This is a genomic window from Clostridium sp. ETTB3 (assembly GCF_053571985.1).
Genome location: NZ_CP199832.1, coordinates 480172 through 537842, shown reverse-complemented (window position 1 = coordinate 537842; position 57671 = coordinate 480172). Strand labels below are relative to the sequence as shown.

General features: G+C 27.1%; 49 protein-coding genes, 8 tRNA genes and 2 riboswitches (1 of these 59 running past the window's edge). Of the genes, 8 read left to right on the top strand and 49 right to left on the bottom strand.

Annotated elements, in window-relative coordinates; all coding sequences use genetic code 11:
• The 20 genes from rpmA to ACUN06_RS02560 form a co-directional block, all read right to left on the bottom strand.
• Positions 1–128: the beginning of a 50S ribosomal protein L27 gene (gene rpmA / locus ACUN06_RS02655; protein ID WP_291730990.1), read on the bottom strand. It extends 172 nt beyond the left edge of the window; the window shows 128 of its 300 coding nt (coding positions 1–128); the start codon lies at positions 126–128; its stop codon lies beyond the left edge, outside the window.
• 5 nt (positions 129–133) lie between these two features.
• The gene (locus ACUN06_RS02650) at positions 134–508 is read right to left on the bottom strand and encodes a ribosomal-processing cysteine protease Prp (RefSeq protein WP_291730905.1); all 375 of its coding nucleotides are present in this window, start codon (positions 506–508) and stop codon (positions 134–136) included.
• A gap of 9 nt (positions 509–517) precedes the next feature.
• Positions 518–829: a 50S ribosomal protein L21 gene (gene rplU, locus ACUN06_RS02645; RefSeq protein WP_291730903.1), complete on the bottom strand. Its 312-nt coding sequence runs from the start codon at positions 827–829 to the stop codon at positions 518–520.
• A gap of 133 nt (positions 830–962) precedes the next feature.
• On the bottom strand, positions 963–2405 hold the full coding sequence (locus tag ACUN06_RS02640) for a ribonuclease E/G (protein ID WP_449390056.1): 1443 nt from the start codon (positions 2403–2405) through the stop codon (positions 963–965).
• A 12-nt stretch (positions 2406–2417) separates the two neighbouring features.
• Positions 2418–3119 (bottom strand): TIGR03936 family radical SAM-associated protein, encoded by a 702-nt coding sequence (locus tag ACUN06_RS02635; RefSeq protein WP_291730988.1) that lies wholly within the window; start codon positions 3117–3119, stop codon positions 2418–2420.
• Positions 3103–4962: a TIGR03960 family B12-binding radical SAM protein gene (locus ACUN06_RS02630; protein ID WP_449390055.1), complete on the bottom strand. Its 1860-nt coding sequence runs from the start codon at positions 4960–4962 to the stop codon at positions 3103–3105. Before ACUN06_RS02630 ends, ACUN06_RS02635 begins: the two co-directional genes overlap by 17 nt.
• 244 nt (positions 4963–5206) lie before the next feature.
• Positions 5207–6070 carry a site-2 protease family protein gene (locus ACUN06_RS02625; protein ID WP_449390054.1) on the bottom strand — a complete coding sequence of 288 codons (864 nt, stop codon included), beginning with the start codon at positions 6068–6070 and terminating at the stop codon, positions 5207–5209.
• A 44-nt stretch (positions 6071–6114) separates the two neighbouring features.
• Positions 6115–6516, bottom strand: a complete 402-nt coding sequence (locus ACUN06_RS02620; RefSeq protein ID WP_294125920.1) for a hypothetical protein — start codon at positions 6514–6516, stop codon at positions 6115–6117.
• Between the two features lie 94 nt (positions 6517–6610).
• Positions 6611–7687, bottom strand: a complete 1077-nt coding sequence (rodA, locus tag ACUN06_RS02615) for a rod shape-determining protein RodA (RefSeq protein WP_294162581.1) — start codon at positions 7685–7687, stop codon at positions 6611–6613.
• A 282-nt stretch (positions 7688–7969) separates the two neighbouring features.
• Positions 7970–8239, bottom strand: a complete 270-nt coding sequence (gene minE, locus ACUN06_RS02610; protein WP_294369111.1) for a cell division topological specificity factor MinE — start codon at positions 8237–8239, stop codon at positions 7970–7972.
• Positions 8240–8253: 14 nt separating this feature from the next.
• A complete protein-coding gene (gene minD, locus ACUN06_RS02605) occupies positions 8254–9051 on the bottom strand; it encodes a septum site-determining protein MinD (RefSeq protein ID WP_291730888.1) in 798 nt (265 codons plus the stop codon).
• A 15-nt stretch (positions 9052–9066) separates the two neighbouring features.
• The gene (gene minC, locus ACUN06_RS02600) at positions 9067–9717 is read right to left on the bottom strand and encodes a septum site-determining protein MinC (RefSeq protein WP_291730886.1); all 651 of its coding nucleotides are present in this window, start codon (positions 9715–9717) and stop codon (positions 9067–9069) included.
• A gap of 298 nt (positions 9718–10015) precedes the next feature.
• The gene (locus tag ACUN06_RS02595) at positions 10016–12949 is read right to left on the bottom strand and encodes a penicillin-binding transpeptidase domain-containing protein (RefSeq protein ID WP_449390053.1); all 2934 of its coding nucleotides are present in this window, start codon (positions 12947–12949) and stop codon (positions 10016–10018) included.
• The gene (mreD, locus tag ACUN06_RS02590; protein ID WP_291730882.1) at positions 12949–13437 is read right to left on the bottom strand and encodes a rod shape-determining protein MreD; all 489 of its coding nucleotides are present in this window, start codon (positions 13435–13437) and stop codon (positions 12949–12951) included. Before mreD ends, ACUN06_RS02595 begins: the two co-directional genes overlap by 1 nt.
• A 4-nt stretch (positions 13438–13441) precedes the next feature.
• On the bottom strand, positions 13442–14284 hold the full coding sequence (mreC, locus tag ACUN06_RS02585; RefSeq protein ID WP_449390052.1) for a rod shape-determining protein MreC: 843 nt from the start codon (positions 14282–14284) through the stop codon (positions 13442–13444).
• A complete protein-coding gene (locus ACUN06_RS02580; RefSeq protein WP_291730877.1) occupies positions 14284–15303 on the bottom strand; it encodes a rod shape-determining protein in 1020 nt (339 codons plus the stop codon). The genes mreC and ACUN06_RS02580 overlap by 1 nt, the downstream gene beginning before the upstream one ends.
• Positions 15304–15320: 17 nt before the next feature.
• Complete coding sequence (radC, locus tag ACUN06_RS02575; protein WP_291730875.1) at positions 15321–16010, bottom strand: RadC family protein; 690 nt, start codon at positions 16008–16010, stop codon at positions 15321–15323.
• Positions 16011–16051: 41 nt separating this feature from the next.
• On the bottom strand, positions 16052–16618 hold the full coding sequence (locus ACUN06_RS02570; RefSeq protein ID WP_449390051.1) for a Maf-like protein: 567 nt from the start codon (positions 16616–16618) through the stop codon (positions 16052–16054).
• Between the two features lie 288 nt (positions 16619–16906).
• Positions 16907–17668: an SPOR domain-containing protein gene (locus tag ACUN06_RS02565; RefSeq protein ID WP_449390050.1), complete on the bottom strand. Its 762-nt coding sequence runs from the start codon at positions 17666–17668 to the stop codon at positions 16907–16909.
• Positions 17669–17878: 210 nt separating this feature from the next.
• The gene (locus tag ACUN06_RS02560) at positions 17879–19330 is read right to left on the bottom strand and encodes an aminoacyl-histidine dipeptidase (protein ID WP_294398233.1); all 1452 of its coding nucleotides are present in this window, start codon (positions 19328–19330) and stop codon (positions 17879–17881) included.
• Between the two features lie 105 nt (positions 19331–19435).
• Here ACUN06_RS02560 and pyk point away from each other — a divergent pair, with 105 nt between their 5' ends.
• The gene (gene pyk, locus ACUN06_RS02555; RefSeq protein WP_294398226.1) at positions 19436–20854 is read left to right on the top strand and encodes a pyruvate kinase; all 1419 of its coding nucleotides are present in this window, start codon (positions 19436–19438) and stop codon (positions 20852–20854) included.
• Positions 20855–20954: 100 nt separating this feature from the next.
• Here the strand turns inward: pyk and rpsA are convergent, their stop codons facing one another.
• From rpsA to ACUN06_RS02510, 9 genes are all read right to left on the bottom strand, one after another.
• A complete protein-coding gene (rpsA, locus tag ACUN06_RS02550) occupies positions 20955–22100 on the bottom strand; it encodes a 30S ribosomal protein S1 (RefSeq protein WP_449390049.1) in 1146 nt (381 codons plus the stop codon).
• Between the two features lie 538 nt (positions 22101–22638).
• The gene (locus tag ACUN06_RS02545) at positions 22639–23058 is read right to left on the bottom strand and encodes a CBS domain-containing protein (RefSeq protein WP_294162538.1); all 420 of its coding nucleotides are present in this window, start codon (positions 23056–23058) and stop codon (positions 22639–22641) included.
• A gap of 106 nt (positions 23059–23164) precedes the next feature.
• The gene (locus ACUN06_RS02540) at positions 23165–24070 is read right to left on the bottom strand and encodes an exonuclease domain-containing protein (RefSeq protein ID WP_449390048.1); all 906 of its coding nucleotides are present in this window, start codon (positions 24068–24070) and stop codon (positions 23165–23167) included.
• Between the two features lie 28 nt (positions 24071–24098).
• Positions 24099–25895, bottom strand: a complete 1797-nt coding sequence (locus tag ACUN06_RS02535) for a MutS-related protein (RefSeq protein WP_291730858.1) — start codon at positions 25893–25895, stop codon at positions 24099–24101.
• An 85-nt stretch (positions 25896–25980) separates the two neighbouring features.
• Positions 25981–28686 carry an AAA family ATPase gene (locus ACUN06_RS02530; protein ID WP_449390047.1) on the bottom strand — a complete coding sequence of 902 codons (2706 nt, stop codon included), beginning with the start codon at positions 28684–28686 and terminating at the stop codon, positions 25981–25983.
• The gene (locus tag ACUN06_RS02525) at positions 28676–29809 is read right to left on the bottom strand and encodes a metallophosphoesterase family protein (RefSeq protein ID WP_449390046.1); all 1134 of its coding nucleotides are present in this window, start codon (positions 29807–29809) and stop codon (positions 28676–28678) included. The genes ACUN06_RS02530 and ACUN06_RS02525 overlap by 11 nt, the downstream gene beginning before the upstream one ends.
• A gap of 252 nt (positions 29810–30061) precedes the next feature.
• Positions 30062–30244, bottom strand: a complete 183-nt coding sequence (locus ACUN06_RS02520; protein ID WP_291731935.1) for an alpha/beta-type small acid-soluble spore protein — start codon at positions 30242–30244, stop codon at positions 30062–30064.
• Positions 30245–30409: 165 nt separating this feature from the next.
• The gene (locus ACUN06_RS02515) at positions 30410–30646 is read right to left on the bottom strand and encodes a hypothetical protein (RefSeq protein ID WP_291731933.1); all 237 of its coding nucleotides are present in this window, start codon (positions 30644–30646) and stop codon (positions 30410–30412) included.
• A 53-nt stretch (positions 30647–30699) separates the two neighbouring features.
• Positions 30700–31650, bottom strand: a complete 951-nt coding sequence (locus tag ACUN06_RS02510) for a PD-(D/E)XK nuclease family protein (RefSeq protein ID WP_291731932.1) — start codon at positions 31648–31650, stop codon at positions 30700–30702.
• Positions 31651–31776: 126 nt separating this feature from the next.
• On the opposite strand from ACUN06_RS02510, the gene ACUN06_RS02505 reads away from it, so the two are divergent.
• The gene (locus ACUN06_RS02505) at positions 31777–32619 is read left to right on the top strand and encodes a phosphatase domain-containing putative toxin (RefSeq protein WP_291731930.1); all 843 of its coding nucleotides are present in this window, start codon (positions 31777–31779) and stop codon (positions 32617–32619) included.
• Positions 32620–32666: 47 nt separating this feature from the next.
• Here the strand turns inward: ACUN06_RS02505 and licT are convergent, their stop codons facing one another.
• From licT to ACUN06_RS02485, 4 genes are all read right to left on the bottom strand, one after another.
• Entirely contained in the window at positions 32667–33518 is an 852-nt protein-coding gene (gene licT, locus ACUN06_RS02500; protein ID WP_291731928.1) for a BglG family transcription antiterminator LicT, read from the bottom strand.
• Positions 33519–33717: 199 nt separating this feature from the next.
• Positions 33718–33791, bottom strand: a tRNA-Trp gene (locus ACUN06_RS02495).
• Positions 33792–33841: 50 nt separating this feature from the next.
• Positions 33842–36034, bottom strand: a complete 2193-nt coding sequence (gene recQ, locus ACUN06_RS02490; protein ID WP_449390045.1) for a DNA helicase RecQ — start codon at positions 36032–36034, stop codon at positions 33842–33844.
• A gap of 130 nt (positions 36035–36164) precedes the next feature.
• Positions 36165–36238, bottom strand: a tRNA-Trp gene (locus tag ACUN06_RS02485).
• A 286-nt stretch (positions 36239–36524) separates the two neighbouring features.
• Here ACUN06_RS02485 and tsaE point away from each other — a divergent pair.
• From tsaE to rimI, 3 genes are read left to right on the top strand one after another with little or no spacing between them, the layout of a single operon-like run.
• Entirely contained in the window at positions 36525–36986 is a 462-nt protein-coding gene (gene tsaE / locus ACUN06_RS02480) for a tRNA (adenosine(37)-N6)-threonylcarbamoyltransferase complex ATPase subunit type 1 TsaE (RefSeq protein ID WP_291731923.1), read from the top strand.
• On the top strand, positions 36983–37699 hold the full coding sequence (gene tsaB / locus ACUN06_RS02475) for a tRNA (adenosine(37)-N6)-threonylcarbamoyltransferase complex dimerization subunit type 1 TsaB (protein ID WP_449390044.1): 717 nt from the start codon (positions 36983–36985) through the stop codon (positions 37697–37699). The genes tsaE and tsaB overlap by 4 nt, the downstream gene beginning before the upstream one ends.
• A complete protein-coding gene (gene rimI, locus ACUN06_RS02470; protein WP_291731913.1) occupies positions 37683–38141 on the top strand; it encodes a ribosomal protein S18-alanine N-acetyltransferase in 459 nt (152 codons plus the stop codon). The genes tsaB and rimI overlap by 17 nt, the downstream gene beginning before the upstream one ends.
• A 19-nt stretch (positions 38142–38160) precedes the next feature.
• Here the strand turns inward: rimI and ACUN06_RS02465 are convergent, their stop codons facing one another.
• Positions 38161–38745: an ECF transporter S component gene (locus ACUN06_RS02465; RefSeq protein ID WP_291731911.1), complete on the bottom strand. Its 585-nt coding sequence runs from the start codon at positions 38743–38745 to the stop codon at positions 38161–38163.
• 232 nt (positions 38746–38977) lie between these two features.
• Positions 38978–39091: riboswitch (FMN riboswitch) on the bottom strand.
• Between the two features lie 56 nt (positions 39092–39147).
• Positions 39148–41310: a Tex family protein gene (locus ACUN06_RS02460; protein WP_291731907.1), complete on the bottom strand. Its 2163-nt coding sequence runs from the start codon at positions 41308–41310 to the stop codon at positions 39148–39150.
• 530 nt (positions 41311–41840) lie between these two features.
• On the opposite strand from ACUN06_RS02460, the gene ACUN06_RS02455 reads away from it, so the two are divergent.
• The gene (locus ACUN06_RS02455) at positions 41841–43205 is read left to right on the top strand and encodes a M28 family metallopeptidase (protein WP_291731905.1); all 1365 of its coding nucleotides are present in this window, start codon (positions 41841–41843) and stop codon (positions 43203–43205) included.
• A 51-nt stretch (positions 43206–43256) separates the two neighbouring features.
• Here ACUN06_RS02455 and prfB read toward each other — a convergent pair.
• The 6 genes from prfB to recD2 form a co-directional block, all read right to left on the bottom strand.
• A protein-coding gene (gene prfB / locus ACUN06_RS02450; protein ID WP_291731903.1) for a peptide chain release factor 2 occupies positions 43257–44358 on the bottom strand; the annotation gives its coding sequence in 2 pieces (ribosomal slippage) (positions 43257–44279 and positions 44281–44358; 1101 coding nt in all).
• 170 nt (positions 44359–44528) lie between these two features.
• Positions 44529–47042: a preprotein translocase subunit SecA gene (secA, locus tag ACUN06_RS02445; protein ID WP_449390043.1), complete on the bottom strand. Its 2514-nt coding sequence runs from the start codon at positions 47040–47042 to the stop codon at positions 44529–44531.
• Between the two features lie 238 nt (positions 47043–47280).
• Positions 47281–47811, bottom strand: coding sequence for a ribosome hibernation-promoting factor, HPF/YfiA family (gene hpf, locus ACUN06_RS02440; protein ID WP_291731899.1), 531 nt, complete (start codon positions 47809–47811; stop codon positions 47281–47283).
• 433 nt (positions 47812–48244) lie between these two features.
• A complete protein-coding gene (locus ACUN06_RS02435; RefSeq protein WP_294162511.1) occupies positions 48245–48895 on the bottom strand; it encodes a ComF family protein in 651 nt (216 codons plus the stop codon).
• Positions 48868–49860 (bottom strand): hypothetical protein, encoded by a 993-nt coding sequence (locus ACUN06_RS02430; RefSeq protein ID WP_294369072.1) that lies wholly within the window; start codon positions 49858–49860, stop codon positions 48868–48870. Before ACUN06_RS02430 ends, ACUN06_RS02435 begins: the two co-directional genes overlap by 28 nt.
• 18 nt (positions 49861–49878) lie before the next feature.
• Entirely contained in the window at positions 49879–52110 is a 2232-nt protein-coding gene (gene recD2, locus ACUN06_RS02425; RefSeq protein WP_449390042.1) for an SF1B family DNA helicase RecD2, read from the bottom strand.
• A gap of 151 nt (positions 52111–52261) precedes the next feature.
• Between recD2 and nagA the strand changes: the two genes are divergently transcribed.
• Positions 52262–53398 carry an N-acetylglucosamine-6-phosphate deacetylase gene (gene nagA / locus ACUN06_RS02420; RefSeq protein ID WP_302542676.1) on the top strand — a complete coding sequence of 379 codons (1137 nt, stop codon included), beginning with the start codon at positions 52262–52264 and terminating at the stop codon, positions 53396–53398.
• A gap of 95 nt (positions 53399–53493) precedes the next feature.
• Here the strand turns inward: nagA and metK are convergent, their stop codons facing one another.
• The 7 genes from metK to ACUN06_RS02385 all read right to left on the bottom strand — a co-directional run bounded on the left by metK (position 53494) and on the right by ACUN06_RS02385 (position 55566).
• Positions 53494–54669, bottom strand: coding sequence for a methionine adenosyltransferase (gene metK, locus ACUN06_RS02415; protein WP_449390041.1), 1176 nt, complete (start codon positions 54667–54669; stop codon positions 53494–53496).
• A gap of 88 nt (positions 54670–54757) precedes the next feature.
• Positions 54758–54890: riboswitch (SAM riboswitch) on the bottom strand.
• Between the two features lie 118 nt (positions 54891–55008).
• Positions 55009–55093 (bottom strand) — tRNA-Tyr (locus tag ACUN06_RS02410).
• Between the two features lie 5 nt (positions 55094–55098).
• A tRNA-Thr gene (locus tag ACUN06_RS02405) sits at positions 55099–55173 on the bottom strand.
• Positions 55174–55178: 5 nt separating this feature from the next.
• Positions 55179–55254, bottom strand: a tRNA-Val gene (locus tag ACUN06_RS02400).
• A gap of 23 nt (positions 55255–55277) precedes the next feature.
• Positions 55278–55362, bottom strand: a tRNA-Tyr gene (locus tag ACUN06_RS02395).
• Positions 55363–55365: 3 nt separating this feature from the next.
• Positions 55366–55440 (bottom strand) — tRNA-Thr (locus ACUN06_RS02390).
• A 41-nt stretch (positions 55441–55481) separates the two neighbouring features.
• Positions 55482–55566, bottom strand: a tRNA-Tyr gene (locus ACUN06_RS02385).
• Positions 55567–55993: 427 nt separating this feature from the next.
• On the opposite strand from ACUN06_RS02385, the gene yyaC reads away from it, so the two are divergent.
• Positions 55994–56533, top strand: a complete 540-nt coding sequence (gene yyaC / locus ACUN06_RS02380; RefSeq protein WP_291736268.1) for a spore protease YyaC — start codon at positions 55994–55996, stop codon at positions 56531–56533.
• Positions 56534–56575: 42 nt separating this feature from the next.
• Here the strand turns inward: yyaC and mreB are convergent, their stop codons facing one another.
• On the bottom strand, positions 56576–57610 hold the full coding sequence (mreB, locus tag ACUN06_RS02375) for a rod shape-determining protein MreB (RefSeq protein ID WP_291736266.1): 1035 nt from the start codon (positions 57608–57610) through the stop codon (positions 56576–56578).
• Positions 57611–57671 lie beyond the last annotated feature (61 nt).

Genomic DNA, 57671 nt, shown 5'->3' with positions numbered 1-57671 from the left:
TTTCCAGCTAAAACGAATTCTCCGTCAGCAGCCTTAGCACCTAATCTTTTAGATTCAGAGTCTCTACCATTCTTTGAACTACCTACCCCTTTCTTATGGGCAAATAATTGAAGGTTCATCATTAACATACTCATTACACCTCCTCGAATTTTATTTTTATATATTCATTCCGTCTATTTTTACCAAAACTAACGTCAAGGGACATAATTAAACTTTCTAAACTTTTTTCAAAGGTTAAAAGCAATATCTGTCCTTTTTTAATATCTTCATTTTTAAGATTATGTAAATTCAGTGATAAAAATCCATCCTTTACTTCATACTTTACTGGTAGCTTTAAAACTTCCTCCATGCCTATTACAACACTTTGAGATAAAACTGAAACACTATTACAAATCATGTCATATGCATCACCTGTAGTACTTTCCATTTCTTCTCTCGATAAAGCATGACCCTCTATCTTAAATCCAAGAGATATTTCTTTTTGTTTAAATATAATAATCTTTATCATAACTTAAAATTAAGCTTCGATTTTTTCGATTACTAATTTAGTGTAAGGTTGTCTGTGACCAGTTTTCTTTCTGTAGTCCTTCTTAGGCTTATACTTGAAAACAGTAACTTTCTTAGCCTTACCTTGAGCTGCTACCTTAGCAACAACTTTAGCTCCTTCAACTACTGGCGCACCAACAGTTAAAGTTTCTCCGTTAGAAACAGCTAAAACTTCTGTTAATTCGATTGTTGAGTCAACTTCAGCGTTTAATTTTTCAACGTATATTACGTCTCCTTCTTGAACTCTGTATTGTTTTCCTCCAGTTAATAATACTGCGTACATTATAAAAACACCTCCTCTTAAACGGTCTCGCCAATTTAGGTACAAAGATTTAACTTTGTTTTTTTAAAACCCGTTATGTGCGGTTTACAAATGACATTTTATCATATAAACTTACAATTTGTAAAGAAATTTATTATAGTTTTTCAATTGTTTTAATCTTATATTTTTGGTAATTTTCTTTTTGAGATACAAATATAAGCGGCTCAATCCTATACCCTTCTATATCATATACAAAATTCAAATAAATCTCTTTATCTATTCCCTCAATATTTTTCAAAAACTTAAATATATCTTGCTTAATATCTTCTTCATAATTTTTATCTATTTCTATATAAAAGTCCTTAATAGAATTTTCATTATAGCATTTTATTATTTCATTTCTAATAAGATTTTCAATATATGAAAGCTTTAAAATAAATCCATTACTCTTACATTTTCCACAAGGCTCTTCTAAATATTCATAAATTGATTTGCCTTTTCTTTTTCGACTAATTTGAATTAAATCAAGTTCAGTAAACGGGAAAATTTTAACATTACCTTTATCAGCTTCTAATGATTTTTTTAATGCTTTAATTACATGTACTTTTTGACTCTCATCTCTCATATCAATGAAATCAACCACTATAATTCCACTTAAATTTCTTAATCTAATTTGTCTTCCAACTTCCTTAGCCGCTTCTAAATTAGTTTGCATTATAGTTTTATTAAAATCTCTTCCCTTTACATTTTTCCCACTATTAACATCAATTACATACATTGCTTCTGTTTTATCAATAACAATGTATCCACCACAATGCAAATTTACCTTTTTATGCCTTAATTTAATTATTTCTTTTTCTATTCCGCTATAATCAAATAAAGTTCTCTTACTTTCATAAAACTTAAATTCAATTGCTTTTTTTTCTTTAAGTAAATTTTTAATATTTTCAAGGAGCTTATAATCATCAGCTATAATCCTAGTTTTTCTATCATCTAATTCTTCTAAAAATCTAAGTATCATGCTATTTGATTTAACTTTTCCAATAGTTGTTGAGTATCTAAGCTTATTTTCCATCTCTTCTTTTTTTTCTAATAATGAATTTAATTCACTTAGTAATTCTTCATCTGTTGCAGTTTCAGCTTCAGTTCTATATACTATTTCAATACCTTTAATTGGTTTAGTAAGATTTATTAATCTTTGCCTTTGTTCCATATCAGAAATTCTTTTTGATATTGTAATTCCCTCTACTCCTATTGTTAAAACAATATATCTTCCAAGTATATTTACCTTATTACTAACTTTTGCACCTTTGTTTCCTAAAGGCTCTTTTAATACTTCAACTAAAAGTTCTTGCCCTTTTTTAACTACAGTTCTTTTAAGTTCTTCACTATAATACATATAAGCTTCTTTTGCCAATCCAATATCTAAAAATATTGAATTAATAGCTGGAATTATATTTTTTACTCTAGCTTTATAAACTTCACCAATTTGAGGTTCAATAGTTTTTTCTTCAACAAGACACTCTACTAATTCATCATTTTCCTTTACGGCTATTCTGATTAATTCTTCTCTTTTCTCAACAAAAATCTCTCTCATATTAAAACTACCTTAAATGCCCTTATATAAAGGAATATATTTATTACTCTTTAAAATATACATTTCTTCTCTCTTAATATTAACAAAAGCTTCTGTATTAATTTCTGAGATTTTTTCTTTTAAATAATTAACTAAAAGCTCCGCTGAAAGATTTTCTCTACTTCCAGTTGCAATTAATGTATTTAAAACTAATTCATCATCTTTTATCCAATATTTAAATTCCTTAACAAGAGGTTTTATATCAGTAAGTTTTTCACCTTTTTTCGTTTTCTTTATAATTTCCCACTTTTGCTCATTAAGTGTTTTCATCATTTCTTCTTCAACCTTAGATGTTCCATTAAGTTTTATCTTAATAATATATCTTGCCCCATCTAAAAGTGCCATAGTTTGTGGTAACCTCTTAACATTTTCTACTATTTCAACAGATGTTGCATGTAAAAATTTAATTGTTGGAGGTGCACTTTCATTTAATTTTTCTAAAACTTCACCTACCCCAACAGCTTCTGTTAAAACTAAATCTAAATATTCACCATCTGAATAAACCCCAACTGAAAGTGGTTGTGCTATAGATAATGCCATATGAGGATTAAAACCTTTTGAATATTCAGCTGGTAAGCCTGATCTTCTTATTATTCTTTGAATAGTTCTCATTAAATCTAAGTGACCAATAAACTTAATATCAGCACCTTTAGTAAATTTAATTACGTATCGCACCTTCAAAACACTTCCCTTCTTTAAAGTTTACATTTATTCCGCATCCAGTACATCCTTCTAAGCAATTTTTAGTAAGTTCTGCTTTTTTAGCCTTTTCATTTTCTCTTTCCATATACTTTCTATTAACACCAATATCTATAAAGTCCCAAGGAAGTATTTCATCATACTCTCTTTCTCTATAAACATAGAATTCTGAATCTAAATTACATTCTTCCATTGCTTCATTCCATATTTCCATATTGAAATATTCTGACCAACCATCAAATTTAGCACCTTTTTCAAATGCCTTGATTAATACATCACAAGTTCTTCTATCTCCTCTTGCAAATACAGCTTCCATAAATGAAGTTTCTTGTTCATGATAATTGTAAACTATACTTCTTGATTTAATAGCGCCTCTAACTGCTTTAATTCTTTCATCAACTATTTCTGGTCTTGCCATTGGAGCCCATTGGAATGGAGTAAATGGTTTTGGAACTAATATAGATGTACTTACAGTAATCTTTAATCCCTTATTTCTAACATCCTTTGGAATTCCAAAGTAAACATCAGCCATCTTTTCTGCTAATTCACCAATTCCTGCAGCATCTTCAGTTGTTTCATAAGGAAGCCCTAATATGAAGTATAATTTAATCGTGCTCCATCCTGATTCAAATGCACTTTTAGCAGCCTCTAAAATTCTTTCTTCAGTTAACCCTTTATTTATTATGTCTCTCATTCTTTGAGAACCTGCTTCTGGAGCAAAAGTTAATCCTGTTTTTCTAACCTTTTGTATTTCTTTAATTAAATCTACTGAAAAGGCATCTACTCTAATAGATGGAAGTGCTATTCCTACCTTATCTGCTTCATGTTCTAAAACTAAACTAGATATTAAATTTTGAATATTTGAGTAGTCACAAATACTTAATGAAGCTAATGATACTTCATCATATCCAGTAGCCTTTAGCGCCTTTCTAGCCTGTTCAATTAATGTATTTGTAGTTTTTTCTCTTACTGGTCTATAAATCATACCAGCTTGACAGAACCTACAACCATTAGTACATCCTCTTGCTGTTTCTAAAACAACTCTATCATGAACTATATCAGTATAAGGAACTATCATTTCATCTGGGAATGATACCTTGTCAAAATTGTTAACTATTCTCTTCTTAACCTTTGCTGGAACATCTTCATATTTTGGAGTAAACTCTCTTATTGTTCCATCTTCGTTATAACTTACATCATATAATGATGGCACATAAATTCCACCAATATGTGATATTTCTCTTAAAAACTCTTTTTTATTAACTTTTCCATTAGCTTTATGTTTTGCATATACCTCTAAAACATCATCCATCATTTCTTCGCCTTCCCCAATTTCAAAGAAATCTACAATGTCATATAAAGGCTCTGGGTTATAAGCACAAGGTCCACCAGCCATAATTATTGGCTCATCTTCTCCTCTTTCACTTGCTCTTATAGTTATTCCTGACATATCAAGCATATTTAATATATTTGTATAGCTCATTTCATATTGCAGTGTAAAACCTAACATATCAAATTGATCTAATGGTGTCTTTGTTTCTAATGTAAATAATTTAATATCACTTTTTCTCATCAAAGTTTCCATATCAGGCCATGGAGCAAAAACTCTTTCACAATATGTATTTTTTCTTTCATTTATAGTATGATATAAAATTCTTGTTCCCAAATGAGACATTCCTACTTCATATACATCTGGAAAACAAAAAGCAAATCTTATATTAACATCATTAGGATTTTTTATAACTTGATTTAATTCACCACCAACATATCTAGATGGCTTTTCTACTTTACATAAAATATCATCAGTTATCTTATTCATAAGTACCTCCATTAATTTAATGATAAGTGGCAAGTTTTCCCTGATTAGTTTGAAGCTTTTAGTTTGAAGTTAGTAGTTAAATAGAAAATTCAGCTTATTCTGAATTTTTAAAAATATATTTTTAGAAATTCCTTAATGAATTTCATCCTAAACTACAAACTACTAACTACCAAGTTAAATCTTGCCACTTGCAACTTGTCATTGTCTAAGTGTTATTCTAGCATATTAAATATTAAAAAGTAAACTAAATACCTTGCTTATTTCTAATATAAAAATATTCTTCTAAAGTTATATTGCCATAGCCCTTTAATGCTTTTATTAATTCATCTTCATTCATAATAAATAAAACATTTAAATCATCATCTAATACATAAAATATATTAAATCTATTTTTATCTATTATTGACATGATGTTTGCAAGTCCTTGTTTGTAGTATACTGATATACTTTTATTTTCCATATATTTATTCCTTAACAATTTATTTCTCTTCATAAATATATTTCCCATTAATATATACATTGCTGATTTTTGTTCTGTTCTTGTAATTATACCTACAACTATTGAAGCAATCAATAAACTTATATTTATAATGCCTTTATATAAAAATGCCATTATAAAAATTACAAATAAACCAATTGCTATTATATAGCTTATTTTAGAAACTATAGAATTTGCCCTTTTATATAACATTTTATTAGATAGTATAATTTCCAATATTCTTGAACCATCTAGAGGATATGCTGGAAGTAAATTAAAAATTAATAAATTAATATTAATATTAACCATTCTAGTTATCCAAATATTATGACTTATTAAACTAAGGAAAAAAAATATAAATATAATTATAAAATTTGTAATAGGACCTGCTAAATAAATTTGTAATTTTTCCTTTTTACTTAGTTCCTCAATATTTACAAATTGTGCTTTAGCTCCATATATATGAATTTGAATATCATTAAACTTACACCCATTTTTTTTAGCTATTACTATATGTGCTGCTTCATGAGCAATTATACTAATAAAAGCTAAGACAAATGAATTATTTAAGCTTATCAATATAAAAAATAATATAATTTCAGCTAAAATTCCTCTTTTCCATCTCTCCATCTGTCTCTCCTTAAAACATCACACCCCTTAGTAAAACTATATATTTAAAAATTATTACTATCTTTGCTTATATTAGTTTTTATGTAGTTACTTATTTTATTAAAAAATTGAGATAAATTAAAACTTTCTACACTATTTTCAACTTGACTATAAGTTGTATCATTAATTACTGCTTTAACATTTTTATATGAATCCATTTGTCTAGGTGTATATTTTAAATAAAAAGCTGACATTAACATAAAAATAACTACTACTAATTGGTATATAAAAACATTTAACATACTTTCAAAAAAATCTTTCTTTTTACTCTTATTTTTATTTGTATCTTTATATCCATAAACTTCTTCAAATGAATCTCTAGTATATACTGGTGAATTATTTTTCTTCATATTTTTATTTTGTAGATTTTGATAATATTTTTTATATTGAGAATTATAATTTCCCATTTATACCTCCTAAAAAATTGATTACTAAATTATATTTTATTGTATAAAAAAATATGCAATATATTAAATTATAATAAATTGCATATTAAAATACTTAAAAGTTAATTTTAGTTTTTCTCATTCCTATATTCATAACTAACCCTAATGATAATATAGTTGTTAATAAAGAACTCCCTCCATAACTAACTAGTGGTAATGTTATGCCAGTTATAGGCATTAACCCTATAGTCATGCCGATATTTTGCCATATTGCAAATAATAAATATGCTATCATTCCAGTAGTTACAATTCGACCAAAAATATCTTTTGAACTTTCTGCTATATTAATCATCCTAGAAAGCAATAATACATATAAGCTTAATAAACAAATCGCTCCAAATGTTCCCCATTGTTCACAAACTTGAGTAAATATAAAGTCTGTTTGGATTTCTGGAACGTATTGTGATGAATACCCACCTGTTCCATCATTGGCTAATGAATTTAAACTACCAAAAAATCCACCTGATCCTATTGCTATAAGTGATTGTCTTAAGTGGTAACCTGAATCTGATGAATCTGCTTCAGGGTTTTGAAATGATGTAATTCTCTTTTTTTGATAATCCTGAATTAATCCTGAATTCCATACTAATACTATTCCTAATATTAATGCACCTAATCCACCTAAAATTATTCTTTTATCTAATCCACCAATAAAGAAAACCCCTAAAACCATAAAAAATAATACCATTGTCATTCCCATATCTGGTTGAATCACTATAAGTCCAGCTGGAATTATAGCATAAAAAGCTAATATAGAAAAATTTTTAATATTATTTATTTCTCCATCCATATCATCAAGCTTTTTACCCATCATCATTATTGTCCCAATTTTAGCAAGCTCTGCTGGTTGAAATGATAATGGTCCTAATCTTATCCATCCTTGTGCACCATTAATAGTTGACCCTATTATCAATACTAAAACTAACAATGCAATTGATCCCCAATAAAATATTGGTGTAAATGCTTTAATAATAGAATAATCTATTGCCAAAACGAAATATAATAAAACTAATGATGCTATAAAGAAAACCGATTGTTTTACTGGAAATAGCATTCCTCCAGCTGTTGTTTTCTTTGCTAAATATATATTAACTATACCAAATGATGTAATTAATATTATTGATATAATCATCCATTTATCTACTTTTTTTAATTCTTTTAAACTAATTTTAAAATTTGATAAAGGCACTCTCTCAACCTCCTAAAATTTATACTTTTTAATTATAGCTTATTTATTCATTTTTCTCTATAAATAATTACATTGTATATATAAAATTCATAAAGTATTAAGAATTGGTTTATTAATACTAAATACACAAATAGTATATGTATTCTAAATTAATATATTAAATTAACATTAATATATCATAACTAAAAAAGAGTATATCATATACCCTGATATACTCTTCTTTAGTTATCTGCCCTTTAAATTTTTAATTGGAATATTTGCAATTAATGCTGGTCCACCATCACCCTCAATATCTTCACTTCTACTTAATGAAATTTCAACATCCCCTACATCAATCTCTATATACTTAGAAATAACTTCTAATATTTCTTTTCTAATTTTATCTAATGTTTCAGGAGCTAAATCCCCTCTGTCATGAATTAATATTAACTTTAATCTATCTTTAGCAACTTCTTTTGGCGTAGTTTTGCTAGAAAACATTTTTAAAAAATCCATACAGCTCAAGCCTCCTAATTTTTCTTAAACAATCTTCTTATTGCTGAAAATAATCCAGTTGATTCAGAACCTAACTTAAGTAAAGGTACTTCTTCTCCATTAAGTCTTCTTGCAATATTTTTAAAAGCTTGACCTGATTGAGCTTTATCATCTAAAACTATAGGCTCCCCTTTATTAGTTGAAACAGTTATGCTTCTATCATCTGGAACTACCCCCAGTAATTTAACAGATAAAGTTTCTATAATATCAGGAACATCAAGCATATCTCCTCTTTTAGTCATTTCATAATTTAATCTATTTACTATTACAGCATGATCTTCTAAACCTTTTGCATCCAACTTTCCAATTACTCTATCAGCATCTCTTACTGATGTAATTTCAGGATTTACAACTACTACAGCCTTATCAGCACCTACAACTGAATTTTCAAACCCTTGTTCAATTCCAGCTGGAGAGTCTATTAATACATAATCAAATTCTTCTTTTAATTTATTTACTAACTCAAACATATCTTGAGATCTAATATCATCTTTATCCTTTGTTTGAGCTGTTGGTAAAAGACAAAGATTTGGATATCTTTTATCTTTTATTAAAGCTTGCTTTAATCTACACCTATTTTCAATTACATCAATAATTGTATATACAATTCTGTTTTCTAATCCCATTAATACATCAAGGTTTCTAAGCCCTGTATCTCCATCGACAACAACTACCTTTTTACCTAATGCAGCTAATGCTGTTCCTAAATTTGCAGTTGTTGTAGTTTTTCCAACTCCACCTTTACCTGATGTAATAACTATCGCACATCCCATGCTAATCCCTCCACTTTAGTAAATATATTTGTTTGGTAAATATGGCTCTACTACTATGTAACCATCTCTTATTTTAGCAACCTCTGGATACGATGGTTTAACCCCATCATCTGGTGATGTAGTTAATATATCTGATATCTGCATTAATTCAGGTTGCATTGAAAATGCAGCTATTATAGACTTATTATTTCCTCCAGCTCCAGCTTTAACATTACCTCTTATACTTCCTAAAACAATAATATTTCCTCCAGCCGATACCTCTGCACCACTATTAACATCACCTATTATGATAATATTACCTGGATATTCAACTGATTGTCCTCCTCTTATTGTTTTCTTTATAAACTTAGTTTTTCCTTCATGAACACCATTAAAAATTTTAACATTATTAGTATCTTCTTTTACTTTACTAATATCCTCAAATACACAATCTTTAATATGTATATTTTGAAATAATTCATCTTTCAATTTACCTATTTCTAAATCACTAATATGTTTAAAATTAGATGTTATTTTTAATATTGAATTTTTATAAAAGCCCTTGTTAACTGATAAACATTTAATCACTGCTTCAAGCATATCATCAAATCCAATAAACTTTTCCATATCAATATTTACATTTACGCCATCTTTATTACCTTTTATTTGTATTCTGTCATCCTTCATTGGTTATCCTCCACCAATTAAAAACTCAATTTAATATTAATTATATCATATAACTACAATTAAAAACATAATTTGAATTAAACTCTTGCAATTTTCCTTCAAAATAATACTTATTTTACCAATATATATTATTTATTGTAAATTAACTCTTTTATTAAGTAAAGAATATATATTCCTTTTTTATTTTATATAAAACTTATAAACTTGAAAGAGAGTCTTGACTTATCAAAACTCCCTTTTAAATTTAATCTATACCTGTTCCATTTTCAATTGGAATTTCTAAATTTCCAACATTATCTTAATTACTTAAATCTTGTTGGTTATCAATATTTTGTTGATTTTCTTGATTGTTTAAATCTTGTTGATTTTCTTCTTCAACTTGCTTATTATCTGTTGGTGCTGCTAAAACATACTTTTCATAAGTTGTTGATGTTGCAGGGTAATTTGGATTTATATTTAATAATTCATTCTTAAAATAAGCTTCATATATTGCTTTATGAACAAATGCACTATTAGCGCCTCTATTTCCATCATATATAGTTGAAAATATAGCAATTTGAGGATTATTTGCAGGAGCAAAACTAATATAGTTTGCATATGCTTTTCTTCCTTGATAATCATATTGTTCTTGAGTGCTAAAATCGGCTGTTCCTGTTTTACCTGCAACTTCTATTGGAAAACTTGCAAATAATGAATAGTTAGTTGAATTAGAAGGTGATGTATTAACTCTTATCATCCCTTCTTTTATAGTTTGAAGTATATTTGCTGGAATGTCTACCTTATCTAATACTTCTGGAGTGTATTCCTGAATGACCTCTCCAGTAGGTGATGTTATTTTATCAACAATTGATACCTTATATCTAGTTCCCCCATTAGCTAATGTTGCAACATAGTTTGCCATTTGTAATGGTGTAAATGCATTCATACTTTGCCCTATACCATCTTGAACTAAATTTATAGGAGACCTTATTTCTGAAGCTTGATTTGATGCTGTAAAATATGCAATTGCATTTGATACTATTTGTGCTTGATCATTAATAACTTTTTCTGAATATTCTAATCCTGCATTAGCTAGATTTTCTTTATATCTATCAGATGTATTCATTATTTCCTTAACTGCATCAATTATATTATTTGCATATTCTGTTTGGCCACTAATTTGTTCTTGTGTTCCAACCTTTAATAATGTTTCTTTAATATTATTTTTTAAATTAGTTTTTAGTATTTTTAAATTATCTGAATCGCTACTAATATCTTTTATATCAAAAGGAACAAATTTATAATGTTCATAAACTCCAGCCTCTAGTGCAGGAACTATAGTATATTTTGCATTTTCTGATAAACTTTTTCTCCATGATACAAAATTATATGTTTGACCAAAATTTTCATAAATTTGAATTCCTGTTGATGCAGTTTTTCCTTGCTCTACTCCTAATCCAAATTTCCAAGCATAACGTGCTATTGAATTAAGTGCATCAATATTTGCACCATTTTTCACATATAAGCTAATTGCTGTTTCATAAAAAAAGTAGTTTGAAGAAACTTCTAACGCTTTTCTAACATCTGTAACACCATGACCTATCTTTTGGAAGTTTTCAAGAACTTGACTTCCTGTATATTCACTACTCCAAAGCCCCACATCATTAACGGTATCATTTTCAGTTATTGCACCATCCATTAATCCAGCTACTGCTGTTAATGGTTTAAATGTTGAACCTGGAGGTACAAATCCTTGTGTTGCGTAATTTAACATAGATCTTGGATATAAATCATACTTATCTATTCTTACTCCATCATCATTAATAGGGAAAAGTTCATCTAATGTTCCTCTTGCTCCTGTACTTTTAATATGCTTCACCCCAAAGTTCTCTAAGTCTGGATTAAAATATTCATTATATTTTTCTGTGCTTAATTCACTAGGAATAGCAAAATCATTTGGATCAAAATCTGGATAACTTGCCATAGCAATTACTCTTCCTGTATTAACCTCTATTGCAACTACAGCTCCTCTATTAGCACTTGCTAATCCTTGTGATTGTAATGCAAGTATTTGATCTTTTAATGCTTCTTGCGCTGCATATTGTACACCCTTATCTATTGTTAAATGAACATTATTTCCTTGATATGATTCCAGCTTAAATAATTCTTCTGTTGTTCTTCCTTGAGAATTTACTTTAACTGTTATTCCACCCTTTGTACCCTTTAATTGATCTTCAAAAGCTGATTCTATTCCAGATACGCCAATTAAATCATTTGATACATCATATCCCCTTAACTTATAACTTTCACTTTGTGAACTACTAATTGAAGAGACATATCCTACAACGGCTGATGCCAACGAACTATATGGATAATATCTTACTGGTTTTAATGTAACATTAATTCCTGGTAAATTACTTAATTGCTGATACACTATAAATGCTGTATTTCTTTTTATATTATTAGCTATTGTAATATTAGAATAGCCACTAAAGCTACCCATTTTTATAGCATCTTTCATTACAATATATCTTCTAATATCTTGAATTGAATACTGTTTTAATAAATCATCTAATATTTGCTTACCATCTGAATCCTTATATTTTTTTGCTAACTCATCAGCTTCTTCACTTGTATATCCTTCTGGCAATAATACTTTATATAAATCATAAGACTTTACAAGATGATAAAACACATCTTCTGCGGATATTTCCATAAGCTTATCATTTACTTCTTGTATTTCTGCATCTGTATAATCGCCTTCTTTCTCCTTAAAAAGCTTCTTTTCTATATCTTCATTTAGCCCTCTATCACGCTTAAATCTTATTTCTAAGGTTCTTTTAGCTGATTCTCCATCAGCCTTGAAGTCAAAATATATATTACCATTTTCATCAACTTTAAGTGCTAAATCATCTTGTGATTCTTCTCCATTTTCCTCTAATATTTGGAAAATCTTGTCCATAGTTTTGTAAAAAGCCTTTTTTGACTCTAATGTTTCCATATAAGTCAATGCATAAGTTTGTTTATTAGTTGCTATTACATTTCCATTTGAATCATAAATATTTCCTCGTGGTGCTTCTTCAGAAATAAATTTAGTTGAACTTACATCTGCCTTTTCTTTATATTCATCATGCTTATAAACCTGTAAATACAATAATTTTGCTATTATAGTTCCCATAATTATAAACATTATTATATATAAAACAGTATATCTAGAACTTTCCGTCTTTTTTTTCGGCTTATTAACTACCATTAAAACCTCCATGCATTCCTATCTAAATATTTATCTAGCATATTTAAAATAAGCTTATAGAATATTAGCATGCAAACTGCATTTAATAATGCTGATAATAATGCTATCTTCATATTAATATTTTGTGAAAACAATTTAAAAATTATAGCTACTCCTAAAACTTTTAAAATAGATACCAATAAAGCTGTTAATATTGGAACTATCCTATTTTCCTTAAATATACCTTCTCCAATTTTAGAACATAAAAGACATAATAAAGTATTTAAAAATAAATTTATCCCAAAACCAGAAAAGAAAAATAAATCTTGTAACAACCCACTTGCTATTCCTATAAAAACAGCTTCTTTTTTTCCTCTAATAATTGAATAAGCCATTGCAAATACAAATAAAAAACTTGGATATACCCCTCCAATAAAATAACTTGGCAATATAGTATTATCAATAATTAGTAATAATATTAGTATAATTATTAAATATATTCTTTTCATAAATTTATTCTCCAATATCAACCTTTTCCTTTGGAACTATAACAAATAATTCTTGAAGTTTATTAAAATCTACATAGGGCTTTACTACTGCCTTTTTCATAATTCCAACATTATCAACTTCTACAGAAGTTACCTCCCCTATTCTAATTCCCTTAGGATACATGCTACCTAAACCTGAAGTTAATATTATATCCCCTTCTTTAATTGCTGAATCCATAGGAATATTGGATAATTGCGTTAAATTTTTATTTTTATTATCATTAATTCCTTGTAATATTCCCGTTGTTTCATTAGTACTTTCAACCATAGCTGCTACTGCAATATTTTCATTTAATATTGTTTGAACTATTGAAAAATTTGATGAAGCCTTTGTAACCTTTCCTACTAATCCTACTGAAGTGATTACAACCATATCTTTTTCAACTCCATGATTAAGTCCCTTATCAATTATATATCCATTAGAAATATTTCCACCGCTATAACCAATTATATTACATCCTAAATAATCATAATTTGTATTAGCTTGTGCATAATTAAATATTTCTCTTAATCTTGTATTCTCCTCTTTCATTCTATTATACTCTACTAATTTATTTTCAAGTTCTGCATTTTTAGCTGAAAGTTCCTCATTTTCTTTTTTCACATTAGAAAAATTAATAAAAAATTCAAATGATTCTTTTACCTTTTCATTTACAACATAAACTATTTTTTGTAATGGACTAATAACACCACCAACGCCACTAGATATAATCGTTGAATTGCTCTTTATACTAAAAGTAATTATCCCCAAAAAGGCAACTGACAGTACCACTATAGTTACTGCCAGTTTGTTTTTAAATGGTTTCATTATTGACCCCTTTGAGTTTTGCTTAATTCATCAAAATTATCTAGTGCTTTTCCTGCTCCTAAAACAACACAATCTAATGGTGTTTCAGCAATATGAACAGGCATATTTGTTTCGTGGTTTATTAACTTATCTAGTCCCTTTAATAAAGCTCCCCCTCCAGCTAACATTATTCCTTTTTCCATTATATCTGCAGATAATTCTGGTGGAGTCTTTTCTAATGTTGTTTTAATAGACTCAATAATTGCATAAACTGGTTCCTTTAAAGCTTCTCTTATTTGAGATTCTGTTATTGTTACTATCTTTGGAAGACCTGTTATCATATCTCTTCCTTTAATATCCATTGATGCATTTTCTTCATCAATTTTATAAGCTGAACCTAATTCCATTTTAATTTGTTCAGCAGTTCTCTCACCTATCATTAAGCTGAACTCTTTTTTTACATAAGCTATTATTGCTTGATCTAATTCATCACCAGCAACTCTTAATGATTTGCTTGTTACAATTCCACCTAAAGAAATTATTGCAACTTCAGTAGTTCCTCCACCAATATCAACAATCATACTACCTGTTGGTTCTCCAACTGGAAGCCCTGCTCCAATTGCAGCTGCCATTGGTTCTTCCATTAAAACTACATCTCTAGCTCCAGCAAATTTAGCAGCTTCTTCTATAGCTCTTCTTTCTACTTCTGTTACTCCTGAAGGATAACATACTATAATTCTTGGACTTGTAAATGCACTTTTACTTGTTACTTTTTCAATTAATTTTTTTAACATAGTTTGTGCTACTTCAAAATCTGCAATTACCCCATCTTTAAGTGGTCTTATTGCTACTATATTTCCTGGTGTTCTACCAATCATAAGTTTTGCTTCTTGACCAACTGCTAATGGTTTTCTTGTATTACTATTTATTGCTACAACTGATGGTTCACTTAATACTATTCCTTTTCCCTTTACAAATACTAATGTATTAGCTGTTCCTAAATCTATTCCCATGTCTTTATTGCTACTGAAAAATCCCATATGAATTCCCCTTTCGATTATATAATTCCTTTTTCTTTTAAACTAACATATTTATTATTACCAATTATGATATGGTCTAACAATTCAATCCCCATAATCCTTCCACATTCTTTTAATCTAATAGTAATATTAATATCTTCTTTACTTGGATTAGGATCTCCAGAAGGATGATTGTGGCAAACTATTATATTTGCACTTCCTCTTTGAACTGCTTCTTTAAAAACTTCTCTTGGATGAACTACTGATGAATTCAATGTTCCTTTAAATATGTCTTTCGTGCTTATAACTATATTTTTTGTATTTAATAATATAAGCTTAAATACCTCTTGATTTAAATTAGCCATTTCATTAATTAATAATGCAGAAACATCTCTTGGTGATGAAATTTTAATTTCTTTATTTTGAGATTTTAATGTTCTAACCCTATTAACTATTTCCATAATGGCAATTATTTGACAAGCCTTTACTTTTTTAATACCTTTAATTTTACTTACTTCTTCATAACTTACGTCTAAAAGTCCGTCTAATCCATTTAGTTCCCAAAGCAATCTTTTGCTTAATTCTATTACATTTTCTCCCTTTGTACCTGTTCTTAATACTATGGCTAAAAGTTCATCATGAGATAAAGTATTTACCCCAAATTGAAGTAACTTTTCTATCGGCCTTTCATTTAATGGTATATCATTTACTCGAATATTATTTTTCATATATACTCCTTATAAGTAATAATATACCCATTCCCCCTAAATTATAAAACGTTCTTTATCATCTTATTCAATAAATTTAATGGTAATCCAACTACATTATAGTAACATCCATTTATTTTTTCAGCAAACACGCCACCATATCCTTGAATTCCGTAGGATCCTGCTTTATCTAAACATTCACCACTTTCTATGTATCTCCATATTTCATCATCAGAAATCTCTGAAAAATAAACTTCTGTATAAAGACATTCACTTTTCACTATATTCTTTTGATTATTAATAACTGCAACTCCAGAATAAACTCTATGCACATTATTACTTAATAATTTAAGCATTTCAAATGCATGATTTTTATCCTTTGGTTTTCCTAAGATATTATCGCCTATAACAACAATTGTATCTGCTCCTATTATTATAGAATCATTATCACAATTTAATGCTACATCTTTAGCTTTTCCTTCAGCTAGTGTCTTAACATAATTTTCAATATTAGTACTAACTTCTACTTTCTCTTCATCAAAATTACTAATCTTAACTTCAAAATTACTTACTATCCTAGATAATAAATCTTTTCTACGCTCTGAAGCAGATGCTAATATAAATTTCAAACATATCACACCCTACAGTTATTTATTATTTATTATTGCCAATTAAATACCAGTCTTACACCCGACCTTTAAAATTTAATTTAAAACATAATAAAAAAAGAGGTAAAATACTTGCCATCTACCTTTTTTCTAATATAGTTTATCACTTAATAGATGTTCAAACAAGCATTTTCCTCTTTTTATATATGAATTTTTTGTAGAATATTATCTATATTTCCTTAAATATCTATATATTATTTTCATAAATTTTCATGTCTGACATCATTATTTTTTTTAATTAATTAAATCTTAATTAATTTTTAATAAAATAGCATATAAATACTGCATTTCTCCTGCAACATCTTCTTTTTTTATTTCTGTAGCCATGTCACTAACATGATTTTTTAATTCAGTCAACACATCACTTTTATCACCTTCACTTATATTTTCAAGATTTTTAACCCAAATTTTAAAATCCGATGTATCTACAAACTTTACATTTCCATTAAAAGCAGTATCTAATATATTTAAATAGCCATCAAAAATTCCAGCAATTTGACTTTGAATTTTATCTCTTGCATTTAAATCAAATGATACCTTTGCACATTCTATACCATTAGCAGTTAACTTATCCATTATTGCTTGCCCCTCTTCAGAAGTATATACTCCTGCTAAAACTTTAAATTTATCTGCATCATTATATATAAACGCTCCATAGTCATTTGCAACTTTATTATATGCTTCTTTAGCATAGCCCTCATTTGCAAAATAACCACATTGTATTGCCATAAAATTTGTATTAATATTTCCTTGTACAGCATTTTCAGCACCTTGATTACTTTCCGCATTATTAGAAACTACCTCACTAACTGTATCTTTCCCCTGCTCTACATTACTAGAGCTTGCTTGACTTTTATCAGCATCATTTAATGGTAAAAAATGAATAATTATATTTGCAAGCATCACTCCAACAATTACAACAAATACACTCATAGTTAAAAATGATAATACTGTTTTTAAAAGACCTGTATTTTTTTTATTTTTCTTATAGTTATATCTTGTATACCTCACTTTCTCATCCACCTCTTCTCTAACTTTACTTAATTTATTATATTACAATATATTCTTTATTTTGTTTATATATACATGACAAAATAACTTTTATAATTTATCCATAATCACTTTTTATTTAATATAAATATATAAAAGACGAAGATATATAAACATTTATCCTTTATTCTTATACAGGATAATTTTTTCATACCTTCGCCTATAATAATATTATTTTATTGATTTTAATATTTCTAATAAATATTCATAACAATTTTTAACAGATGAAATACTCATATGCTCATCTGGTGTATGAACATCATAAAGATTTGGTCCAAAGCTTATCATATCTAAGTTTCCAAGTCTTTCATTAAATAATCCACATTCAACTCCAGCATGAATAGCTACAATTTTTGCTTCTTCTCCATACATTTCCTTATGTACCTTTTGGCATATTTCTCTTATTTTTGAATCAGGATTATATTCCCATCCAGGATAATCTGATGTAGTTTCAAATTTTCCACCTAAAAGCTCTACTATAGTTTTGCTTCTTAAAACTATTTCTTCCTTTAATGATGGAATTGAGCTTCTAATTGCTGAATCAAATTCAACAACATTATTTTTTTCACTTACTATTCCTAGATTAGTTGAACTTTCTACTAATCCTTCAATTTCTGTACTCTTTGTATTAATTCCATTTGGATATATATATAATAAATCTACAACTTTTTGAGTGCATTCATCAGTAAATTCTTTATTTTCATCACTATTAATTAAAATCCCTTCAATTTTTACTCCTGGATCTTGTGCTCTTAATTCATTTTGTATAATATCATTCCAATTATTTATCACTTCTATAACTGTATTTTCATCATTTTCATTAACAGAAATTATCGCTTCTGCTTCTCTAGGAATTGCATTGTTTTTAGAACCCCCACTTAAAGTAACAAGATTGTATTTAACTTCTCTTAATAATCCCTTAAGTACTCTTCCTAAAATCTTATTTGAATTTCCTCTTTCTTTAATTATATCCATACCAGAATGACCACCCTTTAGTCCTGATATATTAATTTTTATTAATTTTTTATTATTTATATCTTGAGTATTTACTTCTAAAGTAGCTTTACTTCTTACTCCTCCTGCACAACTAACTAAAAGATATCCCTCTTCTTCATTATCAAGATTTATTAATATCTTTCCTTTTAAGTGCTCATTATTTATTGCCATTGCCCCAGACATTCCTGTTTCTTCATCAGTAGTTAATAAAACTTCTATTGCTGGATGTGGAATATCATTTGAAGCTAATATAGCCATAGCATATGCTACTGCAATTCCATTATCAGCGCCTAATGTTGTATCCGTTGCATATATATAATCATCTACTATTCTTAATTTTAATGGATCTTTTTCAAAATCATGTTCTATTTCCTTATTTTTTTCACACACCATATCCATATGACCTTGAATTATTACTATTGGTGCATTTTCATAACCTTTAGTTGCTGGCTTTTTTATAATAATATTTAATGCATCATCTTGAATGCTTTCAAGCCCTAAGCTTTTACCAAAGTTTAATAAATAATTACTTATTGCTTCTTCATTTCCTGATCCTCTTGGAATATTTGAAATTTCTTCAAAATACTTAAAAACTGCTTTTGGTTCTAAATTTTGTAAAATATTCATTTTATAGTCTCCTTACTGTTTAATTATGTTAAAATAATTATATATCAATTAGTATAACATAATCCATATAGAACAATTTTATTTTTAATAAAGTGAGGTGTTTTTATGCAAAAAACAAAAATGATTTTTACTATTGGCCCATCAAGTGATAGCGAAGAGGTTTTAACACAATTTATTCAAATTGGCATGAATGTGGCTAGATTAAATTTTTCTCATGGAACACAAGAAGCTCATAAAGAAAAAATAAACTTAATAAAAAAAATTAGAACTAAACTTAATACTCCAACAGCAATAATGTTAGATATTAAAGGCCCTAAAATAAGAACTCATAATTTTATAAATGATGGAGTTGAATTAAAGGAAGGGCAAAACTTCATCTTTAAATGCAATAAAGAAATTTTAGGAAATAATAAAGAATGTTCTATTTCTTATTCAGAGCTTTATAAAGATGTTCATATAGGTGGAACAATACTAGTTGATGATGGATTAATTGCTTTTAAGATTATAGATATAAATCGTAGTGATATAATTTGTAAAGTATTAAATGATGGAATTATTAAAAATCATAAGGGGGTAAATGTACCTAATGTAAGCATCAATCTTCCTTCTGTAACTGATAAAGATAAATGTGATTTAATATTTGGATGTAAAATGGGTGTAGATTTTGTTGCTGCATCATTTATTAGAAAATCATCAGATATAAAAGAAGTAAGAGAAATTCTCAATTCCCATAATGGTAATAACATCCAAATAATAGCTAAAATTGAAAATCAAGAAGGTGTAAATAATATTGATTCCATTTTACAAGAAGCTGATGGAATAATGGTTGCTAGAGGTGATATGGGCGTTGAAATTCCTATTGAAAAAGTGCCTATTATTCAAAAGAAAATAATAAGAAAATGTAATGAATCTGGAAAAATTGTAATTACAGCAACTCAAATGCTTGATTCCATGATAAGAAATTCATTACCTACAAGAGCCGAAGCTTGCGATATTTGTAATGCTATTTTTGATGGTACTGATGCAATTATGTTAAGTGGTGAAAGTGCCAGTGGGCAATATCCAATAGAAGCAGCCAAAACTATGTCTAAAATAGCTAAAGAAACTGAGCTTCACTTAGATTATAATTATTTAAATCAATGCTTAAAAGAACCTGCAATGTATGATTTTGCAGAAGCTATTAGTTATTCTACATGTAGAACCTCTAATGTACTTAATGCCAAAGCAATTGTTGCTGCAACTAATTCTGGTTCTACAGCTAAACTTGTTTCTAAGTATAAACCTAAATGTCCTATTGTAGCAATAACACCACATGAAGAAGTATTGCGTGGATTAAGCTTAAATTTTGGTGTTTATCCTGTATTATGCCAAGAATTTGCAAATACTGATGATATTTTAAACGAATCAAAAAAAATCGTTACAAAAATGAACTTAGCAAATAAAGGCGATGATATTATTATTGCTGCTGGAATGCCAACAAATTATACTGGTGGAACAAATATGCTTAAAATAGAAAAAATTTAAATTATTTTTAATTAAAAAGATGTAGTAGATTTGTTTTTCCACAAATCTTACTACATCCTTATCATTAATAAAAAATACTTATGTTATTTTTTACTTAAAATTAATCAAATAATCCCTTAAATAAATCACCTAATGTAACATCTTCATCATTATCATTATATTGTAAGTATTCATTTGATCTTTCAACTGCATCTTTTATACTTAAAGCAATTCTTTTATTTTCTTTATTAACATCAAGAACCTTAACTTTTACCATTTGTCCAATTTCTAATACATCAGATGGTTTAGCTATATTTTCATCAGTTATTTCATTTATATGAACCAATCCTTCAACACCAGGGAATAATTCTATAAAAGCTCCAAAAGACATAAACTTAACAACTTTTCCTTCTATTATATCTCCTGATTTTATGTTATCTGAATGAACTTTCCAAGGCTCCTTATCTACGTCTTTTAATATTAATGAAACTCTTTCTTGTTCAGCATTTACATCTCCAACAAACACTGTAACCTTATCGCCTACATTAACTATATCTTCAACTCTTTTAACTCTTTCCCAAGCTAAATCATTAATGTGAATTAATCCAGTAATTCCACCAATATCTACGATTGCACCAGCTTTTATTATTTTTTTAACTGTACCTTCTCTTTTTTCTCCACTTTTAATATTTTTCCAAAGTTCTTTTTTCTTTGCATTATATTGCTCTTCTTCTAACACTCTTCTTGAAGCAACAACTTTTCTATTTCTTAAATCTAACTCTGTTAATCTTACTTCAATTTCTTTTCCTAATAAAGTCTTAATATCTATTCTTTCTCTTGAAGCTAAAGAAGCTGGAATAAATACTCTTATAGATCCATAATAAGCAACTAATCCACCTTTTACCTCTTCCTTAACAACAACCTTTATAGTTTCATTATTTTCAAATGCTTTCTTTAAATCTTCTTTTTCTGTTATTTGAAGTGCTCTTAATCTAGAAAGCTGAACATATCCTTCCCCATCATTTGGAGAAATAACGTATACATCTAATATATCTCCTGGTTTAACAACATCAGCTGGAGAAACATCTCCAACAGCTAATTCCTCCTTAGATATTACACCATCAAAAGCATAATTAATATTAACTGTAGCTTCCTTATCATTAACATCTATAATTTGGCCCTTTAATATATCTCCTGAATTAATTTTCTTTACATCAAAATCCTTTAAAAGATCCCCCATTGAATTTTCATTTAATTCAACTGACATAAATAATCACTCCTTTGTAAAAACATTTCATATTTAATTTTAAGTCAACAGTAAATTTTATACAAGTAAAACAATAAAAAAGCTACTTAAAATTAATAACAAGTTTACTTCAATGGTGCAAAATTTAAAATTACAATTATTTAATAGTATAAAAATCATAAGTTTTTGTACTATTAATTTTCTGCTTATCTAAATCATTTATTTACCATTTCAGTTATATTTAAACTTATTTTTACAAAGGTTTTAACATAACAAAAATACATATATAATAATTTTATTTTACTTGAAAAAATGATTGTAAAAACATAGGTAAAAACTAATAAAAAAATAAAGAACCCCGCTTACATCAATACAATGATACTTAACTTTATTATATGAATGTGGCAATAAAGATAGAGAACGTTACAAAAAAGTATGTTATTTATATCTAATAGCATACTTTTTTGTTGTGTTAAAACTAATGTTAAAATAAATTCAAAAATTAAATTTGTACCTCTGAAGTAAACCCGTTATAAAATTAAGTAGCCTTTTTATATTATTATAAAAATTTCTTTTCTTTCTTAATTGCATTATAACAATAATTTATTATGTCACTTCTCTTTATTATTCCAATAAAAATACCTTCATCATCAACTACAGGTACAAAATTTTGAGTTGTTGCTAATCTAATAATACTTTCAACATCTGCATTGATTGAAACACTCTTGTGCTTTATTCTTATACCTATATCACTTACTTTAACATTTTCTGTATTTTTAAAATTAAGATTTTCTGTATTCTTTAACTTCCATAATAAATCACCTTCTGTTAAGGTTCCAACATACTTTCCATGCTTGTCTATTAGTGGTATTGCTGTGTATCCATGATGTTCCATTCTTTCAATTACTTGTCTCATTGTTGCATCTATATATTCATAAATAACTTCGCTTTTAGGAGTTAAAAGAAATGCAATATTCATATCTCATTTACCTTCCTTAAATCATTTTTCTCTTATATTTTATCATATTTAAAATACAAATGTTATATAGACTTAAAACTTTAATAAATTCTTAATTTAATTTACACTAATTATAAATCTTATTTTTAAGTTTATTTTCATATCTTAGATAATCATATTCATCAATAACTGTAGCTACTTCTTTATATATTTCTTCCCCACATAAACTCTTTTTTACAATAAGCTCATCTAAAATTCGACTATTACATTTAGAACATGTTCCAAGTGAAATAAATCTCCATCCCATTATCCTAAAAGGATAATCTACTTCCATTTTTCTTTGGCATTTAGGACACATTTGATTTATTTTTTCATAATCTAATTCTATTCCTTCTAATGCTCTTACTTCCAAAGCTGGCATCTTATAAATATCTTCTACTATATAATTTTTTACAGCTCTCGAATTATATACATTTTTAAATACATGTGCTGTATAAATACAATCATTTAATGCATCATGTAATAACTCCTCATTAACCCTTATCTTTAGTGACTTAAGTGCATTTTTTAAACTTAATGATTTTCTATATCCTAATATCTTAGTTACATATTCTTGGATATCTAAATAATTATCTATCCAGATTAAATCATCATATCCATAGTAATTTGCATTTCTTATTATTTCTGCAATATCATCTTTTGCCCAAGAACAAATAATATCTCCTTCTTGAACCATATCCTTAAGCTTATTTAATCCTTCAATGAATCCTACACCATTTTCTAAATCCTTAATATTAATTTTAGTAATATCTAAAATCTTAGGATTAATTATAGGAATAACTGATGGTTTTATATATACCTTTAACTCCTCACATGGTTGCATATGAGAATCTAATTTTACAGCACCTATTTCTATTATTTCATTATCTAACTCTAAATTTTTTAAATTTGGATTATCAGTATAAACATTTGGTATACATTTATGTATTCCGCTTAAATTATTAAATTCTAAATCAATTATTATAAAAGCCACCCTTATCCCCCCAGATTCTTTACTCAATTTACTCTTCTATATCAATACCTGCTAATTTCATTAAATGCTTTGCATTTTGTGTTTTACTTTTTCCACTTCTAAGAATATAATCAAATTTTATTTTATTATCTTCATAATATTCTCTAAAGTTATAATTTACTAACCAGCTTTTTTCCCTTTCCAAATCACATAATTCTAAATCATGAGTTGATACTAAGCCAACTCCTTGAAGCTTAACAAGTTGCTCAATTAATATCCTAGCACCATCATGTCTATCCTTAGAGTTTGTTCCCTTAAATATTTCATCTAATAAGAAGAATACTTTTTCACCTCTTTTAGCGGCTTCTATTACAAGCTTTATTCTTAATATTTCTGCATAAAATGATGAAATATTTTCTTCTAAATTATCTTGTGTTCTCATACAAGTATATATATTGCTTATTCCACATTTGAATCCTTTTGAAAAAGTAGGTAATCCCAAATAAGTTAATATCATATTAAATCCTATTGTTCTTAAAAACGTACTTTTTCCTGACATATTAGATCCTGTAATTAAAGCAACCTTTTCTCTTCCCTTAAGGGTAAAATTATTAGACTTTGCCTTTTCTCCTAATAGTGGATGTGCTAATTCAATTGCTTCAATTTCATTAACACCAGAAATTGTTGGATAAGTCCATTCATCATGTTCAAATGCTATTGTTGAAAGACTTATAAGTGCTTCTATCTCCCCCATGTCATTAAGCCATTTTCTTACTTTATATCCATTTTTAACTTTCCACTCTTCTAAGTTTGATAAAATGAATATATCACTCATAAACAATACATTAACTATTAAATAGTAAGCATTAGATGTACTATCACCTAACCAGCTTATTATATTTTTTAATTTTTTCATTTCATTTTTACAATTAATATTAGAACTTACTAATCCCTTTTGAATGCTTAGTAATTTTTTAGATTTAAAATTTTCATCTTGTATAATTGAAAGCATATTGCTATATTTATAAATTTCCTTTTTATTATTTATAAATATAGATATTACATCACTTAACCTTTTAGTTAACAATTTAATAACTAAGTAATTAATAATTAAATCTAATATTAAATTTGAAATTGAAACTTTTCTTGTAATAGTTAAAAATATCATTATAAATGTAATTGCAATAAATAAATATGAAATATACTTTATTGTAAAATTGCTTTTTTCATCTTTATCTAACCACTTTAACAATTCTTCAATATTTTCTTTTTTCTTATTTTCTATGCTTGCTTCAAAATAAATTTTTTCACAGAATTCTCTTTTGTTTGATAATTCTTTAATTGCTTCTTGTTCTTCTTGAATATCGTATCTTGTTGGTAATGAATTCATCATCATTTTATTAGCTAAATTTTTTCTTCCAAAGGAAGTCTTTGTTAAATTAATCCATTGAAACAAAGAACTTTTACCAAATATATCTAAATCATTTGAAAATTTATGCTTTTTATTTATAAATTCTTCACCAATATCTTTAAACTCTCTCCATGTGTTATCTAATCTTTTTATTCCCTTTTCATTGTATTCAAGTATTATTAAGAGCTTCTTTTTTTTATTTATCTTTTCATTATGAAAAAATGCTACAATAATAAATATTAGTAAAAAAACTAAAAAACTAGCTCCCATAGCTTCAATACTACTTTGCTTATAAAAATAATACATTATTCCAATACATAAAATAACAATTATAAATCTCAATATTGAAAAATATATTAAGACTTTTTCAAGCTTCTTTAATTTTTCATTAACAGCTTTTATATTATTTTTATAATAATTTAATGCCTTTTCCATTTACATTACCTCTTATAATAGTTTTACAATAACTAGTTTAGACTATTTTTCCTATTTAATCCATAACAATTTGTTAAATTAATAGTTATAACTTAATATATTTATGACTTATACTATTATTTCTAATTACTGCCTCTTCCCTTTTTTGACATGTAAATATTATATATTGCTCAAATCTTTCTTTAATTAAATATTTAATTGTTCTTTCTAATCGTTTATCATCATATTGAATAAAAGTATCATCTAAACATATAGGTATATCCTTATTTTTAAATATCATTTCAACAAATGCTAATCGTAAAGATAAATATAATTGATCATTAGCTCCATTACTAAGTACTTCAGCTGCCATTATACTTTTATCATCCTTTACCTTCATTTCATAATTATCAGATACCATAACCTCATTATATTTACCATCAGTAAACTCCTTAAAAGATGTAATCACATTACTATTTAAAATAGGTCCAAAACTAGAACGTATTTCATCATATACTTCTGTTAACACTTCACTTACAACATAACTTGCCTTTAATTGAGTTTCATATTTTTCAATATTACTTTCAACCTCTTTTATCTCTTCTTCAATTACTGGAATAGTTCTCTTTCCTATAAATCTATTTTTTATTTCATTTTCTATATCCTTTAATTTTTTTTCAACATCTACAAGTCTTATATTTTTTTCTTTAATTACTTCATCTATTTCATCTTCATTTTCATAAGAATAATTAAAATTTATATTTATTACATCACCTAATTCTTCTTTAATTTTATTTATATCTTTTCCCTTAGTTAAAGCTGAATATGCCTCCTCAACAGATGCAAGACTTTTGCTTACTTCATCCCTTTTTTTAATTTTTTCTTCTATTTCCTTTATTATTTCATCTATTTCACTTATATTTATATTTTTAAATCCAATTGATTCTAAACTTCTCTTTAGTTTTTCTTCTCTCATTAATAGCTGCTCTTTAGTTCTATTTAAACTACTTCTCAAATTGTTTAATTCAATTTCCAAATTATTTACTTCTTTAAAATCTTCCTTATATTTATAAATTTCTTTAATTAATTTATCTATACTGTCTACTGATGCAATTCTTAAATAATTATTTATTTCTTCCTTTATATTTTCTCGTTCATCCATTGCACTATCTAAATTCAAAATACTTCTTTGAGATAATTTTTCATTAATTTTTCTATTTATCTTTTCTTCAAGTTCTAGATAATTTTTATAAATGCTTAATTTATTTACTAATTCTGAATAATTATTAACTTGTAATTTACTACAATATTCATTTAACTTAATTTCAATTTTTTCAATGTTACCTTTTAATAAAAAGCTTGTTTTCTCCTTATTGCTGCCTTTTTTATTTATATAAAAATTAAATCCTATAAATATTAAAATTCCTAAACTAATAGTATATAATAAAACCTTAAAATTACTATTATCAATAAGAATTCCTAAAGTTATACTTATAAAAAAAATTACAACTAAGGATATTAAAAATATATTATTTTGTGGTTTATCACTTTCTTCTTCCATAATACTTTTTAATTTCTTTAATTCCTCTTCATATATTAATAATAACGATTCTAAATCTTCTTTAAAATTCTTAATTTCTATTGCTGATCCAATTAAATTTTCTGCTTCTTTTTTCTTAATATTAAGAAATTTAATTTCATTTTTTATAGATTCATTTATTTGATATTTTTCCGTTAGCATTTCATTTTTTATTTTTAATCCTTCTAGTTTACTTAATATATCTTTTGGAAGATTATTTATATAATAATACTCTCTTAAAGGAACCTTTAACTCAATTAACCTTTCTTCCTTAACACAAATTCTTTCTTCTTCATCATTTACAATATTTAATAAATTTAAATACATTGAATAATCTTCTTTAACATTTTCAATAAAAATATTATTTATTACTTCATCATTAAAAGTTAAATCTTTATTTATTGAAAATTGTTCATTTCTTAATTTTTCTTTTTTCTTGAAATACTCAGTAATTTCTTGATATTCTTTTTTTATTTTTATCTTTTTTAAATACTTTTTATATATTTCTAAATTGCTTATTTCTTTATTTATATTTAATTTTTCTTCATTTAACTTAATTAAATTTTCTTCATTTTCTATATTGTGATTTGAAAGTTTGTAAGCTTCATATCTTTCACTTAGTAAATCTCCATATTTATTTTTTAATACATCTAATGATCCACTTTTTCTTATATTTGATATAGATTTTTTGTATTTATCAAGCTTAGAAAAAGCTACTTCAACAGATACTTGTCCTTCTTCACTTCCAATAGAATTTGATAATTTATCTAATATTTCCTCTTCCTTATCCTTTTTTACACTTACACCTAGTTGCCCAATAAATACTGTATTTATAAATGTAGATCTATTTATATTAAAAAAATACTTTCCAGGTTCTTCTTTATTAATATATTGTACTTTCTCTCCTGTAATTGAATTTATAATAATAGAAGTATCTTCTTTTTTTGTTCTCCCAAATGTCCTTCTTATAATATATTCTTTATCTTCATGTATTACATTTAACTCTCCACTAATATTATCTCCATCATTTGGAGTATACTTAATCCTTTCATTTAATTTATAGTCCTTTCCCTTATAACTTGAAAAACCATAAAGCCATATTTTAATAAAAGATTGAATAGTACTTTTACCGGCTTCATTTTCACCATATACTATATTTAATCCCTTACTAAAATTTATTTTCTTATTTTTAATTCCCCCAAAAGAGTTTATATTTACACTTTTAATAATCATTTAAACTCACCTCTTCTTCTGAGAGACATTGCATTCCTAACTTCAAAGCATTTTGCAATATATTTTTTTCTTCTTCATCATTAGATTTCTGTATCATCCTTATAATTTTCGTTACAAACCTTCCTCTTATGGAAAAATCCATACTAAACTCATTAATATTCATTCCAATAATGGTTTTATCAATAAATTTAATATAATAAAAGTTATCTTTTACTTTTTCCATTAATATATTTTCTTTTAATGTAAAATGCTCCTTTACTTTTCCCTTTAATATTATCTTATAAAAATTTCTCTTAAGTTCTTCTTCATTTCCTAATGATAATATTTTTGAAATTAATTCATCATAAGTATTAATATCATCTATTCGAACTTCCCTTGTTATATATTTTCTTTTACAAATTGACTTAAAGTTAAGAGATACACCACCTTTATAAATATCTCCTATTATTATTCCCCGTTCACCTTCCTCATCAAATCCTCTTCCTTGTGGACATCCACTATAAGCATAATTAGTATTTCCACTCTTAAGAATTCCTGAAAATTTATGTCTATGTCCTAATGCAACATATTCAATTCCTGTTTTTTCAATATCTCTTAAATATATTGGATTATATTCATTTTTTGAATTTCCGCTTTCAATTTCTCCATGAATCACCATTATATTTATTTTAGATTTATCTATATTAATTTCATTGATTAAGCCTTCATGTTCATAATTGTTATTAAATCCAGCTCCCCAAACTACTAAATTTAATTCCTCAATTTCCTTACTTTGCATTTTGCCTTTAAAAATATAAACATTATCAGGCCAGTTTATCATCTTATAAAAAGATTTTTCATTATATGGATCATGATTTCCTGGTGATATAAATACTCTAACATTTTCTATCCTTTTTAATTGGTTTGATATAAAAAATAAAGTATTCTTATTAACTGTTAAATTGTCAAAGACATCTCCTGCAATAAGTAATACCTGTACTTGTTCATTTATTGTTAAATCTATTATATTTTTAAATACCTGTAAAAGTTCCTCTTTGCTATTTTGTGATATCTCCTTTGTAAGTTCTTTAAATGGTGTATCAAAATGCAAATCAGCACAATGTAAAATTTTAATTTGCTTCATAACTTTACCTTCTTTCACGAACTTCTGTTCATATTTTACCATAATTTATATTTTTTATAAAGAATGCTATAAATAAATTAAAATATTAAACAAAAGAAAAGAGCTACATTATTGTAGAATTTCTACCTTAATGTAACTCTTTCTTTTTTTGAATGATAGTTAATTTTCTGGTGGTATTTCACCCATAACAGTACTCACCCTCTCGAAGTATTGTTTCCTTCTATTACCAGTTTGTACCCATTAGTGGTTTCTTTACTTTAATCCACTTTCGTATTGTTCTACCATTCTTTTAACCATTTCACCACCAACGGAACCACATTGTCTTGAAGTTAAATCACCATTATAATCAGTAAATGGTACACCCATTTCTGAGGCAACTTCATTTTTAAATGCGCTTAATCCTTGTTTTGCTTCTGGAACTAATGCTTTTGACATAATGTATTCCTCCTTTGGCTTCCGGTACTTTGTAGACTTAAGTTAAATTTTTCTTTTAAGTTATCTCCTGTCTACACTATTATAGTAACCATTATGAAATTTTATATTACAAGTAATTTATTACTATAATTTATTTTATTGGATTTATTTAAACTATTTTCCTTGTTATTTATTTTTTATTTTTTTTAATACAAAATCCCTAGTAATAGCTACTAACATTCCTATTTGAAAAGATAATGAAACTGATATAAATTGAATGTAATTTATTCTGCTTTCCTTATATACTATAAATGTTTCTATTAACCATACTAAACTTGCTATTAAGGATGATTTTTTCCCTCCTATTAATGAACAAATTAATATACTTAAAAATATTAAAATTTGTATTTGAATAAAACTCATGATTTCACCTCATATTAAAATTTTATTTTAAGTCTTATCCAACTTACAAAATTTTAATCAATTTCATTATTACATAAAAGCCTAAACTTACAATTTTCGCACTTATATTTTTTTAATGTTTTTTCAAATACCAATTTTTCCTTTGGCTTATTTAAATTTATATCTTCTAAATAATAATTTATAATTTTCAAATCATTCTCTACTTTAGATTTTATATATTCAATATCTTCATTTTTAAATAATATTTCTTCAAAATATCCATCTAATAAATATTCAACTCTACCTTTAATTTTAGAATGATGAACACTATATTTTTGCATTACATACCATGCATAAACTAATAATTGTTCTTTATCATCCATAGAATCTTTTCCTGTTTTCCAATCTACAATTACATAATATCCATCAAGGTCTTTATACAATAAATCTAATTTTGAGTAAATTTTTAAATTATTATATTCAAAACTACTAAATACCTCTTCATCATTTTCTAGTATTACAACCTCATCTTTTAAAATATCTTCAAAGGTAATTGATACATAAAAGTTATTGCTACATTGAATCAATTTTTCTTTTAATTCTTCTCCAACACTTTTAGAAATTTTATTCCCATAATAATATTCTTGAAGCATTACTCCTCTAGGATATTCATTCCACTCATTTGTAATATATTTATTAATACTTTCTTTAATTATTGTTCTTAATTGATTTAATGTAACTTCATTAAATCTAGAAGCATTCATAATTTTACTTTTATCAACTTTGCATAAATTAATTATTCCTCTAATTTGTTTATGAACAGCTTCTCCAAAACACATCCATAAATTTGTTAACTTTTTTAATCTCCAAGCAATTTTTTGCTCTTCACTACTAGTAAATATCCAGCCATTATGACTTCCATAATAAGTATAATAATACTCTCTCTCACATGAATTTAATGTTTTCATTTTAGAAATTGACCATGACTTTTCTGGATATTTACGTCGTTCATATCCACTATTCACTTTTCTATCCCCCTTTAATATTTATTTATACACTTATAATTAGTATAAATCATCTTATTATTTAATTCAGAATAAATTTTCATAATTTACAAAAAATATTATTAAAATTAATCTTGGAGGTTTATTATGAAAAATATCACTTTAAAGGTAATTAGCTTTATTTCATTATTTTTATTGTTTACTTCATTAATTTCTTCAAAACCTTTATGTTTTACATCAAATAAAAATGAATCAATAATTACTATAGATTCAACTTCTAGTGTTGGTCTTCCTATGAGATTAAGAGATATTCCTACATTAAATATATCTGGAAGCGCTCAATTTACTAAAGACCAATTATTAAATTTAAAAAATTCTATTAATAAGGATAATATTTGTATAGTTGATTTAAGACAAGAATCTCATGGAATGATAAATGACTTAGCAATAAGTTTTTTAAATCCATATAAGGATTTAAATAATGGATTTACTACAGAACAAACTATTAAGGCTGAAAATTCATTATTAAATAAAATTAAAATTGGAAATACTATCCAACTTTATAAACACACTGGAATATTTATCAAAGATATTACTGTTGATTTTATATCTAATGAATCTCAATTAGTAACTGAGGCCGATATGCAATATAAACGATTTGCAGTAAAAGATAATAGTGCACCAACTCCTGATATTGTTGATGAATTTGTAGAATTTATAAAAAATAAACCTGATGATATTCATCTTCACTTTCATTGTGCTGCTGGTAAAGGAAGAACTACTTCATTTATGGTTATGTACCAAGCTATGAAAAATAATAGTAACTTAACATTAGAGCAATTATTATCTTACCAATATAATATTGGAGGAGTAAATCTTCATGATAATAACATTCAATATAATTTTCTTGAAGATTTTTGTAATTATGTTCAAAAAAATAAAGATTCTAATTATTCTATTTCCTACTCTCAATGGATTAAAGAATCTTAAAAAATAAAGAATTGTGAACTTAATAGTTAGTTCATAATTCTTTATTTTTACTTATCCTTTTCACGAGCTACATTAATAACTCTTTGAATATGCATTGTTAAATAAACTTTTTCTTCATCATTTACGTAGTAATTATTATTTTTTAATATATAATCTCCTATTTTAACAGCACATTCATATGATTCTTGATATGTTTTTGCTATCATTTTTGCAAAATTGGAATCGGTACTATTATCTTGATTATTATTTACAATACGCTTTGCAAAATACTTTAAATGCGTTAGTAGCCTATCATAATTTAAATCATTTTCATCTAAATCCAAAGAAAAATGACACTTAATTATATTTAATACATCTTTAATAATTTTTGTTGATGTTATTGATTTAGTTGTTGTTTCCTTATACCCTGCGTTTACAAAATGCAATGCAATAAATCCAGCTTCATCTTCTGGAAGTTCTATATTAACCTTTTTATTTATATAATCAACAGCCCATAGCGAAACATTATATTCCGCTTTATGAATTCTTCTTATTTCACTTAACAATTCATTTTTTATAATAATTCCATTTTTATATCTTTTTATAGCAAAAGCGATATGATCAGCTAATGAAATATAAATTTGTTTATCTAATTCAACATTTAATTCCACTATTGCATAAGTTATAATTTCATCAGTTATTTCAAATATACCTTCTGGAATTTGATTAATTAATTTTTTTATCTTGTTTCCTAAATTTTCGTCATCTACTATAAATGTTTTTTCTATTTTTTTATCATCAATTAATTGACCTGGCTTTTTATTAAAAGCTATTCCACTTCCCATTAGAATTACTTCTTTCCTAGTATTAGGATCTATTGAAACAACTACATTATTATTTAAAACTTTTTCAACTATCATCTGCTTTCTCCCACCTTATACTACCAAAAAGAATGCCTAAATTTAGATTAATCTTAATTTAGGCTCTCATAAATTTTAACATTATAGATATTTAATTGTCAATTTCAAAATCTATTGTTATAGTTAACTTCACTAAATTCAAAGCCTTATGATTTCTTTATTATATATAAAAAAAGACTTAACAAAACTGCTAAGTCTTTGGCAGGGGTACTAGGAATCGAACCTAGCCTAATAGTTTTGGAGACTACTGTACTACCGATATACGATACCCCTCTAACAATGGCTATTCTACCATGTTAACATAATAATTGTCAAGTATTTTTTTAATTATAACTAATAATCTTTTTTAATACTACTGCTCTTATTGCATCATATGTTATTTCTTCTGGAACTACTTCCTTTATATCTTTTAACTTATTATATCCAACTTTGTCTATAGCATTTAAAACTATTTTTTCTTCATCATTATTAAAAAACTCCTCTAAATGTATTTCAAAATCTATTTTATTTCCTTCAGCAATATATTGTTGAATATGACTCATTACAGTAACTAAAGTTAATTTTCTTTCTTTAGCAACTTCTTTTATTGAACTACCTGATTTAATAAAATCTATAGTTATTTCATATGATTTCTTCTTTTCTTCATTATTATTTTTTTCTTTTTTCTTCTTTTCATTTTCCTTATTTAAAACTTCATCAAATGATATATTACTATTTTTCTTACTAATAAAACTCCATGTTACTTCAATATTATTTTCATTAATATATGATTTAATTTTTTCCATAAATTTTTCACCATATTTATTAAGTTTAGAATTACCAACACCACTTATATCTAAAAATTGTTCATTTGTTATTGGCATTCTATTACTAAGTTCTTTTAATGTAGAATCACCAAATACCATATATGGAGGTATTTTTTCTTCCCTAGAAATATTCATTCTTAATTCCTTTAATATAGTAAATAATTCGTTTTCTTCTATTTTAATTTTCTTAACTACTTGCTCTTTAACAAATACTTTTCTTTCTCCTCTTACAATCTCCATAGATTGTTTATTTAATGTTAAAACTGGATATTCTCCTTTATAGTTTAAATCTCCATGTGAAATTAGCATATTAATAAATTCGGTTAATTTATCTTTAGTATAATTTTTTACTATTCCATAAGTTGATAATTCATCAAATCCTAATTCATATACCTTTTTATTATTAGATCCCCTAAGTACATCTACTACCATTCCAATTCCAAATCTTTGATTCATTCTATAGACACATGAAATAACCTTTTGAGCATCAATAGTTTTATCTACTACTTCCCCTAGCGCCTCACAGTTACTACACTTATTACATTTATCATCATATTGCTCACCAAAGTAATTTAATATATATTTTCTATAACACTCCTGCGTATAAACTAAATTTATCATTGTTTGAAGCTTTTCAAGTTCATTTTCTTTTCTAATTTCACTTTCAGTTGCTGTTTCAATAATATATTTTTGAGTTTGAACATCACCTGGTGAAAAAAGCATTATACATTCACTTTCTTCACCATCTCTTCCTGCTCTTCCTATTTCCTGATAATATCCTTCTATATTTTTAGGCATATTATAATGTATTACATATCTTACATTTGGTTTATCTATTCCCATACCAAAAGCATTAGTAGCAATTATTATATTACACTTATCATATATAAAATTTTCTTGAGCTGTTTTTCTATAATCATCACTAAGTCCTGCATGATATTTTTCAACTTGCAATCCATTTGAATTTAATAACTCATATAAATTATCTACTTCTTTTCTTGTTGAAGCATATATTATTCCTGATTCATTTCTATTATTATTTATATAATTTAAAATATAATTTTTCTTATTTACTCCTTTTTCTATTATTATCTTAAGATTTTTTCTATCAAATCCAGATATAAATACTTTAGGATTATTCAATTTAAGTAAATTTACTATGTCTTTTCTAACTTCATCTGTAGCTGTTGCTGTAAATGCTGTAACTATTGGTCTATTTCTTAATAATGAAATTACCCTACTAATTCTTCTATAACTACTTCTAAAATCATGTCCCCATTGCGACACACAATGTGCCTCATCTATAGCAATCATTGAAACATTGATGCTTGCTATCAGTTCTATAAATGCTTGTGATTCTAATCTTTCTGGAGCAACATATAATATTTTTATTTCATTTTTTGCGGCTTCATCTAAAATATTATTTATTTCTATATTACTCAATGATGAATTAATATAAGCAGACTTAATTCCTAGATTATTTATATTATCTACTTGATCTTTCATAAGAGATATTAATGGTGATATAACTATTGTTATACCATCTAATAATATTGCAGGTACTTGATAACAAATCGATTTACCTCCACCTGTAGGCATAATAGTTAAAACATCATTTCCATTTAGTATTTCTCTTATTATTTCCTCTTGCCCTTCTCTAAATGAGCTATATCCATAATATTGTTTTAAAATCTCTAAGACCTTATCCATAAATTCTCCTTACTGCTACAATCTATTTTCTTTTTAATTATTAACTTCATCATTTAATTTATTCAAACATTCGTTCTTATTTTTAAAAAAATTATAAAAAAAGCTAGTAAGAAATTCTTACTAGCTTCTTTGGCAGGGGTACTAGGAATCGAACCTAGCCTAATAGTTTTGGAGACTACTGTACTACCGATATACGATACCCCTAAGTACAAAATATATTATATATTATGTTATACATAAAATCAATATTTTTTCTACTATTTTTCTATTATTCTTTTCTTTTTCGTACTTTTTGGATAAAATATAAAATAACAAATGTTTTTAGTTTGTAGTTATCAAGTGACAAGTTTCTGATGAAATTACTTAAGGAATTTCTAAAAATATATTTTTCAAAATTCAGCCCAAGCTGAATTTTTTCCTTAACTACTAACTACTAACTTCTAACTTCTAACTACAAAATACTAATTAACCGAAAGGGGATGATTTTAACATGATTATTTCTGTTAATAGTGTTGAGCAAACTACAAACCTTGGTATGGAACTTGGCAAGATTTTAAATGCTGGTGACATAATTTGCTTAACAGGGGATTTAGGTACTGGTAAAACACATATAACTAAGGGAATTGCTAAAGGTTTAGGCATAACTGATTACATAACAAGCCCAACTTTTACAATTGTGAATGAATATGATTCTGGTCGTTTAAAATTAAATCATTTTGATGTTTATAGAGTTTCAGATCCTGATGAAATATATGCAATAGGATTCGATGATTATATTTTCTCTGATGCAGTTTCAATAATTGAATGGGCTAATTATATTGAAGAAATATTACCAAAGGATTTTTTACATATTTATATAGAAAAAGACCTAGAAAAAGGCGAAGACTATAGAAAAATCACTATAACTCCATATGGAGAAAGATATGATTATATAAAGGAGTTAAAAATATGATAGTTTTAAGCGTTGATTCTTCATCTTTAGTAACTACAGTTGCTTTACTTAAAGATGAATTTATACTTGGTGAATATACTTTAAACTTTAAAAGAGAACATTCTGTTATCTTAATGGAAAAAATAAAAATGCTATTAAACGAGTGCCAAATTGATATAAGTGAAGTTGATGGTTTTGTAGTTTCTAAGGGACCCGGCTCATTTACTGGACTTAGAATTGGAATGGCAACTATTAAAGGATTAAGTATGGGAGCAAATAAGCCTTATGTTTCAATTTCAAGTTTAGATGCATTAGCAAACTCTTTAATTACATTTGATGGTATAATATGTCCAATTATGGATGCATTAAGAGATAATGTTTATACTGGTCTTTATAAAAATATTGATAGTAAACTAGTAAAATTACTTGATTGCACATCTTTAGATTTAAGTGAACTTGCTGAAATATTAAATGAAAAAGGTGAAAAAGTTATTTTCACTGGTGATGGTATGTTTAAACACAAAGAATTCTTATCTAAAAATATAAATAATTGTGAATTTGCTCCAAACCATTTAAGTATCATTAGGGCCTCTTCTTTAGGAGAGCTTGGTATGGAAAAACTTAAATCTGGAGAGGTTGATGATATGAATTCTGCTCCACTTTATATTAAAAAACCACAAGCACAAAGGGAGCTTGAACAAAGGCTGGCTATGAAAAATGAAAATAAATTATAGTCTTATGAATGAAACCCATGTAAATGGTATATATCAATTAAGTAACGAATGCTTTGCTATTCCTTGGAGTTTAGATTCAATTAATAATGAACTAAATAATCCATTAGCAAAGTATGTAATTGCAGAAGATTTATTAACAAGTGAAGTTATTGGATTTGTAGGAGTATGGATAATTGCTGGAGAAGGTGATATTACAAATATTGCTGTAAGTCCAAAATATAGAAAACAAGGCATTGCATCAAATTTGTTAATAAAATTATTTGATGTGTGTAAAACTTTTAATTGTGAAGATATCACTTTAGAAGTTAGAGCTTCAAACACTCCTGCTCAAAACCTTTATAAGAAATTTAACTTTAAAGAAGAAGGTATAAGAAAAGGATATTATTCAGATAATGGTGAAGATGCCATTATAATGTGGAAAAGAGGGAATTGCACTAAATAGATTGTGCAATTCCCTCTTTTTATGCAATCTTTTTGTTTCTATTTTCAAATTTACTATCAACTTTAAATATTGACTTAGATACCTTTTTATATAATAAATAAGTTAATACTGATACAATAGCTGCTTTTATTGCATTAAATGGAATTATCCCAAAGAATATATAATTTGCTAATGCTGCACCTTTCATATCCATTCCAAACAAAGGTAATAATATATACACATTAGCTAATATACCTGCTACTTGCATTACTAATGCACCACTAATCATTCCAATAATTGCAGTCTTTTTGCTTTTATTTCTATGATATATATATGTTGCTGGCATTATTAAAGCAAGTCCAACTATAATATTAGCAATTTCTCCAACAAATGCAGTTCCAGTTCCCTTTAATAAAAATCTTAAAACTACCTTTAATATTACTATGGCTCCTCCAGTTATAGGACCATAAGCAAATCCCCCCATTAATGCTGGTACTTCACTTAAATCAATTTGTAACCATGGAAATGCCGGTATTATTGGAAAATCAAAATACATAAGTACTACCGAAATAGCCACTAATAAAGATACCTTAATCATTTTGTTTAAATTTTTTGATGAATTCATATATAGATTCTCCTCCCAAAAGTCATCCTCGTGGGCATTAGCTAAATTAATCAATATATTTGATAATAGTTTGTAATATTTATAATGTTTAATAGATATAAAAAGCCCTGATGTTATAAACATCAGGGCATTAAAAACAAAGCTATTAATAAATATAATTTATATATGCAATAAATTTAATTATCAATTAGATAATTAAATTATTATCAATGCTATATTTATATAATTTAACTCTTACCTTCTTTCATCCAGACTTTACTGTCGGCTTCGGAGTTACACCGAATCTGCAAAATTGCTCGCGGGCTATACCGCCGGTAGGGACTTTCACCCTGCCCTGAAGATATTTTTTATTTATTTTTATTATATAATATAATTCCATTTTTTTCAACAACTTTTTTTTCTTTACTTAACCTCTTTCATAGTTAATGAAATTCTCTTTCTCTTTTCATCAACTTCCATAATTCTAACTTTAATTACATCTCCAACCTTAACTATATCTAATGGATGCTTAACAAACTTATTGGCCATTTGGCTCTTATGAACTAATCCATCTTGATGAACACCAATATCAACAAAAGCACCAAAGTCTGATACATTTCTTACAGTTCCCATAAGTTCCATTCCAGGCTTTAAATCCTTTAAATCTATAACACCAGTTTTTAAAATTGGCTTAGGCATATCTTCTCTTGGATCTCTTCCTGGTTTTTGTAATTCTTTAATTATATCCTTTAAAGTTAACTCACCAATTTCAAGTTCTTTAACAAGATTCTTTAATCCCTTTGAATTAACTCTTTCTTCAATATCATTTAAATTTCTATTTTTTAAATCTTCCTTATTGTATCCTAAAATATCTATAAGCTTTCCTGCTGCTTCATATGATTCTGGATGAACTGAAGTATTATCTAAAGGCTCTTTACTTTCCATAACTCTTAAAAAGCCTGCACATTGTTCATATGCTTTTTGTCCAAGTCTCTTAACCTTTAATAATTCTTTTCTACTCTTAAATCCTCCAACTTCATCTCTATAAGAAACTATATTGTTAGCAATTGATGCATTAACACCTGCAATATATGTTAAAAGTGATGGTGTTGCAGTATTTAAATCCACTCCAACCTTATTAACAGAGTCCTCAACTACACCAGCTAATGATTCATCTAATTTTTTTGGAGTAACATCATGTTGATATTGACCAACACCTATTGCTTTAGGATCTATTTTTACAAGTTCAGCCATAGGATCTTGTAATCTTCTTCCTATTGAAATAGCACCTCTTATAGTAACATCTAAATCTGGATATTCCTTAGCTGCAAGTTCTGAAGCTGAATATACAGAGGCACCTGCTTCCGATACAATTACATATGCTAACTCTTTTCCGCTTTCCTTTTTAATTTCATTTATCATTTCAGAAATAACTTCTTCTGACTCTCTAGATGCAGTACCATTCCCTAAAGAAATAACATCAACATCATATTTATATATAAGTTCTTTCAATATTTTCTTAGTACCTTCTACATCATTCTTAGGTAAAGTAGGATATACTGTAGATTTTTCTAAGAACTTACCTGTAGAATCTAAAACTGCAACCTTACATCCTGTTCTAAACCCTGGATCATATCCCATAACCACTTTTCCCTTTATTGGTGCTTGCATTAAAAGAGCCTTTAAATTTTCCTTAAATATTAATATTGCTCCTTCTTCACCTTTATCTGTTAATTCACTTCTTATTTCTCTTTCTATTGAAGGATATATTAATCTCTTAAGTGAATCTTTTATTGCTAACTTTAAATATTCATCTGTAGCTTTATTTCCCTTTAACAATTTACTTTGAAGATATGTTATTATTTTCTCTTCGTTAGCAATTACCTTAACAGATAATACCTTTTCTTTCTCTCCTCTATTTATTGCTAATATTCTATGTGCAGGAATTTTACTTACATCTTCGCTATAATCATAATACATTTCAAATGGAGTTGGTTCTTCACTTGAACCCTTAGATTCAATTTTTCCCTCTCTCATTACAAGTTCTCTTATCCACTTTCTAAATCCTGCATCATCAGAAATACATTCAGCAACTATATCTAAAGCTCCGCTTATAGCTTCATCCACAGTAAGTACCTTTTTTTCTTCATCTATATACTTACTAGCTTCTTCTCTTATATCACCTTTAAAAGTTCCTTCTAAAATTAAATTAGCTAATGGCTTTAACCCCTTTTCTAAAGCTATTGTTGCTCTTGTCCTCTTCTTTTGTTTATAAGGTCTATAAATATCGTCAACTTCTGTTAAGGTATCAGCCTTTTCTAAAGCTTTAACTATATCATCATTTAATTTACCTTGTTCATCTATTAATCTTAAAACATCTTCTTTTCTATCTTTTAAATTTCTTAAATAAGTTAATCTTTCAAAAAACTTTCTGAGAACATCATCACTTAGTCCACCTGTTTGTTCTTTTCTATATCTAGAGATAAAAGGAACTGTATTTCCTTCATCTAATAATTTAATTACATTTTGTACTTGCTTTAAAGTTATGTCTAATTCTTTGGTTAATCTTTCTTCTATATTTACCATAAATTCCTCCAATAAAATTAATCATCTATAAAATTACTTTTCTAATTTAGTATAACATATTTTTACACTATTGATATTATGTTAATAGAATAGTATAATTTATTTGTAAAATATTACCAATTAATTGAAAGGTGGAATTTGCTTGAATAAATTTTTAAACGGATTTTTAAATATATGTCTCATTGTATTTATTATTCTCTTAGTATTAAACCAACTATATATAATTGATTTTTCACTAAATTTAAGAAATATATTTATATTTTTAACATTAATAATAATTTTATTAACTGCAACAACTCAAATATTAATAGGTAAATCTAATTTTTTAAAATTTATTAGCAGTGTTATATTAATAACGATTATATTAGGTGGAATTTCCTTTGTACTAACAAAACAACTCAACATGTTTTTATATATTTGTCTTTTAACATCATTATTTCAATGTATTTTTGAACTTATTAAAAATAACGCATAATATTTTTCCTCACATAATATTATTAAGTATAATACTATTTGTGAGGTCTTTTTTTATGAAGAAAAAAACTTTATACTTTTCACTTTTATCATTAATTTCCTTATTATTATTATTAACACTTCATCTTAATAATACATATTCAGAATTCAATTCATCTAATGTTCGTAATAATATATATGTTTTATCCTCCAATACATTAGGAGGAAGGCTCGCTGGAAGTACTGAAAATGAAATTGCAGCTGAAATAATAAAAAATAGATTTATAAATTGTGGATTAAAATCATTAAATAATGATGGTAAGTATACTCAAACATTTAATACAGTTTGCCCAGTTATTACAAACTCTTCTCCATATTTAAAAATAGAAAATAATGGTGAAGTAGAAGAGGAACTTCAATATGGAGTTGACTTTAAAGAAGATATGATAAATTTTAAAAATAATACTTTTTCATTTTCAAAATCAGATAAAATAAACTCCTATTTATCTTATCTTGATATAACATGTAATGATGGATCATTTTTATTATATGTACCAAAAAATAATGATTTTTCATTTAGAAGTTCTTTTTTTAGTGATTTTTCAAAAGATGCAGTAATTATGATTTCTCAAAATACCTTTAATAAAGTGCTTAATAGTTTAAATGAAGGTAAAGAAATTTCAATTCATATTCCATTTGAAGAAGAAGAAAAGACAATTTCTAATGTTATAGGTGTAATTAAGGGATTTAATTCATCACTTCCTCCATTTATAGTCACAGCACATTATGATCATCTTGGAAAAGATGGCTTAGGAGTTAATTATTCTGGTGCATTAGATAATGCATCTGGAACTTCATTTTTATTAGAATTAAGCAGAAGCCTTTCAACTTACGGAAAACCTAAAAGGGATATTATTTTTGTAGCATTAAATGCTGAGGAATTTGGATTATTAGGTTCAAAAGCATTTGCTGAAGAAAACTTATTTACTATACAAGATTCTAAAGTTATAAATTTTGATATGATTGGAAGTGCTGATTATCCTATAAGTTTAATGCAAGGTAGTAAATTTAAAAATACAGATTCTGAATTGTTAAACTCAATAAAATCAATTTGTAATGAAAAATCAATTCCTTATGAAGTTTTATATGAAGATTCTAGTGATCATGCTAGTTTCAATAACTTAAATATAGATGCATTAAGCTTTTGTCATAGTGATAAAACTAGAATTCATACTCCTAATGATACCTTAGATTATATAGACACTAATGCTATCAATACTGTTTATAGTGTTGTTGAAACAGAAATTAAAGGTTATTGCTATAGCAAATTAACTAATTTTATATATAGCTCAAAATCAATTTTATTTATATCAATAGCTTTACTAACCCTTATAATTTGGGGTATATATATTGAAATTAAGAATAAGTCAAATTTAAAATAATATACAAAAAATACTAGCTATCTTAATTAAATTAAAACAGCTAGTATTTTTTTATTTAGATATGCTTTTTAAATAAGTTGTTATAAATTGATCTATATCACCATTCATTACTGCATTAACATTTGATGTTTCTTCATTAGTTCTATGATCCTTAACCATATTATAAGGATGGAATACATATGATCTAATCTGACTTCCCCATCCCATATCCTTAAGCTCTCCAGTTAAATCTTCTATTTTTTCTTTATGAGCTCTTTCCTTAAGTTCTATAAGCTTAGATTTAAGCATTGACATTGCTGTATCTTTATTAGCAAACTGACTTCTTTCATTTTGGCATTGAACTACAATTCCAGTTGGAATATGAGTTATTCTAATTGCTGATTCAGTTTTATTAACATGCTGACCACCAGCTCCACTTGCCCTATAAGTATCTATTTTTAAATATTCAGGTCTAATTTCTATATCTTGATCTTTAGTTAACTCTGGTAATACCTCTACAGAAGCAAATGATGTTTGCCTTTTGCCATTTGCATTAAATGGAGATATTCTTACTAATCTATGTATACCTTTTTCAGCTTTAAGATATCCATATGCAAATTCACCTTTAACTCTTAATGTAGCACTTTTTATTCCAGCTTCATCACCTTCAAGTAAATCTAATGTTTCAACCTTATATCCTTTTTTTTCGCACCATCTTGTATACATTCTAAGAAGCATAAGTGTCCAATCATTTGCATCACTTCCACCAACACCTGCATGTAAATTTAATATAGCATAATTTTTATCATATTCTCCAGATAAAAGAAGCTCTATTTTATATTCATCAATTTTCTTTTCAATATCTTTTATTTCAATAATAACCTCATTAATAGTTTCTTCATCATCTTCTGCTAATTCAGCTAAAACTTCAACATCATCTAATCTTCTTACTAAACTTTCATATCTATCTATCTTATCTTTAATACTTTTACTTTCCTTAGTAACTTCTTCTGCCCTTTTTATATCATCCCAAAATCCTTTTTCCTGCATTTGAAGTTCAAGTTCTTGAAATCTCTTTTCTAGGCTTTCCTTGTCAAAGTGAAGCCCCCATTTCCTTTAATATTTCCTTTAATGATGGAACCTTTGCAAGCTCCTGCTCTAATTTTATTAACAAAAAATCACCACGCTTAACTAGTTTGTAGCTATTATTAAAATTCCCCTAGGAATTTCTGTTAGTTTCAAGTTTTAAATGACAAGCTACAAGTTTAGGTATAAATATATTTTTAGCAACTCCACAAGGCGCTTCTTCCTTAGCTACTTATCTCTCTTTCCACTTGTCACTAACTATGCTTCTCTTCCACAACAGTTCTTATATTTTTTACCACTTCCGCAAGGACATAAATCATTTCTTCCAAACTTATGGTCGTTTTTTATAGGTTCTTTCTTCAAACTATTATCATCTTGCCCATGGCTTGCTGATGTTTCTTTAGCAACTTGCTCTCTTTCAATAGGTCTTTCAACTCTTACATGGAATAAGAATTTAACTGTTTCAGTCTTAATTCCCTCAATCATTTCCTCAAACATTGCACTACCTTCCATTTGGTATGCTTGAATTGGGTCTTGTTGCTTATATGCTCTTAATCCCATTCCTTGTTTTAAATGATCCATATTATCTATATGATCCATCCATTTTTGGTCAACAACTCTTAAAAGAACTACTCTTTCAATTTCTCTTAATTGCTCTTCACCAAATTCAAATTCTTTACCCTTATATATTTCCATAATAGTTTCTGTTAATTTATTTTTTATTTGCTCATTAGATAAATCAGCTAATTCTTCTACTGTTACAATTCCATGAGGTAAGCATATTTCTTCTAAATATTGAAGTAATGTTCTCACTTCTGCTTCTATATCTTGAACTTCTCCACTTAAATGTGAATTAACTGCATCAGATATAACTTCTTCAATCATTCCTTCTATTTGCTCTTTTAAGTTCTTACCTTCTAAAACTTCAGTTCTTTGTCTATAAATAACTTCTCTTTGAAGATTCATAACATCATCATATCCTAAAAGATTCTTTCTTATATCAAAGTTATTTCCTTCAACCTTCTTTTGTGCATTTTCTATAGCCTTAGTAACCATCTTACTTTCTATAGCTTCAGTTTCTTCTAAACCTAACTTATCAATAACTCCTTGAATTCTTTCTGAACCAAATATTCTCATTAAATCATCTTCTAATGATATAAAGAATATTGATTCACCAGGATCTCCTTGACGTCCTGATCTACCTCTAAGCTGATTATCTATTCTTCTTGATTCATGTCTTTCAGTACCAAGAACTTTTAATCCACCAACTTCTCTAACACCTTCTCCAAGCTTAATATCTGTACCTCTACCTGCCATATTAGTAGCTATAGTAACCATTCCTAATTCACCAGCATGAGATATTATTTCTGCTTCTTGAGCATGATATTTAGCATTAAGAACTTGATGTTTTATTCCTCTTTTCTTTAATAAAGATGAAATATATTCTGACTTATCAACACTTGCTGTACCAACAAGAACTGGTTGATTTTTTTCATGTGCTTTAACAATTTCTTCAATTATAGCTTTATATTTTCCTGATTCATTTTTATAAACCATATCTGATTTATCTATTCTTTGAACAGGTCTATTAGTTGGAATAACTATAACATCTAAGTTATAAATTTCTCTAAATTCATTTTCTTCAGTTAATGCAGTACCAGTCATTCCTGATAATTTAGCATACATTCTAAAGTAATTTTGGAATGTAATTGTAGCTAAAGTTTTTGATTCCCTTTGAATCTTAACTCCTTCTTTTGCTTCAATTGCTTGGTGAAGACCATCTGAATATCTTCTACCTTCCATAAGTCTTCCTGTAAATTCATCTATTATAACTATTTCATTGTCCTTAACCATGTAGTCTTTATCATCCTTCATAGTATAATTAGCTTTTAATGCTTGTGTAACATAATGTTGTAATTCTAAATTTTGAGAATCTGCATAATTTTCAATTCCAAAATATTTTTCAGCTTTTACAATTCCATCATCAGTTAATAATACTGCACTTGCCTTTTCATCTACATTGAAATCTTTTTCATTTATTAATGTCTTAACAAAATTATCAGCAACATTATAGAACTTAGTAGACTTATCACCCATTCCTGAAATAATAAGAGGTGTTCTAGCTTCATCTATTAAAATAGAATCTACCTCATCCACTATACATAAATTAAGTTCTCTTTGAACTCTATCTGCCATATGAATAACCATATTATCTCTTAAATAATCAAATCCAAATTCATTATTTGTTCCATAAGTAATATCACAACCATAAGCTTCTCTTCTTTGTTGTGGTGTAATTCCATGAATTATACATCCAGTAGTTAATCCTAAAAAACTATATAAAACACCCATTTCTTCCATTTGTGTTTTTGCTAAATAGTCATTTACTGTTATAACATGAACACCCTTACCTGTTAAAGCATTTAAATATGCTGGTAAAGTAGCAACTAAAGTTTTACCTTCCCCAGTTTTCATTTCTGCAATTCTTCCTTGATGTAAAACCATACCTCCAAGTAATTGTACTCTAAAATGCTTCTTTCCAAGTACTCTACTTGAAGCTTCTCTACAAACTGCAAATGCTTCTGGTAACAAACTATCTAAAGATTCACCTTTTGATATTCTATCTTTAAATTCTATAGTTTTTGCTTGTAATTGTTCATCACTTAAGCTTTGCATACTATCATCTAATGCTTCTATTTTATCTGCAATTAATTGAAGTTTTTTAACTTCTCTTTCACTATATGTTCCAAATATCTTTTCTAAAAACCCCATAACATATTTCCTTTCAAGATTAATTTTTTATGTAAATTTAGACAAATTTAAATTAAATACTTAATTTTAAAATTTTATATATTTAATTTACCTATATAAAATTATCTTTTTTATTTTTCACTTAATAAATTATATCATTTATACTATTTATAATTCAACAGAAATGTATATTCATAAAACCAATTTAGTACTTTAGATAAAAATAAAAGGAGCCTTATTAAAAAGCTCCCATTATTAATTAAATATAATCAGGTTCTAATAAACCATAATTTCCATCTTTTCTCTTATATATTACATTGATATTTTCTGTATCACAATCTTTAAATACAAAGAAGTTATGTTCTACTAATTCCATTTGCAATATAGCTTCTTCAGCACTCATTGGCTTTATATTAAATCTTTTAACTTTTACTATTTCTCCTTCGTTGTCATCTTCTTCTGATGCAACTTCATCAAAATTACCAAATCTTAATGATTCATTACTTCTTCTTTGTAACTTTGTTTTTTGTTTTCTAATTTGTCTTTCAAGTTTATTTTCTACTAAATCTATTGATTTATACATATCATCAGTAGATTCCTCACATCTTAAAATTACTCCATTAAAAGGTATTGTTACCTCAAAAATTTGGCTATTTTTTTGAACTGTTAATGTTGCTCTTGCAGTTACATTTGGTTCAAAATATTTATCCATCTTTGAAATCTTTTTTTCTACTATTTCTCTCAATGCAGGTGTTACGTTAATATTCTTTCCAATTACTGTTACTCTCATAAGGTCAACCCCTCTCTTTAAGTTCTAATTATATTTGTTAAGATTTCAATATTTACTATATGTATATATTACCATTTTTCTTCTCATTACTCAAATATCTTTTTCTGAATTTACAGAAAATTTAAACTTATTATCTCTACATAACTCCTTTTTTCTTTCCTTTTCTTAATATTTTACAAAAAAAAAAACATCAATTCTTTCGAATTGATGTTTTTTTATAAAGTTAGCTGACCTGGATTTTGACCCCACACTCGCCTGCTGGAGCTTTTGCTACCCGGAATTAACCTCTCACTACTAACACTCTCAGTATTTCTACTGGCAGGACTTACTTCTATACCGCACCATGCTCATTAACTCTTTGTTTAACTTACGTGGATCGTTTCGCCTGCGACTGGCATCGACTTTCATCCACAGACCTAACTTTACATTACTATTATATATCGCTTTTTGCAATTGTCAATACAATAATCCTTTTTGCGCCATTATTTTTCAATATTTTTTTACATTCATTTATTGTTGAACCTGTTGTCATTACATCATCTATTAATATAACCACTTTATTAAATATATCCCTATTATCTTTTATTTTAAAAGCTCCTTCAACATTAATTCTTCTTTCATCTTTACTTAATGTTTTTTGCTCCTTAGTATGCTTAATCTTTAATATACAATTGCTAATAGGAATATCAAGTAAATACCCAATTTTGTACGCTATAAATTTACATTGATTAAATCCCCTATTTTTAATTGCACTTTTAGTCATTGGTACATAGCAAATTACATCAGCCTTAATTTCATTTTTATTTATTATTTCTAATATAAATTTAGATAACACTTCTCCTGCTATAAAATTTTTACTATACTTAAATTCTAAAATTAATCTTTTTAATATACCACCGTAAAACCCATAGGAAATAGCTTCTTTATTTGCCAAATTTACGTTTTTTATTTTACTTCTACAATAATCACATATTCCTACAAATCCCTCTGTTTGGCATATTATACATTTTTCTTCTCTTGGATAAATTATATCTAATAATTCCTCTCCTACTTTTCTCAATAATTTAAGTATTGTTTTTCCCATAAACTTTTATTAAACATCCTCGTTATAACTTTAGCTTTATCCATTTCTTCTGAAACTTCTCTTGATACCATTATAGCTTCACATTGAATATCTTGAGACATATTTACAGCCCCACAAATATAAAGTATTTTTTTATATGAATAATATATATCATCTGCAAACAACATTATCACATTTAAATTTGGAATGTTTCTAATATATTGTCCACAACTATTAGTTATTATGAACAATGTATTACTATATCCTTGGATTATATCACTAACAAATTTAAAATCTTGATTTTTATTATACCTCACAACTCTTATTTCTAATGACTTCAATGTACTACAATAATGATTATACACTTTATTTAACTTTTCCTCTGATGGAACTACAATTAATACTATTCTTTTATTTTCTTTAAACCATTTAAAATACTCAAATAATGAAAGAGGTATATTTTCTTCTAACTTTATTCTAGTATTCATTAATCTAGGTTCAATTATAGGATATTTTTTCATCATATAATTTATTTCTAATTTTTCTCCAATTGGAAAAATATGATCACTTGCATAAATTATAATTTTATTACAATTCCAATATATTTCTTCAACAGCTTCTCTAATATATTCATTGCTTACCTTTGAAAATAAACTTATATCATCAAATATTACTAAATCATAAAATTCAGTTACTTCACTTATTTCTTCAATAAATATATATTTAAAATTATCTTTTAATTTTTCTGACTCTATAATACCATCTACAAAATTATTTAATTCTTTTATCTTTTCAGAAGCATATTTTTTTTCTCTATTGCAAAATATATAAAGTATATTTTTGTTCTTACATATTGTCTTATTAATTATATTTGAAAAAACTGCTATTGTATTAAATGGTCTTGTTTTTATAGATAAAACCTTTGTCTTTTTTGAATCCCATTTACTTATTTTCTTAAAAACATTACTCAATTCCTTATAATTCATAGTATCAGACTCCATTATTTATTCTTCCTTTATCTTATCATCAGATATAATATCTAAAATTCTTTCTTTTAATGATGAATATCTCTCCATACTATTTGTATTATCTACCATATACTTTAATGCCCTTTGATTTCCAACTACTACAACTAATTCTTTTGCTCTTGTTATTCCTGTATATAATATATTTCTATTCATCAAAAATGCTGAACCCATAAATGCTGGTGTTATTATTACTTTAAATTCACTTCCTTGACTTTTATGAATAGTAATTGCATATGCTAATTCTAATTCTTCAACATATAGGTTGTCATATACTATTCTTCTTTCATCATCAAATACAACTGTTACTGTTCTATTTTCTTCACTAATTGACTCAATAAAACCCATATCTCCATTAAAAATACCTACACCTTCATTATCACCATATCCATTTATTCTATTCCATTTTAATGAATAATTATTTTTAGTTTGCATTACCTTATCGCCTTCTCTAAAAACACTATCCTTAAACTTTCTTTCCTTTTTATCTTTACTAGGAGGATTTAATATAGATTGAAGTTCATTATTTAAATTATCTACCCCTAAAATTCCTTTTCTAGTAGGTGAAAGTACCTGAAAATCCCTTATCTTATTCCACTTAGAGTTGAAAAGAGGCAATCTTCTATTTACTAAATCTAAAATAGTTTCTAAAATTTCTTCATTACTTTCTCTATTATCAAAAAAGAAATCTCCGCCCTTTTTATTTAAATAAGGTAGTTCACCATTATTTATTCTATGCGCATTTGTTATAATCATGCTTTCTTTTCCCTGTCTAAATATATCCTTTAATCTAACTACCTTAATAAATTCACTATCTATTAAATCCCTTAAAACATTTCCTGGACCTACTGACGGCAATTGATCTGCATCTCCAACTATTATTAGTCTTGTTCCAAGTTTAATTGCCTTAAGTAAACTATTCATAAGCATTATATCAATCATTGATGCTTCATCTACTATTATTACATCACCTTCTAGTGGCTCTCCTTCACCTCTTCCAAAGAATGAATTTTCATTATCACTCACTCCCATTTCTAATAATCTATGTATAGTTTTTGCTTCTCTACCAGTTGATTCTGTCATCCTCTTAGCTGCTCTTCCTGTTGGTGCTGCCAAAAGAACCTTCATTCCATTATTTTCATATATTTCTATTATACACTTAATTATTGTTGTCTTTCCAGTACCTGGACCACCAGTAATTATTTCAATTCCATTTTCAAAGGCACCTAATATTGCTTCTTTTTGAGAATCTGCAAATACTATATTATTTTTTCTTTCAAAACTTGATATTTCAAAAGTAATATCAGAGTTTATAGTTTGAAAGTTTTCAATGCTTAAGGTAATTATCTTATTAGTTACTCCTAATTCACAAAAATAATATGGTAATGAGTATACAGCTTCAATTTCATTTATCTTTTCTATCTTTATTTTTCCTTCTAAGACACTATTATATATATTAACTTCTATTAACTCTTTATCTACACTTAAAACCCTTTGAGCTTCATTTATAAGTTTATCCTTTGGCATATATGTATTTCCAAGCCCTGAAAAACTATTTAATGCATATTTTATTCCACTTTGTACTCTAAAATCTGATATAGGTTCAATTCCTAAGCTTTTTGCTATTCTATCAGATGTTAAAAAACCAATTCCTGAAATTTCATCACTTAAAATATATGGATTTTCAGATACAATATTTTGTGCATCTCCACCAAATTTTTTATAAATTTTTAAACATTGATTTATAGTTACCCCATGTTTTTGAAAAAACATTATTATATCTTTGAGTTCCCTAGTTTCTAAATATGATTGATAAATAATATTATATTTTTTCTTCCCAATACCTTCTACTTCTTTTAACCTTTCAATATTATTATCTAATATATTTAATGTTTCTTCTCCAAAAGCTTTTACTATTTTTTTAGCTGTTACTGGTCCTATTCCATGAATTATTCCTGTGCTTAAGTATTTTTCAATTTCTTTTGTGGATGTTGGTAAAACTTCTTTATATTCTTCTACATTAAATTGTCTTCCAAATTGCTTATGTTTAATCCATTCACCCTTAACCTCAATTTGCTGCCCTTCTTTTATTAATGGCATTGTTCCTACAATTGTATTTACTTCTTTATTAGCTGTAATTTTAGCTACTACATAACCAGTATCCTCACTTTTAAATATTACAGCTTCAACTAAGCCATCTAATATCTCCATATTATCGCTCCAAACATTTTATTTTACTTATTAATATTATATAATTATAACATAAGTGAAATTTTCTTTGTTAAATTAGAACTTACTTATTCACTTATACATTATTAGCATGTAATAAAATTGTTAAACATTATTCTGGAGGTCTATTTATATGTTATTAAAAAATTGTAATATCGTTTTTCTCGATAAAATTGAAAAGGGATCTATATTAATTGAAAACGATATAATAAAGGAGATAAATCCCAAAATTATAAATACTAATGAGGAAATAGACTGCAAGGGTCTCTATGTTGCTCCTGGATTTATCGATGTTCATATTCATGGTGCTAGTGGATATGATACTATGGATGGTACATTTGAAGCAATAAATGAAATTTCAAAAACAATTTGTAAGTTTGGTACTACTTCGTTTACTCCAACAACAATGACAATGTCTGCTTCAGACATATTAAAATCTATGTTAGCTATTAAGAAAGCTAAAATAGAAGGTACAGATGGTGCACAAGTTTTAGGTGCTCACTTAGAAGGACCATTTATTAGTCCTGGTGCCATAGGTGCTCAAAATTCTAACTATCTAATTAAGCCAAGCTATGAAAACTTCGAAGCTATGACAGGAGATGCAATGGATGCTGTAGTGTCAATTACTATGGCCCCTGAAGTTGATGGAGCAAAAGAATTAGCTAGTATATTAACTGAAAAAGGAATCCGTTGTTCTATAGGTCATACTAAAGCTACTTATGAAGAAGCTATTGAAGGTATAAAAAGTGGATTTTGCCATTCAACACACTTATTTAATGCAATGACTGGTTTTACCCATAGAGAACCTGGAGTTGTAGGCGCAACTTTTGATACTGATATAACTACAGAAACAATTTCTGATGGTATTCATATATCTTACCCATCATTAAGAATTGCTTATAAACAAAAAGGAACTGATAAAACATTATTAGTTACTGATGCAATGTGTGCTTGTGGAATGCCTGATGGAAAATATGCTTTAGGCGGACAACCTGTTATAGTAAAAAACGGTGCTGCTAGACTTGAAAATGGAGCATTAGCTGGATCTGTTTTAACTCTTAATAAAGCAATAAAAAATATTTATGAAAATACTGACTATCCTTTATACGAAATAATTAAAATGGCTTCTTACAACGGAGCAAAATATTGTAAGGTTGATAATAAAAAAGGGCAAATTAAAGAAAATTTTGATGCTGATTTAGTTGTTTTTGATGAAAATATTGATATTAAAATTACTATAATTGGTGGTAAGGTAGTTTATTCTAATTAATATTTTTTACTCTAGAAACTTTGTATTAATTTCATCATAAGATACTTAATCTTTTAATTATAATAAAAAGCGAAGACTTATGTCCTCGCTTTTTATTATAGGTATTTCTTTATTTCATCAACTTTATTTAATTGTTCCCAAGGTAAATTTAAATCATTTCTACCAAAGTGACCATAAGCAGCTGTTTGTCTATATAAAGGTCTTCTTAAATCAAGATCTCTTATAATTGCTCCTGGTCTTAAATCAAATACTTTTTCAACAATGTTAGTTATTTCTTCATCACTTAACTTACCTGTTCCAAAAGTTTCAACTTCAATAGATACTGGCTTTGCAACACCTATTGCATAAGCTAATTGAATTTCTAATTTATCAGCTATACCAGCTGCAACTAAGTTCTTAGCTACCCATCTTGCTGCATAAGCTGCTGATCTATCAACCTTTGTTGGATCTTTTCCTGAGAATGCACCACCACCGTGTCTTCCATATCCTCCATAAGTATCAACTATAATTTTTCTTCCTGTTAATCCACTATCTCCTTGTGGTCCTCCAACAACAAATCTACCAGTTGGATTAATGTAATATTTAGTTGATTCATCTAATAATTCAGCAGGTATAACAGCTCTTATTACATGCTCCATTAAATCTTCTCTTATTTGTTCTTGACTTACATGTTCATCATGTTGAGTTGATATAACTATTGCATCAATTCTTACTACCTTATTATCATCATATTCCACCGTTACTTGAGTTTTACCATCTGGTCTTAAATATGATAAAGTTCCATTTTTTCTTACTTCTGTTAATCTTCTTGATAATCTATGTGCCATAGCAATTGGTGAAGGCATATATTCAGGTGTTTCATTAGTTGCAAACCCAAACATCATTCCTTGATCTCCAGCACCTACAGCTTCAACTTCATCATTTTCTCCCTCTCTAGATTCTAAAGCCTCATCAACTCCCATTGCAATATCACTTGATTGTTCATCAATAGATGTTAATACTGAACAAGTATCACAATCAAATCCATATTTAGCTCTATCATATCCAATTTCTTTAATTGTGTTTCTAACTACTTTAGGAATATCTACATAACAAGATGTTGATATTTCCCCCATTACTAGTACCATTCCTGTTGTTACTGCTGTTTCACAAGCAACTCTTGCCATTGGATCCCTTGCTAATATACTGTCTAAAACTGCATCCGAAATTTGGTCACATATTTTATCTGGATGCCCTTCTGTTACTGATTCTGATGTAAATAATCTTTTCATTTTGCTTAGCTCCTCTCATTCTGATATTAATTCTAAGCAATAAAAAAAGTCTCTTGCAAAAAGAAGAGACTTATTATTATCTAATGTCTTCTTATCTTGCAAATTAAAAATTCTGCAGGAATTTGCACCACGTCTACTAGTTTCAAATATTATTACTTGTCACTATCAACAGGTTGCCGGGTTTCACAGGGCCTTTATCCCTCCACCTCTCTGGATAAGAACTAATATCAAATTTTATTTCTAAGAACATTTTATACATATATCCATACTATGTCAATAATTTTTTATTTTTATGTATAACTAATATATAAAAAAAGCATGGTATAAACCATGCTTAAATGGTGGGGGAGGACGGATTCGAACCATCGAAACGAAACGTAACAGATTTACAGTCTGCCCCCTTTGGCCTCTCGGGAACTCCCCCATTTTTGGAGCTTCATGTCGGAGTCGAACCAACAACCTGCTGATTACAAGTCAGCTGCTCTGCCATTGAGCCAATGAAGCTTATTTGGTGGAAACAACAGGGATCGAACCTGTGACCCTCTGCTTGTAAGGCAGATGCTCTCCCAGCTGAGCTATGCTTCCATAATTAATTTGAAAATTTTAAATGGTGGGGGAGGACGGATTCGAACCATCGAAACGAAACGTAACAGATTTACAGTCTGCCCCCTTTGGCCTCTCGGGAACTCCCCCATTTGGAGCTTCATGTCGGAGTCGAACCAACAACCTGCTGATTACAAGTCAGCTGCTCTGCCATTGAGCCAATGAAGCATATTAACAAATTTCAATTTCATTAATTTTCAAGTTATTAATGGTGGGGGAGGACGGATTCGAACCATCGAAACGAAACGTAACAGATTTACAGTCTGCCCCCTTTGGCCTCTCGGGAACTCCCCCATTTTTGTTTTATAACTTTGTGCCGTTCGTTTTGTTACTGCCGAACTGACAAGGACTAGTATATAATTAAACCAATTATATTTCAACCACTATTTTAGCCTATTATCCCTAATTATATGTAATTAAATTTAAATTACTCTCTTTTTCTCCATTTTAATATAATTTTCTTTTTATACTTTAAATATATTTCCCTTATATTTTAGTAACACATTTATTTTTAATAAATATAGTATAAGTACAAGGATAGCATTTTAATATATTTTTATTTAATTATAAAAATATAAACTTTATTTTTTATAAAAATTATATTATTGCTTTATAAGTCATATATTTATATGAGATAAAATTTCATGAAGAATTTTAATATATGCTTCCTTATTTATAACAAATAAAAATAATCTTCATTATAAAGATAGGGGTGAATTATTTGATTAAAAGGAAATTTAATTATAAATCTAATTTAGCTTACTATGAAATTGCTGAATTTATGATAAAATATATTAATCCTAATAGTATTATAGTTTGTATTGGTACTGATAAATGTGTTGGTGATTGTTTGGGACCACTTGTTGGAACATTTCTTGAAGAACATAATTTTCCCTTACCTGTATATGGAACATTAAAGGATCCTATTCACGCATTGAATTTAGATAAAAAACTAGAAGAAATAAATAAATTACACCCTAATGCATGTATAATAGGAATAGATGCTTGTCTTGGAGATACAAATTCCATTGGCGAGATTCATACACGCGATTATCCAATTCATCCTGGAAAGGGTGTTGGAAAATCATTACCTGATGTTGGTGTTGCCTCAATAATTGGAATAATTGATTCTAGCGATGCAGCTGAATTTTTTACTTCTCGCAGTATACGACTTCACTTAGTATTTGAAATGGCAAAAGTTATTTCTAACGGCTTAATTAATGCCTATTATCTAAATTCGTTATCAAATAAACAATGCTAGAACTGTACTACTTCTAGCATTGTTTATTTTAAAAACCAAACTCTAATCTATTAAAGTAATTTCCTTATTAGTAAACTCATTGTCCAATTTTGATGCATATTTAAGCACCTCTCCAGTTCCTAATGCTACAGCTTCTATAGAATTACTTGCAACATTAACCTTAATGCCTGTACTATCTTCGATAAGCTTATCTAATCCATCTATTAACGCTCCTCCACCAGTCATTAATATCCCTCTTTCGATTATATCTGCGGCTAATTCTGGAGGAGTTTGCTCTAAAACAGATTTTACACTTTCTAAAATCATTGAAACCGGCTCCATTAAAGCTTCTCTTAATTCTTCAGTTGAAATTAAAACTTCACCAGGTAACCCAGTTATTAAATTCCTACCTTTTATACTTGTTGATATATTTCTCGAATCTTTAAAAACTGATCCTACACTAACTTTTAAATCTTCAGCAGTCTTTTCTCCGATTAAAATCTTATATTTCATCCTTACATATTTAATAATTGCTTCATCAAACTTATCTCCAGCTACTTTTATAGACTCTCTAATAACTACTCCACCTAAAGATATAATTGCAATATCAGTTGTTCCTCCACCAATATCAACTATCATATGACCATTAGGCTGTGTTATATCAAGTCCAGCTCCAATTGATGCTGCTAATGGCTCCTCTATTAAATTAACCTTTTTAGCTCCTGAATTAATAGCTGCATCTATAACAGCTCTTTTTTCAACTTCTGTTGCTTCTGATGGAATACAAACTACAACTCTAGGTGCAATTACTCTTCTCTTTCCTAATGCCTTTTTTATAAAACTTTTAAGCATTTTTTCTGTAATATCATAATCTGATATTACCCCATCTCTTAATGGCCTAACCGCTATAATATTTCCTGGTGTTCTCCCTATCATTTTTCTTGCTTCTTCACCAACAGCTAAAACTTTATTATTATTTCTATTAATTGCTACAACTGAAGGTTCTTTTAAAACTACTCCCTTGCCTTTTACATATACAAGTACAGTAGCAGTGCCTAAATCAATTCCTAAATCGCTACCAGCTCTCCAAAACCACATTTTATTCACTCCTATATATACTAAAACTTCGAAATATTTGTTTTTTCTTCAAATTTATTCA

What these genes read in the sequence shown, in the direction of transcription:
- ACUN06_RS02650 (WP_291730905.1), bottom strand. Translation starts at nt 508, where the DNA reads ATGATAAAGATTATTATATTTAAACAAAAAGAAATATCTCTTGGATTT.
- rplU (WP_291730903.1), bottom strand. Translation starts at nt 829, where the DNA reads ATGTACGCAGTATTATTAACTGGAGGAAAACAATACAGAGTTCAAGAA.
- ACUN06_RS02640 (WP_449390056.1), bottom strand. Translation starts at nt 2,405, where the DNA reads ATGAGAGAGATTTTTGTTGAGAAAAGAGAAGAATTAATCAGAATAGCC.
- ACUN06_RS02630 (WP_449390055.1), bottom strand. Translation starts at nt 4,962, where the DNA reads ATGAATAAGATAACTGATGATATTTTATGTAAAGTAGAAAAGCCATCT.
- ACUN06_RS02625 (WP_449390054.1), bottom strand. Translation starts at nt 6,070, where the DNA reads ATGGAGAGATGGAAAAGAGGAATTTTAGCTGAAATTATATTATTTTTT.
- ACUN06_RS02620 (WP_294125920.1), bottom strand. Translation starts at nt 6,516, where the DNA reads ATGGGAAATTATAATTCTCAATATAAAAAATATTATCAAAATCTACAA.
- rodA (WP_294162581.1), bottom strand. Translation starts at nt 7,687, where the DNA reads ATGATTATATCAATAATATTAATTACATCATTTGGTATAGTTAATATA.
- minE (WP_294369111.1), bottom strand. Translation starts at nt 8,239, where the DNA reads ATGGATTTTTTAAAAATGTTTTCTAGCAAAACTACGCCAAAAGAAGTT.
- minD (WP_291730888.1), bottom strand. Translation starts at nt 9,051, where the DNA reads ATGGGATGTGCGATAGTTATTACATCAGGTAAAGGTGGAGTTGGAAAA.
- minC (WP_291730886.1), bottom strand. Translation starts at nt 9,717, where the DNA reads ATGAAGGATGACAGAATACAAATAAAAGGTAATAAAGATGGCGTAAAT.
- ACUN06_RS02595 (WP_449390053.1), bottom strand. Translation starts at nt 12,949, where the DNA reads ATGGTAGTTAATAAGCCGAAAAAAAAGACGGAAAGTTCTAGATATACT.
- mreD (WP_291730882.1), bottom strand. Translation starts at nt 13,437, where the DNA reads ATGAAAAGAATATATTTAATAATTATACTAATATTATTACTAATTATT.
- mreC (WP_449390052.1), bottom strand. Translation starts at nt 14,284, where the DNA reads ATGAAACCATTTAAAAACAAACTGGCAGTAACTATAGTGGTACTGTCA.
- ACUN06_RS02580 (WP_291730877.1), bottom strand. Translation starts at nt 15,303, where the DNA reads ATGGGATTTTTCAGTAGCAATAAAGACATGGGAATAGATTTAGGAACA.
- radC (WP_291730875.1), bottom strand. Translation starts at nt 16,010, where the DNA reads ATGAAAAATAATATTCGAGTAAATGATATACCATTAAATGAAAGGCCG.
- ACUN06_RS02560 (WP_294398233.1), bottom strand. Translation starts at nt 19,330, where the DNA reads ATGAATATTTTACAAAATTTAGAACCAAAAGCAGTTTTTAAGTATTTT.
- pyk (WP_294398226.1), top strand. Translation starts at nt 19,436, where the DNA reads ATGCAAAAAACAAAAATGATTTTTACTATTGGCCCATCAAGTGATAGC.
- rpsA (WP_449390049.1), bottom strand. Translation starts at nt 22,100, where the DNA reads ATGTCAGTTGAATTAAATGAAAATTCAATGGGGGATCTTTTAAAGGAT.
- ACUN06_RS02545 (WP_294162538.1), bottom strand. Translation starts at nt 23,058, where the DNA reads ATGAATATTGCATTTCTTTTAACTCCTAAAAGCGAAGTTATTTATGAA.
- ACUN06_RS02535 (WP_291730858.1), bottom strand. Translation starts at nt 25,895, where the DNA reads ATGGAAAAGGCATTAAATTATTATAAAAATAATATAAAAGCTGTTAAT.
- ACUN06_RS02530 (WP_449390047.1), bottom strand. Translation starts at nt 28,686, where the DNA reads ATGATTATTAAAAGTGTAAATATAAACTCTTTTGGGGGAATTAAAAAT.
- ACUN06_RS02525 (WP_449390046.1), bottom strand. Translation starts at nt 29,809, where the DNA reads ATGAAGCAAATTAAAATTTTACATTGTGCTGATTTGCATTTTGATACA.
- ACUN06_RS02520 (WP_291731935.1), bottom strand. Translation starts at nt 30,244, where the DNA reads ATGTCAAAAGCATTAGTTCCAGAAGCAAAACAAGGATTAAGCGCATTT.
- ACUN06_RS02515 (WP_291731933.1), bottom strand. Translation starts at nt 30,646, where the DNA reads ATGAGTTTTATTCAAATACAAATTTTAATATTTTTAAGTATATTAATT.
- ACUN06_RS02505 (WP_291731930.1), top strand. Translation starts at nt 31,777, where the DNA reads ATGAAAAATATCACTTTAAAGGTAATTAGCTTTATTTCATTATTTTTA.
- licT (WP_291731928.1), bottom strand. Translation starts at nt 33,518, where the DNA reads ATGATAGTTGAAAAAGTTTTAAATAATAATGTAGTTGTTTCAATAGAT.
- recQ (WP_449390045.1), bottom strand. Translation starts at nt 36,034, where the DNA reads ATGGATAAGGTCTTAGAGATTTTAAAACAATATTATGGATATAGCTCA.
- tsaE (WP_291731923.1), top strand. Translation starts at nt 36,525, where the DNA reads ATGATTATTTCTGTTAATAGTGTTGAGCAAACTACAAACCTTGGTATG.
- tsaB (WP_449390044.1), top strand. Translation starts at nt 36,983, where the DNA reads ATGATAGTTTTAAGCGTTGATTCTTCATCTTTAGTAACTACAGTTGCT.
- rimI (WP_291731913.1), top strand. Translation starts at nt 37,683, where the DNA reads ATGAAAATAAATTATAGTCTTATGAATGAAACCCATGTAAATGGTATA.
- ACUN06_RS02465 (WP_291731911.1), bottom strand. Translation starts at nt 38,745, where the DNA reads ATGAATTCATCAAAAAATTTAAACAAAATGATTAAGGTATCTTTATTA.
- ACUN06_RS02460 (WP_291731907.1), bottom strand. Translation starts at nt 41,310, where the DNA reads ATGGTAAATATAGAAGAAAGATTAACCAAAGAATTAGACATAACTTTA.
- ACUN06_RS02455 (WP_291731905.1), top strand. Translation starts at nt 41,841, where the DNA reads ATGAAGAAAAAAACTTTATACTTTTCACTTTTATCATTAATTTCCTTA.
- secA (WP_449390043.1), bottom strand. Translation starts at nt 47,042, where the DNA reads ATGGGGTTTTTAGAAAAGATATTTGGAACATATAGTGAAAGAGAAGTT.
- hpf (WP_291731899.1), bottom strand. Translation starts at nt 47,811, where the DNA reads ATGAGAGTAACAGTAATTGGAAAGAATATTAACGTAACACCTGCATTG.
- ACUN06_RS02435 (WP_294162511.1), bottom strand. Translation starts at nt 48,895, where the DNA reads ATGGGAAAAACAATACTTAAATTATTGAGAAAAGTAGGAGAGGAATTA.
- ACUN06_RS02430 (WP_294369072.1), bottom strand. Translation starts at nt 49,860, where the DNA reads ATGAATTATAAGGAATTGAGTAATGTTTTTAAGAAAATAAGTAAATGG.
- recD2 (WP_449390042.1), bottom strand. Translation starts at nt 52,110, where the DNA reads ATGGAGATATTAGATGGCTTAGTTGAAGCTGTAATATTTAAAAGTGAG.
- nagA (WP_302542676.1), top strand. Translation starts at nt 52,262, where the DNA reads ATGTTATTAAAAAATTGTAATATCGTTTTTCTCGATAAAATTGAAAAG.
- metK (WP_449390041.1), bottom strand. Translation starts at nt 54,669, where the DNA reads ATGAAAAGATTATTTACATCAGAATCAGTAACAGAAGGGCATCCAGAT.
- mreB (WP_291736266.1), bottom strand. Translation starts at nt 57,610, where the DNA reads ATGTGGTTTTGGAGAGCTGGTAGCGATTTAGGAATTGATTTAGGCACT.